The 43297-nt window shown below is 62.3% G+C and carries 48 protein-coding genes and 1 other RNA gene (1 of these 49 running past the window's edge); 30 read left to right on the top strand and 19 right to left on the bottom strand.

Going from position 1 to position 43297, the window contains the following annotated elements; translation table 11 throughout:
- Nucleotides 1–18 precede the first annotated feature (18 nt).
- The 3 genes from R3C98_RS17405 to R3C98_RS17395 form a co-directional block, all read right to left on the bottom strand.
- Nucleotides 19–1521 carry a DnaA ATPase domain-containing protein gene (locus tag R3C98_RS17405; protein WP_371315345.1) on the bottom strand — a complete coding sequence of 501 codons (1503 nt, stop codon included), beginning with the start codon at nt 1519–1521 and terminating at the stop codon, nt 19–21.
- A 622-nt stretch (nt 1522–2143) separates the two neighbouring features.
- On the bottom strand, nt 2144–2407 hold the full coding sequence (gene rpsT / locus R3C98_RS17400; protein ID WP_371315344.1) for a 30S ribosomal protein S20: 264 nt from the start codon (nt 2405–2407) through the stop codon (nt 2144–2146).
- Between the two features lie 125 nt (nt 2408–2532).
- Nucleotides 2533–3315, bottom strand: coding sequence for an enoyl-CoA hydratase (locus tag R3C98_RS17395; protein ID WP_371315343.1), 783 nt, complete (start codon nt 3313–3315; stop codon nt 2533–2535).
- Between the two features lie 286 nt (nt 3316–3601).
- On the opposite strand from R3C98_RS17395, the gene R3C98_RS17390 reads away from it, so the two are divergent.
- Nucleotides 3602–4978, top strand: a complete 1377-nt coding sequence (locus R3C98_RS17390) for an ABC1 kinase family protein (protein ID WP_371315342.1) — start codon at nt 3602–3604, stop codon at nt 4976–4978.
- An 18-nt stretch (nt 4979–4996) separates the two neighbouring features.
- On the opposite strand, the gene R3C98_RS17385 is transcribed toward R3C98_RS17390, so the two are convergent.
- Nucleotides 4997–6271 carry a cytochrome P450 gene (locus tag R3C98_RS17385; RefSeq protein ID WP_371315341.1) on the bottom strand — a complete coding sequence of 425 codons (1275 nt, stop codon included), beginning with the start codon at nt 6269–6271 and terminating at the stop codon, nt 4997–4999.
- A 96-nt stretch (nt 6272–6367) separates the two neighbouring features.
- Between R3C98_RS17385 and R3C98_RS17380 the strand changes: the two genes are divergently transcribed.
- The 7 genes from R3C98_RS17380 to hisG all read left to right on the top strand — a co-directional run bounded on the left by R3C98_RS17380 (nt 6368) and on the right by hisG (nt 12055).
- Nucleotides 6368–7021 (top strand): TetR/AcrR family transcriptional regulator, encoded by a 654-nt coding sequence (locus R3C98_RS17380; RefSeq protein WP_371315340.1) that lies wholly within the window; start codon nt 6368–6370, stop codon nt 7019–7021.
- Between the two features lie 14 nt (nt 7022–7035).
- A complete protein-coding gene (locus R3C98_RS17375) occupies nt 7036–7215 on the top strand; it encodes a rubredoxin (RefSeq protein WP_034761866.1) in 180 nt (59 codons plus the stop codon).
- 39 nt (nt 7216–7254) lie between these two features.
- The gene (locus tag R3C98_RS17370; protein WP_371315339.1) at nt 7255–7905 is read left to right on the top strand and encodes a CPBP family intramembrane glutamic endopeptidase; all 651 of its coding nucleotides are present in this window, start codon (nt 7255–7257) and stop codon (nt 7903–7905) included.
- A gap of 71 nt (nt 7906–7976) precedes the next feature.
- Nucleotides 7977–8450, top strand: a complete 474-nt coding sequence (locus R3C98_RS17365) for a PaaI family thioesterase (protein WP_371315338.1) — start codon at nt 7977–7979, stop codon at nt 8448–8450.
- Between the two features lie 256 nt (nt 8451–8706).
- Entirely contained in the window at nt 8707–10191 is a 1485-nt protein-coding gene (hisS, locus tag R3C98_RS17360; protein WP_371315337.1) for a histidine--tRNA ligase, read from the top strand.
- The gene (locus tag R3C98_RS17355) at nt 10188–11318 is read left to right on the top strand and encodes an ATP phosphoribosyltransferase regulatory subunit (RefSeq protein ID WP_371315336.1); all 1131 of its coding nucleotides are present in this window, start codon (nt 10188–10190) and stop codon (nt 11316–11318) included. Before hisS ends, R3C98_RS17355 begins: the two co-directional genes overlap by 4 nt.
- Complete coding sequence (hisG, locus tag R3C98_RS17350) at nt 11315–12055, top strand: ATP phosphoribosyltransferase (RefSeq protein WP_371315335.1); 741 nt, start codon at nt 11315–11317, stop codon at nt 12053–12055. Before R3C98_RS17355 ends, hisG begins: the two co-directional genes overlap by 4 nt.
- Before the next feature lie 248 nt (nt 12056–12303).
- On the opposite strand, the gene R3C98_RS17345 is transcribed toward hisG, so the two are convergent.
- A complete protein-coding gene (locus R3C98_RS17345; protein ID WP_371315334.1) occupies nt 12304–12717 on the bottom strand; it encodes a hypothetical protein in 414 nt (137 codons plus the stop codon).
- Between the two features lie 149 nt (nt 12718–12866).
- On the opposite strand from R3C98_RS17345, the gene R3C98_RS17340 reads away from it, so the two are divergent.
- The 3 genes from R3C98_RS17340 to R3C98_RS17330 all read left to right on the top strand — a co-directional run bounded on the left by R3C98_RS17340 (nt 12867) and on the right by R3C98_RS17330 (nt 15412).
- Entirely contained in the window at nt 12867–14057 is a 1191-nt protein-coding gene (locus tag R3C98_RS17340; RefSeq protein ID WP_371315333.1) for an aspartate aminotransferase family protein, read from the top strand.
- An 18-nt stretch (nt 14058–14075) separates the two neighbouring features.
- On the top strand, nt 14076–14489 hold the full coding sequence (locus R3C98_RS17335) for a GFA family protein (RefSeq protein WP_371315332.1): 414 nt from the start codon (nt 14076–14078) through the stop codon (nt 14487–14489).
- A gap of 86 nt (nt 14490–14575) precedes the next feature.
- Nucleotides 14576–15412 (top strand): thioesterase family protein, encoded by an 837-nt coding sequence (locus R3C98_RS17330; protein ID WP_371315331.1) that lies wholly within the window; start codon nt 14576–14578, stop codon nt 15410–15412.
- 3 nt (nt 15413–15415) lie between these two features.
- On the opposite strand, the gene R3C98_RS17325 is transcribed toward R3C98_RS17330, so the two are convergent.
- Nucleotides 15416–16042, bottom strand: coding sequence for a cytochrome b/b6 domain-containing protein (locus R3C98_RS17325; protein WP_371315330.1), 627 nt, complete (start codon nt 16040–16042; stop codon nt 15416–15418).
- Nucleotides 16043–16155: 113 nt separating this feature from the next.
- Here R3C98_RS17325 and R3C98_RS17320 point away from each other — a divergent pair, with 113 nt between their 5' ends.
- Entirely contained in the window at nt 16156–16662 is a 507-nt protein-coding gene (locus R3C98_RS17320) for a helix-turn-helix transcriptional regulator (RefSeq protein ID WP_371315329.1), read from the top strand.
- 44 nt (nt 16663–16706) lie between these two features.
- On the top strand, nt 16707–17543 hold the full coding sequence (locus tag R3C98_RS17315) for a carbon-nitrogen hydrolase family protein (RefSeq protein WP_371315328.1): 837 nt from the start codon (nt 16707–16709) through the stop codon (nt 17541–17543).
- A gap of 159 nt (nt 17544–17702) precedes the next feature.
- On the opposite strand, the gene nspC is transcribed toward R3C98_RS17315, so the two are convergent.
- Complete coding sequence (gene nspC, locus R3C98_RS17310; protein ID WP_371315327.1) at nt 17703–18845, bottom strand: carboxynorspermidine decarboxylase; 1143 nt, start codon at nt 18843–18845, stop codon at nt 17703–17705.
- A 48-nt stretch (nt 18846–18893) separates the two neighbouring features.
- Between nspC and R3C98_RS17305 the strand changes: the two genes are divergently transcribed.
- Nucleotides 18894–19571, top strand: coding sequence for a hypothetical protein (locus tag R3C98_RS17305; protein WP_371315326.1), 678 nt, complete (start codon nt 18894–18896; stop codon nt 19569–19571).
- A 58-nt stretch (nt 19572–19629) separates the two neighbouring features.
- On the opposite strand, the gene R3C98_RS17300 is transcribed toward R3C98_RS17305, so the two are convergent.
- The gene (locus R3C98_RS17300; RefSeq protein WP_371315325.1) at nt 19630–20289 is read right to left on the bottom strand and encodes a thioredoxin family protein; all 660 of its coding nucleotides are present in this window, start codon (nt 20287–20289) and stop codon (nt 19630–19632) included.
- Between the two features lie 4 nt (nt 20290–20293).
- Nucleotides 20294–21508 carry a saccharopine dehydrogenase family protein gene (locus R3C98_RS17295; RefSeq protein ID WP_371315324.1) on the bottom strand — a complete coding sequence of 405 codons (1215 nt, stop codon included), beginning with the start codon at nt 21506–21508 and terminating at the stop codon, nt 20294–20296.
- Between the two features lie 163 nt (nt 21509–21671).
- On the opposite strand from R3C98_RS17295, the gene argF reads away from it, so the two are divergent.
- Entirely contained in the window at nt 21672–22598 is a 927-nt protein-coding gene (gene argF, locus R3C98_RS17290) for an ornithine carbamoyltransferase (RefSeq protein ID WP_371315323.1), read from the top strand.
- A 3-nt stretch (nt 22599–22601) separates the two neighbouring features.
- On the opposite strand, the gene R3C98_RS17285 is transcribed toward argF, so the two are convergent.
- Nucleotides 22602–23951 carry an MFS transporter gene (locus R3C98_RS17285; protein ID WP_371315322.1) on the bottom strand — a complete coding sequence of 450 codons (1350 nt, stop codon included), beginning with the start codon at nt 23949–23951 and terminating at the stop codon, nt 22602–22604.
- 127 nt (nt 23952–24078) lie between these two features.
- Between R3C98_RS17285 and R3C98_RS17280 the strand changes: the two genes are divergently transcribed.
- From R3C98_RS17280 to R3C98_RS17260, 5 genes are all read left to right on the top strand, one after another.
- Nucleotides 24079–24729 (top strand): TerB family tellurite resistance protein, encoded by a 651-nt coding sequence (locus tag R3C98_RS17280; protein WP_371315321.1) that lies wholly within the window; start codon nt 24079–24081, stop codon nt 24727–24729.
- An 83-nt stretch (nt 24730–24812) separates the two neighbouring features.
- Nucleotides 24813–25763: a radical SAM protein gene (locus R3C98_RS17275; protein WP_371315320.1), complete on the top strand. Its 951-nt coding sequence runs from the start codon at nt 24813–24815 to the stop codon at nt 25761–25763.
- Between the two features lie 86 nt (nt 25764–25849).
- Nucleotides 25850–26773, top strand: coding sequence for an Hsp33 family molecular chaperone HslO (locus R3C98_RS17270; RefSeq protein WP_371315319.1), 924 nt, complete (start codon nt 25850–25852; stop codon nt 26771–26773).
- A 30-nt stretch (nt 26774–26803) separates the two neighbouring features.
- On the top strand, nt 26804–27538 hold the full coding sequence (locus tag R3C98_RS17265; protein WP_371315318.1) for a CDP-alcohol phosphatidyltransferase family protein: 735 nt from the start codon (nt 26804–26806) through the stop codon (nt 27536–27538).
- 257 nt (nt 27539–27795) lie between these two features.
- Complete coding sequence (locus tag R3C98_RS17260) at nt 27796–28557, top strand: 2-dehydro-3-deoxyphosphooctonate aldolase (protein ID WP_371315317.1); 762 nt, start codon at nt 27796–27798, stop codon at nt 28555–28557.
- A 12-nt stretch (nt 28558–28569) separates the two neighbouring features.
- Here the strand turns inward: R3C98_RS17260 and R3C98_RS17255 are convergent, their stop codons facing one another.
- Nucleotides 28570–29040, bottom strand: coding sequence for an NUDIX domain-containing protein (locus R3C98_RS17255; RefSeq protein WP_371315316.1), 471 nt, complete (start codon nt 29038–29040; stop codon nt 28570–28572).
- Nucleotides 29041–29333: 293 nt separating this feature from the next.
- On the opposite strand from R3C98_RS17255, the gene R3C98_RS17250 reads away from it, so the two are divergent.
- Genes R3C98_RS17250 through R3C98_RS17240 form a run of 3 tightly spaced genes read left to right on the top strand, consistent with a single transcriptional unit; the run spans nt 29334 to nt 32097 of the window.
- On the top strand, nt 29334–30329 hold the full coding sequence (locus tag R3C98_RS17250) for a calcium/sodium antiporter (RefSeq protein ID WP_371315315.1): 996 nt from the start codon (nt 29334–29336) through the stop codon (nt 30327–30329).
- The gene (locus tag R3C98_RS17245) at nt 30326–31078 is read left to right on the top strand and encodes an SDR family oxidoreductase (RefSeq protein WP_371315314.1); all 753 of its coding nucleotides are present in this window, start codon (nt 30326–30328) and stop codon (nt 31076–31078) included. The genes R3C98_RS17250 and R3C98_RS17245 overlap by 4 nt, the downstream gene beginning before the upstream one ends.
- Nucleotides 31075–32097 (top strand): low specificity L-threonine aldolase, encoded by a 1023-nt coding sequence (locus R3C98_RS17240; protein WP_371315313.1) that lies wholly within the window; start codon nt 31075–31077, stop codon nt 32095–32097. Before R3C98_RS17245 ends, R3C98_RS17240 begins: the two co-directional genes overlap by 4 nt.
- Here the strand turns inward: R3C98_RS17240 and R3C98_RS17235 are convergent.
- From R3C98_RS17235 to R3C98_RS17225, 3 genes are all read right to left on the bottom strand, one after another.
- Nucleotides 32094–32717, bottom strand: coding sequence for a TetR/AcrR family transcriptional regulator (locus R3C98_RS17235; protein ID WP_371315312.1), 624 nt, complete (start codon nt 32715–32717; stop codon nt 32094–32096). The two genes, R3C98_RS17240 and R3C98_RS17235, sit on opposite strands and share 4 nt — an antisense overlap.
- 422 nt (nt 32718–33139) lie before the next feature.
- Nucleotides 33140–33853 (bottom strand): SGNH/GDSL hydrolase family protein, encoded by a 714-nt coding sequence (locus R3C98_RS17230; protein ID WP_371315311.1) that lies wholly within the window; start codon nt 33851–33853, stop codon nt 33140–33142.
- Nucleotides 33854–34014: 161 nt separating this feature from the next.
- A complete protein-coding gene (locus tag R3C98_RS17225) occupies nt 34015–34560 on the bottom strand; it encodes an AAA family ATPase (protein ID WP_371315310.1) in 546 nt (181 codons plus the stop codon).
- A gap of 73 nt (nt 34561–34633) precedes the next feature.
- Here R3C98_RS17225 and R3C98_RS17220 point away from each other — a divergent pair, with 73 nt between their 5' ends.
- Both R3C98_RS17220 and R3C98_RS17215 read left to right on the top strand, forming a co-directional pair.
- Complete coding sequence (locus R3C98_RS17220; RefSeq protein ID WP_371315309.1) at nt 34634–35800, top strand: hypothetical protein; 1167 nt, start codon at nt 34634–34636, stop codon at nt 35798–35800.
- Between the two features lie 2 nt (nt 35801–35802).
- Nucleotides 35803–36150 carry a DUF1428 domain-containing protein gene (locus R3C98_RS17215; RefSeq protein WP_371315308.1) on the top strand — a complete coding sequence of 116 codons (348 nt, stop codon included), beginning with the start codon at nt 35803–35805 and terminating at the stop codon, nt 36148–36150.
- A 92-nt stretch (nt 36151–36242) separates the two neighbouring features.
- Here the strand turns inward: R3C98_RS17215 and rnpB are convergent.
- The 3 genes from rnpB to R3C98_RS17200 all read right to left on the bottom strand — a co-directional run bounded on the left by rnpB (nt 36243) and on the right by R3C98_RS17200 (nt 38187).
- Nucleotides 36243–36613: RNase P RNA component class A (gene rnpB / locus R3C98_RS17210), an RNA gene on the bottom strand.
- A gap of 46 nt (nt 36614–36659) precedes the next feature.
- Nucleotides 36660–37196 (bottom strand): low molecular weight protein tyrosine phosphatase family protein, encoded by a 537-nt coding sequence (locus tag R3C98_RS17205; protein WP_371315307.1) that lies wholly within the window; start codon nt 37194–37196, stop codon nt 36660–36662.
- An 88-nt stretch (nt 37197–37284) separates the two neighbouring features.
- Complete coding sequence (locus R3C98_RS17200; RefSeq protein ID WP_371315306.1) at nt 37285–38187, bottom strand: CHAD domain-containing protein; 903 nt, start codon at nt 38185–38187, stop codon at nt 37285–37287.
- Nucleotides 38188–38492: 305 nt separating this feature from the next.
- On the opposite strand from R3C98_RS17200, the gene R3C98_RS17195 reads away from it, so the two are divergent.
- Nucleotides 38493–39083 (top strand): hypothetical protein, encoded by a 591-nt coding sequence (locus tag R3C98_RS17195; RefSeq protein WP_371315305.1) that lies wholly within the window; start codon nt 38493–38495, stop codon nt 39081–39083.
- 134 nt (nt 39084–39217) lie between these two features.
- On the top strand, nt 39218–40150 hold the full coding sequence (locus R3C98_RS17190) for a YihY/virulence factor BrkB family protein (protein ID WP_371315304.1): 933 nt from the start codon (nt 39218–39220) through the stop codon (nt 40148–40150).
- Here the strand turns inward: R3C98_RS17190 and R3C98_RS17185 are convergent.
- Both R3C98_RS17185 and R3C98_RS17180 read right to left on the bottom strand, forming a co-directional pair.
- The gene (locus R3C98_RS17185) at nt 40147–40902 is read right to left on the bottom strand and encodes an N-acetylmuramoyl-L-alanine amidase (protein ID WP_371315303.1); all 756 of its coding nucleotides are present in this window, start codon (nt 40900–40902) and stop codon (nt 40147–40149) included. The genes R3C98_RS17190 and R3C98_RS17185 overlap by 4 nt on opposite strands.
- Nucleotides 40902–41804: a DMT family transporter gene (locus tag R3C98_RS17180; RefSeq protein ID WP_371315302.1), complete on the bottom strand. Its 903-nt coding sequence runs from the start codon at nt 41802–41804 to the stop codon at nt 40902–40904. Before R3C98_RS17180 ends, R3C98_RS17185 begins: the two co-directional genes overlap by 1 nt.
- A gap of 203 nt (nt 41805–42007) precedes the next feature.
- Between R3C98_RS17180 and R3C98_RS17175 the strand changes: the two genes are divergently transcribed.
- The 3 genes from R3C98_RS17175 to R3C98_RS17165 form a co-directional block, all read left to right on the top strand.
- Complete coding sequence (locus R3C98_RS17175) at nt 42008–42403, top strand: energy transducer TonB (protein WP_371315301.1); 396 nt, start codon at nt 42008–42010, stop codon at nt 42401–42403.
- Between the two features lie 141 nt (nt 42404–42544).
- On the top strand, nt 42545–43252 hold the full coding sequence (locus R3C98_RS17170; protein WP_371315300.1) for a hypothetical protein: 708 nt from the start codon (nt 42545–42547) through the stop codon (nt 43250–43252).
- Nucleotides 43249–43297, top strand: the beginning of a protein-coding gene (locus R3C98_RS17165) for a class I SAM-dependent methyltransferase (RefSeq protein ID WP_371315299.1). 578 nt of this gene lie beyond the right edge of the window; the window shows 49 of its 627 coding nt (coding positions 1–49); the start codon lies at nt 43249–43251; the stop codon falls past the right edge of the window. The genes R3C98_RS17170 and R3C98_RS17165 overlap by 4 nt, the downstream gene beginning before the upstream one ends.

Genomic DNA, 43297 nt, shown 5'->3' with positions numbered 1-43297 from the left:
ACTGGCCTATTCAGTTCGTTAATGGCCGCCGGAAGCCTGCAGTTCGAGGATCGCAGCGGCCACACGGGCGATATCCGCGGACAGTTCCGGGTCGTTCGGCAGGTCCCGCGTCAGCTTCCGGTGAGCGTAGAGAACGGTTGTGTGGTCTCTCCGCCCGAAGGCGCGTCCGATCTGCGGGAAGGACTTATGGGTCTGCTCCCGGCACAGGTACATGGCGATCTGGCGTGGATAGACAACGGAGCGGGCCTTGGAGGGGCTTTCGAGGTCGGCCTTCGACACGTTGAAGACCTTCATCGCCGCCTTTTTCACCAGTTCAATTGTCGGCGCCCGCACTTCGCCTTCCATGCGGCGGATGACCCGTTCCAGCATGTCGGAGGTCGGTGTCATCGTGCCGAAGCCTGCTTCAGTGAACAGGTTCCAGACCGCGCCGGTCAGTTCCCGGCCGGGGCCGCGAATGCCGGTATGGATCCGCTCGATCAGGGCTTCGTCGAGGACGAATTCCGGATGCGCGATCTCGATGTGACGGGCCAGGCGGCGGATGATATCGCGCCGCATGTCTTCGTCCGGCAGCTCCACCTCGACAACAGTGGCACCTTTCAGCTCGCTCATCATCCGCGGCGAGAAGCCAGCCAGCTCGCCCGGCGTCTTGTCGCCTGCGAGGACGACATTGCCGCCCTGGCCGGTGACTTCACGGATGTTCTGGAACAGCTCGGTCTCGGTGCCGGGCTTGCCCGAAATGCGGTGCAGGTCGTCGATCAGCAGGATGGACGCGGACCGCAGACGCTTTTTCAGGGCGCTGGTGTCCTTCGCTTTCACGCCGTCCGTATAGGCCGACAGGAATTCCTCCGCCGTCAGGTACACGACGGTTGCGTCAGCATTGGTTTCCAGGGCGCGGCTGCGCAGTGCCAGCAGCGTGTGCGTCTTGCCCGTGCCCTGTGGGCCGGAGATCAGGTGAACCTGTGTCCCGACCGGCTGACCATCGGCCACCCGCTTGGCCAGTTCCACGGAAATCGCATTGGATTTGCCGGTCACCAGCGTGGCGAACGTCAATTCCGGTGCGCCGGAAGATGCGCGTGGGCCTTGTGCCGCGTCGCCGTCATTGCCGCCCGCTCCATTGCCAGACCCATTGCCGGCGCCGCCCGCAGCCGCTTCCGGCTCAGCTTCGGTCCAGGGATCCTCGACGATGGCACGCAGGCTGCTGCCTGCTTCCTTCCAGCAGACGAGCCGGATGTCGCGCCGGGCATCGTCATGCTCCTTCCAGATACGCTGGAGGATGTGGCGGTGATCTGCCGACACACGGTCATAGGAGAGACGATCACGCGCGGCGATGACGATCTTGCCGTCAACTTCCGCGATCAGTTTCAGATCACCGATCCACCGCTGAAAATCTGCGGTGGAGAGGACCTCCTTCAGGTGTTCCCGGACGGCCTGCCAGATTGCCTGGCCGGGAAGACTGGAGATCTTCTTGTTGGTTTTGGAATCTACGCTGGCTGGAGTGTCAAAGAGTCTGTTTCGGTCCATGCCGAGCCCCATTTTTTTGTTATCTGTTACAGCCACCAAACCGGCACGCAACACCCCTGTCCAGTCACCCGAAACTGGCCCCGAAAATACTCCGTACAGGGATGTTTATCGTTGGTGAGCTCAAGGTACCGACGGGTGGTTTCAAAGACAAGTGTATCTTTTTTTCGACAACCGTGATTGGCGTGTTGACTCTTTCCACAGCACCCTTGTGAGGCGAAAAAAACCTATATGGCTCAACGGTTTTTTCCGTTCAAACCTGCCTGCATTTTTTTTCCAGTGAGCCCTCGCGCACAAAAGTTCACTTTTGTTCTGTCAACCTGGCTTCATCAATATTGGCTGTGAAATTCGTGCCAATTACTGGAAATATTTTGTAACAGTTTTGATCGTCCCTTTCGATTGCGCATTCACGCAGGCCGAACACGTTGAGTTCTGCAATTTCGCATTTCTGTAGGTTATTCCGACAAACGTGTGACACACTTTCGAGCAGAGCCTGACCGCGAATTGGGCGAAGCGCAAGGTAATTCGGAATGCGGATTTTTTACCGGATTTCGGGTGCAAAAAACCCGCCGGGCGAGGCGCCGGGCGGGCTTGTTTCTTGCCGGTGGTCCGGAAGGATTTGGCCTCAGGCCATTGCCTTCACGCGGGCAGCCAGACGCGAGACTTTACGCGCAGAAGTGTTTTTGTGCATGACGCCTTTGGTGACGGCACGCATCAGCTCCGGCTGGGCAGCCTTGAGCGCATCTGCGGCAGCGGTCTTGTCGCCCGAAGCAATGGCTTCTTCGACCTGACGGACGAATGTACGCACGCGCGAGCGACGGGCCTTGTTGACCTCGGTTCGGCGCTCAATCTTGCGGACCATCTTCTTGGCGGAACGGGTATTAGCCATATCAAACTCCTGTTGCCCGAGAGGCGACCCTCAGGCTGAAGGCGCGGAGATACATAAAGGCCGGTTTGGCGTCAACCGGAGAGTCCCGTCCAATACGGGAAAAATGCACCTGCCGGCTCTTGTCGTTACTTGTCGCGGAAATGGGCCGAGCGCTTTTCGACATAAGCGGCCATGCCCTCTTTCTGGTCCGAGGTCGAGAAGAGGGACTGGAACAGGCGCCGTTCGAACTGGATGCCCTGCGAAAGCGGGGTCTCGTAGGCATAGTTCACGGCTTCCTTGGTCATCATGGCGCCGGCCATGGGCATGGAGGCAATTGTGCGGGCAAGGCTGCGGGCTTCGTCCATGAGGTCTTCTGCCTTCACCACCCGGCTGACCAGTCCGAATCGCTCGGCCTCGCCGGCATCCATCAGGCGGCCTGTCAGGCAGAGTTCCATCGTTTTCGACTTGCCGATTGCCCGCGTCAGGCGCTGGGTGCCACCTGCGCCGGGCATGACGCCGAGGCGGACTTCCGGCTGGCCGAACTTGGCATTGTCGGCCGCCAGGATGATGTCGCACATCAGGGCGAGCTCGCAGCCGCCACCCACTGCATAGCCCGAAACAGCGGCGATAATCGGCTTGCGCAGGCGGGCCGTCCGCTCCCAGTTCCGGGAAATGAAGTCCTCATAATAGGACTCCGGGAAGGTCTTGTCCTTGATTTCCTTGATGTCGGCGCCGCCGGAGAAGGCTTTTTTGGAGCCGGTCAGGATGACACAGCCGACCTTGTCTTCCTGGTCGCAGCGGTCGAGCGCGCTGGTCAGGTCGTTCATCATGGCTTCGGACAGGGCATTCAGTGCGTCCGGACGGTTCATCTGGATCACGGCGACGCCGGTATCCTCGTCAAACTCGGTAAGAAGCGTATCGTAGGGCATGGAAAGGGTATCCTTTCGGTGGCCGCGAACTGTCCTCGGGACAGCACAAGGGCCCAGTATGGGGATGTCTTGGTTAAGAAGGGATTGGCATGGCCGGACGCGCCGGCGGGTACCTCTTGTGGTTAACCTGGCATTACAGGCCGGTCATGAATTCGAGGCGCGCGCTATAACGCCGCCTGATCGGCTTGTCACCCGGTGGAGTCAGATAGCTGTAAAAGGCCTGCATATTGGCCTGCGGCGCCGCAAACCCTGTGCCAGTTTCGCGCGTACACTCTATATGAGTAACATGAGCGATACATCCGGCCCTGCTGGCGGCCCGCCCTCCGATCCCGAACGCAACCGCTTCACCGGGCGCCTGACCCGCACCGCAAAGGTGGGGGCTAACCTGTCCGGGGCAGGGCTGACCTTTGCGGCGCAGAGCCTGTTCGGCGGAGACCAGGGTGATGAGAAGATCGCAAAGGCGCTGGCCGCCGCGCTCGGCAAGTCAAAAGGCCCGCTGATGAAAGTGGCGCAGCTGCTGTCCACCGTGCCCGATCTCTTGCCTGAAAAATACGCTGCAGAGTTTGCACAGCTGCAGGCAGAGGCCCCGGCCATGGGCTGGCCGTTCGTGCGCCGGCGCATGCGGGCGGAACTCGGCGGGGACTGGCAGGGCAGGTTCGCGGACTTCGGCCACGAGGCCTCCCACGCCGCCTCGCTGGGGCAGGTGCATGCCGCAACGCTTCACGATGGCCGCAAGGTCGCCTGCAAGCTGCAGTATCCGGACATGGCGAGCGCCGTGGAGAGTGATGTCGGCCAGCTGAAGACCGTGCTCGGCCTCTTCAGGCGCATGGACGGCTCCATCGACCCGACTGCCATGGTGGAGGAGATCACCGACCGCCTACGCGAGGAACTCGACTATGCCCGCGAGGCGAAGCACATGGAGCTCTACGCCCTGATGCTGGCGGAGAAGGACTTCGTACAGGTGCCGGAACCGGTGGAGGAGCTCTCTACCGACCGCCTCCTCACCATGACATGGCTGACCGGCGAGCGCCTCACCGCCTTCGAGGACGCCTCGCAGGAGACCCGCAACCATATCGCCGAAATGCTGTTCTGGACCTGGTGGGGGCCGTTCAACTCCCACGCCGTGATCCATGGCGACCCGCATCTCGGCAACTATCAGGTGACCGGAGAGGGGACGGGCCTGAACCTGCTCGACTTCGGCTGTATCCGCATTTTCCCGCCCACCTTTGTGGAAGGCGTGGTCGATCTCTATCGCGCCCTCCAGAAAGACGATTTCGACGCGGCCTATGCCGCCTATGAAAAATGGGGGTTCGTGGGCCTCTCGAAGGACCTGGTCGAAGTGCTGAACATCTGGGCGCGCTTTATCTATGGACCGCTGCTGGACGACCGGGTGCGCAGCGTGGCCGATGGTGTGACTGCGGGCGAGTATGGCCGCAAGGAAGCCTTCACGGTCCGCAAGCTTCTGAAGGAGAAAGGCCCGGTGAAGATCCCGCGCGAGTTCGTCTTCATGGACCGCGCCGCCATTGGCCTCGGCGCGGCTTACCTGCGGCTCGGTGCGGAGCTGAACTATTGCCGCCTGTTTCAGGAAAGCCTTGAAGGCTTCTCGGTGGAGGCCGTCACAAAAAGACAAGCCGACGCGCTGGCAGCGGTCGGCCTGAATTAAAGCGTATGGGCGAAGGCCCTAGTTCATCTTGAACTTGATCGGGATCGATTTCGGCCCGGAGACGAAATTCGCCTGAACCCGTGTCGGCGTGCCGGCGAGTTCAAGGGACTGGAGGCGCGGCATCAGCTCTTCCCACAGGATGCGCATTTCCATCCGGCCGAGATGCTGGCCGAGGCAGACGTGCGCACCATAGCCGAACGCAACGTGCTTGTTCGGCGTACGGTCGATCTTGAAGGAATAGGGATCGTCAAACACGTCCTCATCGCGGTTGCCCGACGGATAGGACAGGAACAGCCAGTCATTCTTCTTGATCTGCCTGCCGGCGACTTCCGTGTCAGCGGTCGCGGTGCGCATGAAATGCTTCACCGGCGTTTCCCAGCGGATGGACTCTTCTACCATGGACGGGATCAGCGAGAGGTCGTCCTTCAGCTTGCGGAACTGGTCCTGGTTCTCGGCGAGGGCCCAGAGGGCGCCGCCAGTCGTGTTGGACGTGGTGTCATGCCCGGCCGTGGCGGCGATGATGTAGTATGACATCGCTTCGAGGTGGCCGAGCGGCTTACCGTAGACTTCCCCATTGGCAATAACGCTGGCGAGGTCTTCGCGCGGGCTCTTGCGGCGGTCTTCCGTGACAGCGGCGAAGTAGGCGAAGAAGTCGGCCACCGTTTCCTGGATACTGGCGATGCCCATTTCCGTGTCGGCAATCGACTGGCCTGAACGGTTCTGTTCGGGGTCCTGCGCGCCAAAGATTTCCTGCGTCAGCTTCAGCATGCGGGGTTCGTCCTCTTCCGGCACCCCGATCACATCCATGATGACATGAAGCGGATAGAGGAAGGCGACATCCTTGGCGAAGTCGCACTCGCCGCCCTTGTCGGCCATCTTGTCGATAAAGCCACGCGCGATGCCACGAATCCGGTCCTCCAGCTTGCGGAGGTTCTGCGGCATGAACCAGCCCTGTGTCAGACGGCGGTACTGCATGTGATCCGGATTATCCATCTGCACCAGCGAGCGCAGCAGGTTGGGCGAGCCGCCCATCATGGCGCGCACTTTTTGGTCCGCTTCGATCGTGGTCAGCGTGGCGGAGCGGTCTTCGTTATGGAACAGGTCGTTCTGACGCTCGATGTTTTGGATATCGGCATGCTTGCTGACCACCCAAAACGGATCGAAGCCTTCGACCTCGGCAACATCCAGCGGTGCGTTCTTGCGCAGCCAGGCAAAGGCCTCGTGCGATCGATCCCAGTCGGCATAGGCCTTCGGATCAACAACGGCTTCGGCGATATGGGCGGGTATGGTCATGCTTTCCTCCGGTGGTGGGAGCAACTTCCGGCTCCCGGTCGGAACAGCATCTAACATATACTTGCTATACAGCCAACAAATATGTTAGGCGGATTCATGCCTCACGCGTCCACAGCCTCACCGACCGATCATCCCACCGCTCAAGGCGGGCGGCTGACACAGGCCGAACGGCGTGAGCGGTCCGAACAGGAATTGCTGGAAGCGGCCATGCGGGTCGTGTCCGCCAGCGGCGTCGCCGCAGCCACTTTCGACGCCATCGGCAAGGAGGCGGGCTATTCCCGCGGCCTCGTCACGCAGCGTTTCGGGTCGAAGGACGGCCTGATCCGCAGTCTTATCACCGCCTTGCATAGCTGGCAGCGCGAAGCGCTGGAGGCCGCTGATGTGGAACGCATGGACGGCCTCTCCGCACTTTGCGCCTTCGTTGAGCTGCATTGCCGGTCGCTGGACGGACAGGAACAAGACAAGGCCTATTACATGCTGCTGGCAGCGGCGGTTGCCGACCGGCTTGAGACCCGTGAGGCTTTCGCCGAGTCGCACGAAGTCGAGCGCGTTCTGATCCGCAGCCTCATTGAGCGGGGGCAGGCCGAGGGCAGCATCCGGAAAGACGCCGACGCGGACGCCACCGCCCTGATGGCGGGTTGCGCGCTGATCGGTATACGCATGCAGAACATGATCGACCCGGGCACGGACATCGCACCCATCAAGGATATGTTGATCCAATCGCTGCGCGCACGCCTGGCGCCGGTCTGAGGAGGAGGGAAGGAATGAGCGAAGCACCTTACAAGGTCTGGCAGTGCCGCACCTGCGGTTACATCTATGAAGAAGAACATGGCGACCCGACAGAAGGGCTTGCGCCTGGCACCCGTTGGGCCGACATTCCGGAGGATTGGGTCTGCCCGCTCTGCGGCACGCCGAAATCTGACTTTGACATGATCGAGCTCTAAGGCCTGGGGCCCGACGGGCCACAGGGACGCACGACTCAATTGACCCGCCTTCGCTCGATGGTCTGGACGGCAGTCATTGTCGCCGTCGCCTACCAGTTTCTGGTCATACTGCCAGCGATCGTTGTCCATCGATTGATGCCGGGCATGTCGGTTGTCACGCTGTCCGGCATTGCCAATGTGCTGACCGTGATGGCGATCTATGGCTATCTCAAGGTTCAGGGTGTGGCCGATGAGGTGGCCGATCCCGGCGACATGAACCTGATCATTGTGCTGGGCGCCTTCGTGGTGGCCGTGGTCGCCGTTGCCCTCGCCACTTTCATGGCAGGCCTGCTGGCGATCATGTTCGGACCGCAGGGCCTCAGTGTCAGTGACAGTTTCACGCACCAGCTGCAGGCCGGCAGGCGGGCGGAAATCCTGTTCGCTGTCGTGCTGGTGGCCCCCTTTGCGGAAGAATTCATCTATCGTGGTCTGGTCATGGGCGTCCTGCTTGCCCGCGGCTGGTCGCCGTTTTCGGCGGCAGGCCTTTCGGCCGTGATCTTTGCCATCCAGCACATCCAGTATGGCTGGATCGGCATCCTGGTGGTGATGATGTACGGCATGGTGCTGGGTCTGCTGCGCGTGGCGAGCGGAGGCCTGTTCCTGCCGATCATGGCGCATTTGTTCATCAATCTCATCTCGTTGACGATGTGACGCGCCCTGCGCTGCGCCCGTTCGCTGGGGGAGGGCTGGCAAATCCCGGCAGACGGCGCTAAGCGGACGCCATGACTGACGATCTTTCACGCAACCAGACATTCGACCTGCCGGAAGGCTACCAGATGCTGCCCTGGCACCGGGGCTTCGGCCGCCAGGTGGGCCCGCTGTTCGAGAAGCGGGACGAGACGGGGCTGACCCGCGCCTTCCGTGTCGAGGAGCATCACACCAATGGCATGATGAACGCCCATGGCGGCATGCTCATGACCTTCGCCGACATGGCCTGGGGCGCAGCGGTGGAGAAGGATGACGACACCTGGTGGGTGACCGTCCGCCTGATGTGCGACTTCCTCTCCGGCGCCAAGCAGGGCAGCTTCGTCGAGGGCAAGGGGCATGTGATCGGCCGGCAGGACGATGTCTTCACCGTCGAGGGCAAGATCTGGGCAGACGACAAGCTGCTGATGCGCGGCACGGGCATCTTCAAGGTGATCGAGCGCCGGGACGGGCAGGAGAAGCCGTTCACCCGCCAGACCGAGGGCGCCTGAGCTTTCGGTTGACTTTGCCGGGCCGCCCCCGTATCGGCCATGCGTAATGAACACTGCACTGCACCACCATCACCATCATTCGTGACGCGCCGACGAGGCGCGAACCGGTCCGGCTGCGCCTCTGCTAAAGTGTTCCCCAAAGAACCAGATCAGACGAGGCAGGCCACAACCGGGGCGTGCCTGATGTTGACGTGTCGCCTTCCAATCCGGACCAGCACCGACTATGCGGTGCGCAAACAGGACTAAGAGCGACCTCATGAGCGACAAAGACAGCAAGCCCCTCTCCGGCAAGCAGCTTGCCCGCAAGCCGCGTGGCTTTCCCGACAAGCGTGAGGGTCTCCTGCATGCACAGGCAAGGCTCGTGGAAACCATTACCGGCGTCTATCGCCAGTGGGGCTTTGAGCACCTCGAAACCGGCGCTTTCGAGTATGTCGACGCGCTTGGCAAATTCCTGCCAGATACCGACCGTCCGAATGAGGGCGTGTTCGCCCTGCAGGATGATGACGAGCAGTGGATCGCCCTGCGCTACGATCTGACGGCGCCGCTCGCCCGCTTTGTCGCTGAAGCCGGCCAGGACCTTGGCCGCCCGTTCCGGCGCTATGCGGCCGGGCCCGTCTGGCGCAACGAGAAACCGGGCCCCGGCCGCTTCCGCGAGTTCTGGCAGTGCGATGCCGACACGGTGGGGGCGCCGGGCTTCCATGCAGATGCCGAGATGATCGCCATGGGCGCCGAAGCGCTCCGCGCCGTCGGCATGCATTCGGGAGAGTTTGCGATCCGGGTCAACACCCGCCGTTTGCTGAATGGTGTGCTGGACGCCGTCGGAGCTGAAAGCCAGGAGACGCGCCTCGCGATCCTGCGCGCGCTCGACAAGCTCGACCGGCTCGGTGCAGGCGGCGTGGCTGACCTGCTCGGGGAAGGACGCCTTGATGAGAGCGGCGACTATACAAAAGGCGCAGGGCTCGGGCCTGAAGAGGTCAAGCGCGTCCTCGCCTTTGCTGAGGCCGGCGCACCGACGCGCGAATCCACGCTCGCCAATCTCGCCAAAGCCGCAGGAGACAGCGAGCAGGGCAAGGCTGGGCTCGCCGAACTCGAAGCCATTGCCAGCGCCCTCGAAGGACTTGGTGCGCCGGAAAGCGATGTGCTGATCGACCCGTCGGTCGTGCGCGGGCTCGAATACTATACCGGTCCGGTCTATGAGGCAGAACTGCTGCGCGAAGTGACCGGCGAAGACGGCAAGACCTACCGCATCGGTTCCATCGGCGGCGGCGGGCGTTATGACGACCTTGTCGCGCGCTTCACCGGGCAAAGCGTTCCGGCCACGGGCTTTTCCATCGGTATTTCACGCCTTGCTGCCGCGATGCAGATCATGGGTGAAACGGCAAAGCTCGATGGCCCGGTCGTCGTGCTCAATCTCGACCGGGACAATCCTGCCATCGCGCTCTCCATTGCCGCCGAGTTGCGCAAAGCAGGGCTGCGCGCCGAAGCCTATATGGGCGGGGCCAACAATATGGGTAAGCAGATGAAATATGCCGACCGGCGCAATTCCCCGGTTGCTGTCATGGTGGGTGAGGATGAACTCGCCAAGGGCACGGTCACCATCAAGGATCTTGAAATGGGCGCGCTGAAAGCGCAGGCCATCAAGTCCAACGAGGAATATCGCGAAGCCCGCCCCGGCCAGATGGAGGTGCCGCGCGCCGAAATGGTGGAAGCCGTCCGCCGCATCGTCGAGGCCCAGGCATGACTTACGCAGCCATCGTGAAAGCGGCCCGGTCCCGGTTCGAGGCCTCCGGCGCCGAGCCGGTCAATCCGGCCTATATCTTGCCGTCCGACATTCCGCTGGAATTGTCGGGCGAAGCTGTGCGTGCGCGCCTTTGCGTGTTCACGGACCATCGCGGCAACGAGATGGTCATGCGGCCGGACCTGACCCTGCCGGTGGCAGGGCTGGAAGCCGAACGGCTCGCCAGCGGTACCAATGGCCCGAAAGCCTATTGCTATGCCGCCGAGGCGTTCCGCCTGCCGGCGGCATCCGGCGACCCGATGGAATTCACGCAGGTCGGCTTCGAACGTTTCGGTCGGGACTCTGACCCGGTCGAGGATGCCGAGGCCTTTGCGCTGGTGCATGAGGCCGTCCGCGATTGCGATGTCCTGCCGGAAGCGATTGCCACGGGTGACCTCGCCATCTTCCCGGCCTTCATCGATGCACTGGGCCTGCCGCGTGTGACGGCAGACCTCTTGAAGCGGGCTTTCCGTCAGGAGGGCGGCGTGCGCGCATTGGTCGAGGCATCGCCTGCACCGATAGAGGCAGACCTCGTGCCGACGCTGGAAGCTGCGACGCCCGAAGAAGCCGAGACGGCCTTCCGGGCGGCACTGGCCGAACGAGGCATTCCCTTGATCGGAACACGGAGCGTTCCGGAGATCATTTCAGGCCTGCGCGCCCGGGCTGCGGCGCTGGCCGCCGGCGGCGTGCCAGAGAAGGTGCGCGAAGTCATCGGGGCGCTCGCTGCGGTGAACTGCGAAGCTGCCGAAGCGGCCGACCAGCTCGACGCGATTGCTGTGAAGTACAGCCTGCCACGCACCTCTGACGCTATCGAACGCGTCGCCCGGCGGATGGAACTGATCCGCGAATTGCTGCCGGAGGTGAAGGCGATCTGCCGGTTCCGGTCGGGCTTCGGACGTCGGTTCACCTATTATGACGGCTTCCTGTTCGAGACGCTGGGCCCGAACCTGAGCGAGCGCCAGCCTATTGCATCCGGCGGGCGTTATGACGGCCTCGTCTCCGGCCTCTCGAATGGCGAGGCCAATGCGACGGCCATTGGCGGCATGGTGCGGCCCGACCGCGTGCTGCGTGCGAAAGGGAGGGGCGCATGACCCGTCTGTCACTGGCGATCCCGTCCAAGGGGCGGCTGAAGGAAAAATCCGAGGCATGGCTGGCCTCTGCCGGTTTCCCGGTCACCCAAATCGGCGGCGAGCGCGGTTACCAGGCCGAGATCGAAGGTCTCGGCGATGTCGAGATGCGGCTTCTTTCTGCGCGGGAGATCGCCCAGGGCCTGGTCGACGGGAGCCTGCATGCCGGCGTGACCGGCGAAGACCTGCTGCATGACCTCGCCCCGACCGGGGAGAGCGATTTCGACGTCGTGAAGCGACTGGGCTTTGGCGGGGCCGACGTGATCGTCGCCGTGCCTCAGGCCTGGGTCGATGTCGATACGATGTCAGACCTTGAAGCTGCGGGGGCTGCCTTCCGAAAAGCGCATCACCGCCGCCTGCGGGTCGCGACCAAATACATGCGCCTGACCCGGCGCTTCTTCGCAGCCCGTTCGGTCGGGGAATACCGCCTTGTCGAGAGCGCGGGAGCCACCGAAGCTGCCCCAACGACAGGCTCTGCCGATGTGATCGTCGATATCACGTCGACCGGCGCGACCCTGAAGGCCAACGGACTGAAGATCCTGTCGGACGGGCTGATCCTGAAAAGCGAGGCGGTCTTTGCGGTGTCACCGGCTGCCGTATGGTCACCTGAGGCGAAGGCCAGCCTGGAGGTCTTGTTCGCAGGTGCAGCAATTAAAGGTAAGGAATTACTAGAAAAAATCGAAGACACATTCTTGACATAACTCGAAATGCGCGGCCTTATGTCCCAGCAAGTTTCTGGGAGGAAACGCTGCAAACGGTGGGAGGCGCGGACCAAGGGTCCGCGCCTCTTTCGTTTGGAGGTATAATCAGGGGCAGTGAGAACCGGGCAGACCGGAGCAACGGCTCAGGTGAGGTAGGGGGCGTTTGGACATCACGTCCGTTCCGCCCGGCTTCACGATTAACAATAAGCACTTATCGTTTATCGTCAAGTTCTATTATCGTTTTTCGATTAATCTTTTGTAATAGTGATCAGCCAGCTCGGGCTTCCGTCTTCCGGAACCACCCTCAGAATGCGTGTGCCGCCATCGGGGGTGAGCGTTTCGCTGATCTCCGCGCCTGAGACTTCGATCTTGAGGGAATCGGGCGCATCAGCTTGCTGATCAAGCTCGACATTGAACTCGCTGGCCCGTTCGCGGGAGATGAAAAGCTCCGCAGACTCGGCCGGGGTCAGGAAACGGACCGTTCCATCCTCTTCGATCACCATGGATTGACGCTGGGTCAGTTCTGTCCTGTCGGAGCCGCCCGATACGGAGGGTGCCTGCACAACATTGAGGGGAGGCGCCAGGCGTCCACCAATAGGCTGGGCCGCTGCCGGCAGCATAAGCAGGCTGAGCCCTGCGCCCAGGCTGGCAAGCCTCTTCATCCTCTGACTCCCAATCACTTTTGCGGCTACATAAGCGCGAATCGAGACGGCTGTCACATGCGGGGGTGCGCTGTGTGTTGACTTCCGGTCAGCCCCCCGTCATGCGTGGCGCCCTGAGAATAATCCTCGCGACATCGGAAGGGTAACAGATGAGCGATCCACGCCAGCATATCATGCCGGTCTACCGGCCGCCGGAAGAAATCTTCGAGAAGGGAGAGGGCGTCTACCTCTTCACCGAAGACGGGACGCGATATCTGGACTTCATCGCCGGCATCGCGGTCAACGCGCTCGGCCATTCGCACCCGGCCATGGTGGACGCCCTGCGCGAGCAGGCAGGCAAGCTGTGGCACACGTCGAACATGTTCCGTGTGCGCGGCGCTGAAGAGCTGGCTGACAAGATCTGCCGCGATACGTTCGCCGACCGTGTTTTCTTCACGAACTCCGGCACCGAGGCGATCGAGTGCGCGATCAAGTCCGCGCGCAAGTATCAATGGGCCAATGGCCACGAAGACCGCGTCGACATCATCACCTTCACCGGCGCCTTCCATGGCCGCTCGCTCGGCGCGATCAATGCCGGCGGCAATCCGAAATACCTCGAAGGCTTCGGCCCGGCGTTGCCCGGCTTCGTCCATCTCGAATGGGGCGACCACGAAGCCCTGAAGGAAGCCGTCTCCCGGCCGACCGCTGCGGCAGTCCTCGTCGAGCCGGTGCAAGGTGAAGGCGGCGTGCGCGCAATGCCGGAACAATGCCTGAAAGGCCTGCGGGACCTTTGCGACCAATACGGCGTTCTGGTGATCTATGACGAGGTCCAGTGCGGCATGGGCCGGACCGGCAAGCTGTTCGCCCACGAATGGGCCGAAGGCGCGACGCCGGACATCCTCTGCTCGGCCAAAGGTATCGGCGGCGGCTTCCCGTTCGGCGCCTGCCTGACGACCGAAGCCTGCGGCGAGCACATGCAGCCGGGCAGCCACGGTTCGACTTATGGCGGCAACCCGCTGGCCATGGCCGTCGGCAATGTCGTCTGGGACATCATTTCAGATGAGGCCTTCCTGGCAGAAGTGCGCCGTGTCTCCGGCACGATGGCCCAGAGCCTGAAGAGCATTGCCGACAGCCATCCGGACAAGGTGGAAGGCGTAACGGGCAAGGGTCTTCTGACCGGCCTCAAGATGAAGGCTGACCCGAAAGGCCTGCAGGGCGTCTGCCGTGACAAGAACCTGCTGGTCGGCGTGGCTGGTGCGAACGTGCTGCGCCTCGCGCCGCCGCTGGTGATCACGGATGAAAACGTCCGCGAAGCGACCCGCATCATGGACGAGGCCATCGGCGACTGGGAACCGGCCTGAGGACATGAAGCACTGGCCATGACGCACTGGGAAGGGGCTTGTCATTGCGGGGCCGTGCAGTTCCGCTTCGAGGCTGACATCACGGATGTCTACCAGTGCGACTGTTCCCTCTGCGCCATGAAGGGCGCGACGATGACCAGTGTCCGGAAGGACCGGTTCACGCTGGTTTCGGGCGAGGAGTCGCTCAGCGAATACCGATGGAACACGGGCGTTGCCCGCCACTATTTCTGCTCGGTCTGCGGTATCTATCCGTTTCACAGCAAGCGCTCGATGCCGGACCATTACGGCGTCAACGTCAACTGCCTGAAGGGCTTTGACCTGAGCGCCATCAGGATCCGCCAGACCGAAGGCGTGGGCATGACAGTCAATCCCGAAGGGGCCCGTGATGTCTGGCCCGGGCCGCGACAGGACGCGCCTGCCCGCAAAGATTGATGGGGAATTCCCCTTCCGGGGGTTCTGTCTTGGCGCGGCGCAGCTAAGCTGGCGGCAAGAAGACAGAACGTCCGGGAGGAAATTTCATGCAGGCCTCAGATGATTTCGAACAGGCAACGCGGCCTCAGCCGCTGGGAGAGGGGCGCTGGTCTGTCGACCTTCCGGAATGCTGGGGCCTGTGGAGTCCGGCAGGCGGTTTCATTACGGCGCTCGCGCTGAGGGCTGCCGGGGAGGCGAGCAGCCTGCCACGTCCGGCCAGCATGACCTGTCATTTCCTCCGCATGGGCAAATATGCCCCGGCAGAAATCCGCGTCGAGTCCGTGAAGGCGGGCAAGCGCAGCGAGCTGCTGAGGGCCGAACTGATTCAGGAGGGCAAATCCCTTCTGCTGTGTCATGTGTGGACCGTGTCCGACACGCTGCCCGGTCTGGTACATGACGATACGCAGGAAGCGCTGCCGGACCCGGCGAGTGTCCCCACTTTTGAAGAACAATATCCCGACGAGCCTTCGCATCCATTCTTCAGCCATTTCGAACAGCGCCCAATCCGCGGGACGCCGCACAAGGGTGAAGCGGCCCGCGATCCGGAACTGACGGGCTTCTACCGCTTCACGCCGCGCGCCATGGCGGAGGATGCCTTCGCCGATGCCGGGCGTGCGATCATCCTGATGGATACGTTCGGCTGGCTGGCCCAGTATCCGGCGCATCCGATCGACGGTCCGTCGCCCTGGATCGCGCCCAATATCGACTATCATTACCGCTTTCACCGCCCGACCGGTCATGCCGACTGGCTGCATATGCGGGTGCGCGCGCCAGTTGCGGAAAACGGGCTGATGGCGACAGACGGGGAAATCCGGGATGCGGCGGGCAGGCTGCTGGTGACCGGATCGTCCCAGCTGATGTGCCTGCCCCGTCCGGGGGCCTGAAAATCAGGCCTCCTCGTGCACCTGCTTGCGGCCGGTGACCATGGCGCGGGCGAGGTTTTCCTTGTGCGCAAGGCTTGAGGCGACAACGCCGGCAAGGTGCAGGCCGATCAGCGTGAGTGTGATGTAGACGAAGGCCTTGTGCACGCCTTCGAGCAGTTCTTCGGCTCCTTCATGTTCGCCTTCCTCTCCGAATGCGGAGGCGAGCGGCGCGAAGGTTTCTTCCGTCACGATCCCGGCAAGTGGCCCGGCATTGTCTTCCACGGCGTAGAGCGCCATGCCGGCCGATGTGGTGACCAGAAGGCTGAACAGCAGGGCAACGACCATGGCGCCGCCAGCGGGATTATGGCCGGCATAGTCCTTCACATTGCCCGAGAAGAGACCGCGCATGTATCCGATGACAGCGCCGGGCCCCCGCACGAAATCGGTGAACCGCGCATGCCGTGTGCCAATGACGCCCCAGACAATGCGCACCAGCACATAGCCCGCCACGACATAGCCCGCCCATTTGTGGATGCTGAACAGGTCGTCGCCAGACAGGTAGGCGGTGAAGAATGCAATCACGAGCGTCCAGTGCCCGATACGGATTAGGGGGTCCCATACCGGGCGGGTGGGGGATTTGGACTGGCTCATGCGAATGTCTCCGACGCTACCTGCTGGCTGTCGGAAACTGGCGCGGACTTGCCGGCGTAGCCATCCGTCACATGACGCATTCCCTTTACCTGCGGTTTGAGAGAGAAGGGCGTATGTCAGATGACGTATCCGGACGCAGAAGCCTTCTGGGCATTGCCGTGCTGTTTGGCGCGATCGCGCTATTCATCGGGGTAGACCTGATCACCGACAGTGGGGAAGGCGCTGGCGCGGGGCATCTTGCGGCTGAACTGGTCGTGCTGGTCGCCGCATCGTTCGGGCTGGGCGCCATGCTGTGGCGTCTCGGGCGCCTGCGCCGCGCGCTGGCCGATGCGCGGGAGGATGCCGGGCGCTGGCAGGCAGAGAACCGTGAACTGGTGCAAGGGCTCGGCGTTGCCATCGCACGCCAGTTCTCGGCCTGGGGCCTGACGGATGCCGAGTCCGATGTCGGCTTGCTGCTCTTGAAGGGGCTGTCCCTGCAGGAGATCGCCGACCTGCGCGAAACGAGCGAGCGCACCGTGCGCGAACAGGCGCGGGCTGTTTACCGAAAGAGCAGCCTGGCCGGGCGGAACGCCTTGTCTGCCTATTTTCTGGAAGACCTGCTTCCGGGAAGCGGCGGATAGATAAGTCCGCTGGCGCTCTTCGCGCGCGGCGCTAGGATCGCGGCATGACAAAGATCAAAGCTGCCTGTGTCCAGATGCGCTCCGGCGTGGAAGTCGCCCCGAATATCGCCGCGGCCTCGGCCCTCATCCGGGAGGCGGCGGGGCAGAGCGCGAAATTCATCGCGACGCCGGAGATGACGAACCTGCTCGACATCCGCCCCGGCATGGCGCGGCCGAAAATCGTGGAGCAGGACGATATCCCCCTGCATTCGTTCCAGGCGCTCGCGGCGGAACTCGGCGTGACCCTGCTTATCGGCTCGATTGCAGTGACGCTGCCGGACGATGAGCGCTTTGCGAACCGCTCATTCCTGATCGGGCCGGATGGTGGTGTGATTGCGCACTATGACAAGATCCACATGTTCGATGTCGAAGTGGGCGACGGTCAGAACTATCGCGAGAGCCGGGCTTACCGGCCCGGTGAGGCGGCGGTGCTGGCCAGGGCGCCCTTCGGCGAGATTGGCATGACGATCTGCTACGACCTGCGTTTCCCGCATCTCTACCGTCGCCTTGCGCAGGCGGGGGCAAGCATCCTGACCATCCCGGCGGCCTTTACCCGCGTAACGGGCGAGGCGCACTGGCATGTGCTGATCCGGGCGCGGGCGATCGAGACGGGCTGTTTCGTCATCGCCCCGGCGCAGGGCGGCAAGCATGAGGACGGGCGCGAAACCTTCGGCCACTCCCTGATCGTCTCCCCATGGGGTGAGGTGATCGCGGAAGCGGAAGACGCCGAGCCCGGCATCGTGCTGGCGGAGCTGGATCTCGATGAGGTGGCGAAGGCGCGCGGGCGCATTCCCTCGCTCGGGAATGACCGGGATATCGCTATTACAAGGCTGGGTGGCTAAACGTTCGCTGCGCCGGGGGCGAGCAGGCACACTGCCAGAAGGCAGACGACAAGACATCCAAGTGAGATACGCCCAGCCATGCGCAATCCTCCGAGGCCGTCAAACTGCCACGAAGAGGGGAACGCCCGGTGAAGGAATTCCGGAAAATTTGAAAGATTTCTACCTGCCGAGGCGGCGGCGGAATTCCTCATAACCGAATTGGGAAACCTGCTCCACGCGGCCGTCTTCCCAGCGGATGGCCAGGTTTGCCAGCGGCGTGCCGTTGAACGTGTTGGTCTTCACAAAGCTGTAGTGCATCTGGTCTGTGAAGACGAGCTGGTCGCCCGGCTGCAATGGTTTGTAGAAGGAGTAATCGCCGATCACGTCGCCCGTCATGCAGGTCTTCCCGCCGAGGCGGTAGGTGTTCGGCTTTTCTCCCGGTTTTCCGGCGCCGACAATATCCGGCCGGTAGGGGACTTCCAGCACGTCGGGCATGTGCGTGGAGGCGGAGGCGTCAAGGATGGCCAGATCCATCTCGTTCCAGTGCAGGGCAAGGACTGTGGCGTAAAGCTCGCCCGTGTTCACGACGAGGCCCGCGCCTGGCTCCAGGATGACGTCGACACCGAAGCGCGCCTTGAAGGCCTTGATCGCTTCGATCAGGACATCGACATCATAGCCCGGCTTGTTCAGGAAATGCCCGCCGCCGAAATTCACGGCGGAAACCTGTTCGATATACTGGCCGAAATTATCGGCGACGTGTTTGATCAGCCCGGCGGAGCCGTCTGCCAAGCTCTCGCACAGGGCGTGCACGTGGAAGATATCGACACCGGACCAGTCGACCTCGTCCAGCTTTGCGGGGACTTCGCCAAACCGGCTGCCCGGCGCGCAGGGGTCGTAAAGGTCACCGCCAAGGGTGGCGTTGGAATAGCCGGGATTCACGCGCAGGCCGACATGCGCACCGGCATCGCGGGCGATGTCGCCGAAGCGGGCGAGCTGTTCGGCGGAATTGAAATAGATGTGCCCGGCAGTCTTCGTCAGGCGGCGGACTTCATCCTCGGTATAGGCCGGGGAGTAGACATGCACTTCCTTGCCGAAGCTTTCATGTCCCATGATGGCTTCATGCTCGCCGCTGGCCGTGGTGCCATCGAGATAGTCGGTCATCACCGGGAAGGCCGCCGGCATGGCGAAGGCCTTGGTGGCCAGCAGAACCTTGCAGCCTGCCTCCTCCCGAACGCGTTTCGCCGTCTCCAGATTTTTCCGGAGGCGGGCGACGTCGAGGACGAAGCAGGGGGTTTTCAGGGGTTCAATCGGATTGGTTGCCATGGCACCATACACCTTAGATAGATATGTCCGGCTTTCGAAGGAGATGCCATGCCGATTTCGCCACGCCTCGCCGCACTGGTTTGCCTTGCATTATCCGTTTCTGTTCCTGCATCAAGTGCGGACCCGCAGGCTGAGGCACCCAGCCCGCCACCCTGCCGGATCAGCGGCAAGCTCGCCCCTGATATGTCCGCGCGTTATAATCTCGCCAAGGGCGGCTTTGCCTGGCTGGTTTTCGAGGCGCCGGTATCGGCCTTCAAGGTTGAGAACCTGACCCAGGCACCCGGGCTTGAACCTTTCTTCGAATTCCAGATCAAGCGACTTGCCGATGGCAGCTATGACGAGTTCTTCTCCTCGATGATCTATCTAGGGGAACTGACCTCGCCCAGCACCGGCCAGATCGTTGGAAACTGGAAGTCCTCGGTCACATTCGGCGAAGTGACCAAGACCGTGGACAATCTGAACATGCGCAGCTCCTTCCTGAACTATCCGGACTATCCGAGCCGGCTTGGAGGCGTTGGTGGGCGGACGACGACGCCAGCCGAATTCATCAGCGGACTGGAGGCGGGGGTGCCGTTGTCCTTCGATGCCCGCAATGAGAAGAATCCCGAGGAGCGGGTTACGGCCTCCATCGACATGACAAAGGCGGCCGAGTTTTTTGCACTGATGAAGCAGCAGGACGATATCGTCCGCAAGCAGGTCGCCGAAGGCGGCTGCGCCCCGACCTAGGTCTCCACTGCGAACAATTCGTCCTGATCGCCGGCTTCTAAGTCGCGGCTTGTCCCATTCAGCACTGTCTACGGTCACGTGAAGGGTCGTCCGGCAGGAAGCCGGCTTCGACGAGATCGAGAACGAATTCATCGCCGCGGGTACAGGGCCGGAAACCCTGGCCAAGTTCCGCTTGCGAAACCAGAACGCCAGTTTCCGCATTGGTGAGCGTGATGAAGGGGGTTCTCACGCGATCACGTCCACGTTCCTGTGCCATGCCGGTCACGCCGATCTCTTCGGCGAGGGCCGCGCCACTCGGACGGCGCACATCGATCTTGAGCGTCAGGATGCGGTACTCATCCTGGCTGGCCAGGGCGGCCTTGCGCTGGATGGGCGTTAGCGCTTCTTTCAGGAACCGGTCCACGGTCCAGGCGTTCCGGCCGGACAGTTCAGTCTTCTCCAGCTTCATGCAGGACGGGCACTCGTCAAAGCCCCAGACGATCATCAGGGGACGGCCTTCTTCCGCAGCCCGGCTGACGGCGGCATCATAGAGCTCCCGCGCATCGAGGCATTTGAAATAGACAGGCTTTGCCCGTTCGCCCTTGCAGCCTTCAATGGGCTGGAAGGCGGTGTAGTCGACACTCTTCTCGAAGACGAGCGGCCCTTGCAATGCGACTGATTCCTGGCCGCACGCGGCAAAAGCCAGAGCTGCGGAAAGCGCGATAAAAGCCCTGCGCATACCGTCAGGTTTCCACCGCGAAGAGTTCGTCCTGGTCGCCGGGGTTCACGTCAATGACATGCCAGGGCAGGCCGCGGGTGGCGACGTCTTCGAGGAAGGGCTTCGCCGGGAACTGTTCGACATTGAACACGCCCTTGCCGGCCCATTCTCCGCGGAAGAACATGGCCGCGCCGGAAACCGGCGGCACGCCCGTCGTGTAGGAGACGGCCTGCGCGGAGACTTCCTTGTTCGTCTCGGCATGGTCGCAGACATTGTAGATCATCTTCGTCAGCGGCTTGCCATCCTTCTTGCCACGGAAGATCACGCCGATGCTGGTCTTGCCGGTATAGCCCTCGGCGAGCGAAGACGGCACCGGCAGCAGGTCCTTCAGGAACTCCATGGGCACGATGTCCATGCCCTTGTGCTTGATCGGTTCGAGGCCGATCAGGCCGATGGATTTGAACACCTGAAGGTGCTTGATGTATTCGGCGCCGAACGTCATCCAGAAGCGGATCTGCTTCAGACCCTTGATGTTCTTCACAAGGCTTTCCTCTTCCTCGTGATAGATGAGGTAGGAATCCTTCGGGCCGACTTCCGGATAGTCGATGTCGCAATTGATGGAGAGGGCGGGGATCTCGATCCATTCGCCATTCTTCCAGTATTTACCGTCCTGCGTGACTTCGCGCAGGTTGATTTCCGGATTGAAGTTCGTGGCGAAGGTCTTGCCGTGGTCGCCGGCATTGCAGTCGACGATGTCGATATATTCGATCTCGTCGAACAGGTGCTCCTGCGCATAGGCGCAGTAGACGTTCGTCACGCCGGGGTCGAAGCCGCAGCCGAGAATGGCGGTGATGCCCTTCTCCTTGAAGCGGTCGTGATAGGCCCACTGCCAGGAATATTCGAACTTCGCGACTTCGCGCGGCTCATAGTTCGCCGTGTCCATATAGTTGCAGCCCGTTTCGAGGCAGGCATCCATGATCGGCAGGTCCTGATAGGGCAAGGCCATGTTGATCAGCAGGTCCGGCTTCACCTTTTCGATGAGGGCGACGACTTCAGCGACATTGTCGGCATCCACCTGGGCGATCTCGATCGGCGTCGTGCAGAGCTTCGCCACTTTTTCGCAACTTTCGAGGCGGCGAGAGGCGAGCGTGATGTGCTTGAACGTGTCGCGGTCCATCGCGCATTTCTGGGCGACGACCGAACCGGCAGCGCCGGCACCGATGATGAGAACGCGGTCCATGTCTGTGATAGTCTCCAGGCAGGGGTGGAAAGGTTCTCGCGCATGTAGGACATATTGGTCCCCCGCGCCAGATGCTGCCTGCGGGCTGGGCACTGGCCCCGCGGCCCATTTTGCGCTATGGCCCGCGCTTCCTTTTTCAGACCCTCAAAAGGGGAGGCTCTCCATGGCAGGCCGTCACTTCATCGATCTCTGGCATCTCGACCATGTCGAACTGCGCGAAATTCTCGACATGGCCCATGCCATGAAGAAAGCCCGCGCCGGCTGGCCGAAGGGCCGTGTCGATGACGGCGCTCCGCTGGAGGGCCATACGCTGGCGATGATTTTCGAGAAATCGTCGACCCGGACGCGTTTCTCCTTCGACATGGCGATGCGCCAGCTGGGCGGGACGTCGATCACGGCGACGGCCAGCGACATGCAGCTCGGCCGGGGCGAGACCATCGAGGACACGGCCCGGGTGATCTCCCGCTATGTGGATGCGGTGATGATCCGCGCCAACGACCATTCCGATGTCGAGGCGTTTGCGGAGTTTTCCTCCGTTCCCGTCATCAACGGCCTGACCGACCGCTCGCACCCCTGCCAGATCATGGCGGATTTGCAGACGCTGGAAGAGAAGGGCCTCGACCTGCGCGGGGCTCGCATCGCCTGGGTCGGCGATGGCAACAATGTCTGTGCCAGCTTCATCCATGCGGCGGCGAAGTTCGGCTTCTCGCTGGCTGTCGGCACGCCGGCCCGCTTTGCGCCGGACGATGAGGATCTCGACATCGCCCGCGAGCTGCAGGGCAAGATCGATCTCTTTGAGACGGCGGAAGAGGCCGTCGCAGGCGCCGACGTCGTCATCGCCGATACGTTCGTTTCCATGGGCGACAAGGATGTCGAGCGCCGCCTCGAAATTCTGGAACCTTACGCCGTCACCGAAGACCTGATGGAAATGGCGAACAAGGGCGCATACTTCCTGCACTGCCTGCCGGCGCACCGGGGCGAGGAAGTGGATGCGGAAGTCATCGACGGCCCGCAAAGCCTGGTCTTCGACGAAGCCGAAAACCGCCTGCACGCCCAGAAGGCCGTGCTGCGCTGGTGCCTCGAGAAATAGGCCCTAGCCGGACTGGACCTCGTCCAGTCCCAGCGCAATCAAGGCCGCCAGTGCGCTCATGGCGCCGAGGATGGCGATCACGGTGGCCAGACCGGCAAAGCTCGCCACCAGGCTGAAGCCGCCGCCAAGGATCAGCACGGTGCCGATGATTGTGTTGGATAGCGCGGTATAAGCGGCGCGCGTCTCTGCCGTCGCCATGTCCACCAGATGGGTCGACCGGCCAAGGCGGACACCCTGATAGGCTATCATCAGAATAAAGATCATCGCCGGCAGGCCCGCATTTGCGACCAGCAGGCCGGCAGTGTTGAGGCCCAGCGTACCGAACAGGGCAAGCGCCCCGGCAAGGCCCGTCAGGATCAGCACTTTCCGGCTCGACCGGTCGGCGAGGCGCCCCCAGACATAGGAACTGAGCAGGCCCGCGCTGGCTGAGGCGACCACCAGCAAGCCTAACCCGCCGAACATGTTGCGCGCGGCTTCGCCTTGCGTGCCGAGTGCCACCATGAAGGGCGGGGCGAGGGCGGTGGAGGTGAGCAGGGCCCGGACGAGGATGAACCGGCGCAGCTGGGCGTCGCGTGCGAGCAGGCCGAAATCGTCCGCCAGCCTGCGGACGGGGCTGGAACTCGTTTCCGGCTCGCTCGCTTCCTCGAACAGGCTGGCGAACACTGCGCCCGCCGCGACCCACAATCCGCCTGCCAGCACCAGTCCGCCGGTGACCAGCGCCAACCGGTTTTCCCCCGCAAACGCCAGCAGCACGCCATAGGCCAGTACGGCGCCCGCACCGATCGTGCCAGCCGTTCCGGTCGCCGTGCCGCGCCGGGATCTGGCGATCGTCTTTCCGAGTACGTCCTTGTAAGTGACCGAACAGACGGACCGGGCGAGCGCCAACGCGGCCAGCGCCCCGAGGATTACCCAGCCTGCAACCGCGCCGGTCAGCATCAGCGCCGCTAGTCCCATCGCGATTGCGGCGATGCCTTCCACAAGGGCGCCGCCTGCCCACGCCCATTTCCGATGCTTCAGTTTGCGGAGCGCCCCGGCGGTGAACATCTGTGGGAACAGGGCGCCAGCTTCGCGGATCGGCACGAGCAGGCCGAGCAGGCCGGCCGGGGCACCCAGCGTGGTGAGCAGCCAGCTCAGAACGAGTTTCGGATCGATCAATCCGTCGGCAATCTTGCTGGCCGAGAGGCTCGTTACATGCCGGAAGAAATTGTCGGGCTCATGCGCGCGGGCAGTCTCCGTAATATCCAGATTGCCCGGTGTTTCGCTGGTTGAGGTCAGCAAGCGGAAGACCGCCCTCTTCTTGTCCTGCGCCATTGCCCGGATTGCCCTCAGCCGTTCGGATCGTGAAAGGATCACGTTTCGCGCACAAAAGACAATTGCGAAGGCGCAGTGGCGATCCGTTCCGGTTCGGACGTATCCGGGGTTGCAAGCCAGCCTCGGCGCTGCAAGGCTGTTTCCGTAAATGCTGGAAGAGGGGACGAGCATGATCATTTTTGGTACCAAGGCCACGCGCAAGCTGCTGGATCAGGGCTCCTTCGACTGCCCGCAATGCCAGCAGACCAGCAATTTTGAAAAACGCCGTGCCCGCAGCTGGTTTCATCTCTATTTCATTCCGATCATCCCGCTGAAAACCTATCCGCCCTATGTTGAGTGCAAGTCGTGCAAAGGCACTTTCGTGGAAGGCGTTCTGAACGCTGCCACAGGCGCGACATCCGATCAGATCCGCGCCGAATTCGAGACTGCTGCGCTGGCCATCCTTGTGCGCATGGCCTGGGCCGACGGCAAGATCGAGCCGGAGGAAGTGGATGCCATCGAGCATGTGGTGAACCGCATGTGCGCACGCGATTTCACCCGGGCCGAGATCGAGGCCGAAATCGTCGCGGCGAAGGAGTCGCTCGATGATGCGCTCTCTGTCGCCACCCGCGTCGGCAACATGCTGAATGATGAAGGCAAGGAAATGATCGTGAATGCGGTTTTCCACATCGCTGCCGCAGATGGTGAATTTGCCCGCGAAGAAGAGGACACGATCCTTGAAATCGGTGCGGGTCTTGGCTTGCGCCCGGCCCATGTGAGGGGCCTGGTGCGGGACCTGATCGAGCAGGCGCAGAAATCGAGCGACCAGCCGACCCACTGACCAATCCACACGCAGCGATCAAACCTTTGTCAGATCGGCATTTTCCAGCTGGAACGCGCCGGGCACACCGCTAGGGTGGGGACATGCCAGACACACAGTACTCCAACCAGAAATTCTCTCATCCGGACATCACGGCGAAGGGCGAAACCCGCGCCAGTGTCGCCTGGAAGGGATTGAAAACGCTCTGGTTCAACACCGGCACGCTCTGCAATATCGAGTGCCGGAACTGCTACATCCTCTCCTCGCCGACCAATGACCGGCTGGTCTACCTGACCCTCGCCGACGTCATGCCCTACCTGAACGAGATCGACCGGATGAAGGCCGGCGAAGTGGAGATCGGCATCACGGGCGGCGAGCCGTTCATGTGTCCGGACATTCTGCCGATCATGGAGGCGATCCTGTTCCGCGGGCACAGCCTGCTGTTCCTGACCAATGCCATGCGGCCGATGATGCGGCCGCGGCTTCAGGAAGGCCTCCAGCGCCTGCGCCGGAACGGCCTGACGGAACAGCTCACGCTCCGCGTCTCCCTCGACAGCCATGATCCGGCCGTGCACGACGCGGAACGGGGGGAGGGCGCTTTTGAGGAGGCCTGCAATGGCCTGCGCTGGCTGGCGGAAGAGGGCTTCACCGTGGCGATTGCCGGGCGCCAATCCCTTCACGAGGACGAGGCCGCCGCCCGCGCGGCCTATGGTGCTCTGGCCAGCTCGCTTGGCCTGATGCTGAACCCGGCAGATCCAAAACAGCTGGTCCTGTTCCCGGAGATGATCGCGCAGGATGACCCGCCTGAGATCACCACAGAATGCTGGGGCATCCTCAACAAGTCGCCTGACAGCATCATGTGCTCAGACCAGCGCATGGTCATCCGCCGCAAGGGTGCCGCTCGGGCCAGCGTGACGGCCTGTACGCTGCTGGTCGACGATCCGGCCTTCGAATTGGGTCACACGCTGAAGCAGGCGACCGCGGAGCCGGTGAAACTCAACCATCCCTGGTGCGCCAGTTTCTGCGTTCTCGGCGGCGGCAGCTGCTCGGCCTGATTTGCCTGTCAGGACGCGATCACAGAGCCCACTCTTGATGCGAAGGGGGTGGACTGCCACATGGGGGCGCTACAAGGACTCCCGCCATGGCTATGACCTCCAGCGATTTTGTCGCGAATTTCCAGATTGAAAACCGGCCCGTGCGCGGCCGGGCTGTCCGCATGGGCCCGGCGAGCATTTCGCCGATCCTCCACCGGCATGAATACCCGGACAATCTCGCCCGAATCCTGGGCGAGGCGGTCACGCTGGCTGCGCTAGTCGGTTCCTCGCTGAAGTTCGAGGGGCGCCTCCTGGTGCAGGCCGAAGGCGATGGCCCGGTAAAGATGCTGGTTGGCGAGTACCGCTCCGATGGCGGTATCCGCGGCTATGCCCGTTACGACGAGGAAGCCTGGGAAAAGCTGGACCGCCTCAACAAGGGCGCAGCCCCGCACATGCCCCAGCTGTTTGGCGCGGCCGGACGGCTTGGCCTGATCATCATTCAGGACAATCCGGCGATCCAGCCCTACCAGGGCATCGTCCCGCTCGTGAAAGGCACGCTAGCGGAATGCGCGGAGGATTACTTCGCCCAGTCCGAACAGGTGCCGACCCGCATCCGCCTGTCGCTGGCCGAATTCGAGCGGCCGGGTGACCCGGTGCTCTGGGTGTCCGGCGGCATGATGATCCAGCGGGTCGCGGCAGATGAAGCCCGCGGCGACACGGAAGAGGCGTGGGACGAGGCGCAGGCCCTGTTCGCCACGATCACCGATGGCGAACTCGCCGATCCGGACCTGCCGATGGAGCAGCTGCTCTACCGCCTGTTCCATGAACAGGGCGTGCGGATGGAGCCGCCGCAGGTTCTGGACGACCGTTGCACCTGCAATGAGGAACGCCTTGTTGCGACGCTGCAGGCCATGTCGGACGAGGCGCTTCACGACCTGGTCGAGGAGGATGGCACCTTGTCCATCGATTGCCAGTTCTGCGGCCGCCACTACACCGTGCCGATCGAAGACGTGACCGGCGCGTCGAACTGAGCAGCCTTTCCTTCTCCCATTGCCGTGGTGATGGGAGAAGGCGCCATCGGCACATTCCGCATTGCCTCGGCGCCCGCCCGCTGGCACACCCCGCGCATGAACTTCAAATGGCTTCCCAATGCGCTGACCATTGCGCGCTGCGTGTTTGCGCTGCTCTGCCTTGGCGGCATTGTCCAGGCCCTGCGCGTGCAGGACCTGATCGACCTCGGCATGAGCCAGGACGTTTCATCGGCGGAGCAGGAAACCCGCATCGCGGTGCAGCAGCTCTGGTACCAGTTCGCCTTGCTGGCGTTCCTGTCCGGGGCGCTGACGGACTTTCTCGACGGCTGGCTGGCACGAAAGCTTGAAGCTCAATCCCGTTTTGGCGTGTGGCTCGATCCGATTGCGGACAAACTGCTCGTTGGCTTTGCCCTGTTGGGGCTCGCGCTGATCTTTCATACCTGGCTGATCTATATTCCGGCAGCCGCGATCATTGCGCGCGATGCCTTCATGACCTGGCTGCGCACGACGCCCGCCGGAAAGGCCGTGGTGGATCCGTCGAACCTCGCCAAATGGAAAACCGCTTTCGAGATGGCGGCCATCATCGGCCTCATGTTACCGCTGGCGACCATCCCGCAGGATGCCGTTTCGCAAGGCGCCGCGACGGGTGGTCTGGCGGAGCTTGCCGCCGTTGGCCTGGTTGCCTTGTTATGGATTGCTGCGGCGCTCTCGCTTCTGACCGGTTGGCGCTACATGGTGGCGGCGGTCCGGAGCCGGAAAGGCTGAACGCAAGAACGCCGGCCCAAGGGGAAACAGAGCCGGCGTTCCGATTGCATCACCGGCGCGCAGGGCAAAGGGAAACCCGCGGAGCGCCAGTTGTCTTTTGATGACGAGAACTGGTTCACTCCCCCGTCACGCGGAAAGCGTCTCACCGGGATCTTAAAGGCAACTTAATCTGCAGAGCGGGTTTGGGGTGCCATTTCCACGAAACCGCCACGGGTCTGGCCCCTGTGCTGCCTCATTCTGGGCAGACCACTGGGTTTATGAGACGTAAACGCCCTATCGATGCCTGGAAGATCGTCGCCGTGTTCAGTGCAGCAATGGCGTTCCTCTGCCTGCCCGCCGTTCTGGCAGCTGCCGGGGTGGACGATGTACGGGAAACCCCGCGCTCCCGCGCTGTTGTCGCGTCGCACACGGCGGAACTGAGTGAAGCGCTGGCAGAGCAGGGGACCCATCTTGGTGCGCCCGTTTACCTCCGGCTTACCAAGGAACCTGCAATTCTGACGGCCTATGTGGCCGGTGAGGATGGGGTGTACGAACCGTTCCGGTCGTGGCCGGTGTGCGCTTATTCCGGAAAGCTGGGACCCAAACTGGCCGAAGGGGACATGCAGGCGCCGGAAGGGTTCTATTCGGTTGCGCCCGGCCAGATGAATGCCGGGTCGAACTACCATCTCGCCTTCAATCTCGGCTATCCGAACGCCTTTGACCGGGCCCATGACCGCACAGGCTCATACCTGATGGTGCATGGCGACTGCGTGTCGATCGGCTGCTACGCCATGACCGATGAAGCGATCGAGGAAATCTGGACCCTGATGCAGGCCGCCATGGGTGAAGGCCAGAAGTCCGTGCCTGTGCATATCTATCCGTTCCCGATGACGGCAGCGAACCTGCAGCGCCATGCCGACGACCCGAATGCCGCCTTCTGGCGCTCGCTCGCCCCGGCCTGGGAAGACTTCGAAGAAACAGGCCACGTGCCGGAAGTGCGGGTATCGGGCGGGAAATACGAGATCGTCCCAGAGGCCTGACCCGTCGCGTTCTTAGCGTTCTGGTGCCCAATAGGGAGAGGGCGGGGCGCCCCCGAACATTTCCTGAAGCTTGCTGTGCGTTCCGGGCGTTGTCCCCTGAGGTGGGGAGAGCGGATCGGCCCAGATGGCTTCTGCGATTTCTCCGCGTGAGGTCGCTTCACCTTGCGTCCATGATCCTGGCCGGACGCGGTAAAGCACGACATGATCATTCGGAAACACGAAATGGTTGGAATAGATGCCGACCAGGTCCGGCGAAGCGGACAGTGTGAAACCGCCTTCCTCCAGCAGTTCCCGTTTCAGCGAATCAACGATGGGTTCAGCTTTCTCGACCCCTCCGCCCGGCAGGTACCATCCGGGCGTGTAGGTGTGGCGGATCATGAAGACTTTTCCGGCCTCGTTTTCCACGACCGCGCGCACGCCCAGCGTCATCGGCCGGGACAGACGGAACCAGGACTGGAAGATGCGGGTGCGGATGCGGGCCATGGCGGTATCTTGTCAGAGTCGTCTCAAGATAGAGTGAAGGCAAAATTTTTCCCGCATCCGGCTCAATAATAAGGGATTCCGGTGAAAAATCGGGTGAAAACCCTGTCGAATTGGGCTCGCCATGCGCGGCGCACCGCGCTATGCACACGCCAACAAACACAATCACGTGACAAAGATCTCACAAGCGAGAATGCGACATGATCCATCCTTCCCTGCTTGCCATTGCTGCTATCGTCGTCGTTTTCGGCGTTCTGAACCTGATTGAATTCAAGCGGCTGGACTAAACGCTGGGTTTGCCAATCCCGGAGCTCTCTCTGATCGCTGCCCTCGTCGGGGGCCTCGTGATCATGGCACTGGCGGGAAATGCGCTCGTCAGTGGAGCTGTATCGCTTGCTGCCCGCATGGGGGTTTCGCCCCTCGTCGCGGGTATTTTCATTGTCGGTTTCGGCACCTCTGCGCCTGAAATGATCGTGTCGTTCGACGCGGCCCTATCGGGCCGTTCGGGCCTCGCTCTCGGCAATATTGTCGGGTCCAACATTGCCAATGTTTTCCTCGTGCTCGGCCTGCCGGCGCTGATCGCGCCCATTGCTGCGGGCGGCGTGGGGGAGAAGCGCGGCCTCATCGCAGTCATCGTCGCGGCCGTCGCATGGATCGGCATCACAGCTGTCATGCCGCTGACGCCCATGGTGGGCATCTGTTTCATTTCGTTGCTCGTCGCCTATTCGGGCCTGACCTTCATTTCAGCGCGCCGGGCGGTTGCTGCAGGGAAGGACCCGGGCGTCACGGAAGAGGAAGATCCGCACCTGCCGCTCTGGCTGGCGCTGGTCTATGTGCCGCTCGGCATTCTTGGCCTGGTCCTCGGGGCAGACCTGGTGATCGAAGGCGGCGTAGGCATTGCGACCTTCCTGAACGTGCCGGAGGAGTATATCGGCCTGACCATGCTGGCGATTGGCACCTCATTGCCGGAGATCGGTGCAGGGCTCGTCGCGGTCGCAAAGAAGCAGGGCGAAGTGCTGATCGGCAACGTGCTCGGCTCGAATGTGTTCAACATCCTCGGCGCGGGCGGAATCATCTCCCTGTTCGGCCCGATCCGCATGGCGCCGACCTTTCAGCAATATGATCACTGGGCGCTGGCGCTGGCGACGCTCATCATCGGCTTCGTCATCGTCACGAAAGCCCGCATCGGCCGCCTGACGGCATTGCTGCTGCTGCTGATCTATGCCGCTTACATCTATGGCCTGATCACGGGTCTCAACATTACCGGCTTGTTTCAGCCGGCAGGATCATGACGCCCGGTATCGCGCTCGTCACCGGCGCCGGGGCCCGCCTCGGCCGGGCCATGGCTTTGGCGCTGGGCGAAGATGGCTGGAAGGTCGCCGTTCATTATCACAGCTCTTCCGAGGGGGCCGATGAAACATGCGCGCTGATCCGGAAGGCGGGTGGCACGGCTGAGGCGGTGCAGGCCGACCTTGCCGATGAAGACGCGCGGAGTGACCTCATCCCCCGCACGGCGGAGCTTCTGGGCGGTCCGGTCAGCCTGCTGATAAACTCTGCTTCCACTTTCCACGACGATACGGCGCTGACCCATTCGCGTGAGGACTGGGACGCCCATATGGAACCCAATCTGCGCGCGCCGATCCACCTGGCGCAGCAGATGGCGTCGGACCTGCCGGACGGCGAAAAGGGACTGGTGATCAACATGATCGACCAGCGTGTCTGGAAGCTGAACCCGGTCTTCTTCACCTACACGCTGTCAAAGGCTGCGCTGTGGCAGGCGACGCAGACACTGGCGCAGGCACTTGCCCCCAATATCCGCGTCAACGGTATCGGCCCGGGGCCGACGCTCGCCAGTGTTCATCAGACGCCGGAAGAGTTTGCTGCCGAGAAGGCCGCCACGCTGACCGGGGAGGGCTCTTCCCCGGACGAGATCGTGCGCGCCATGCGCTATCTCATCGGAGCCACCAGCGTGACAGGGCAGATGATCGCCAGCGATGGCGGCCAGCACCTTATGTGGCAGACCCCGGACATGCAGGCATGAATTTCTCCTCCGACACGTCGGCGCCCGCGCATCCGAACGTGATCGAGGCGCTGGCCTCCGTGAACAGTGGCATGCAGGCGAGCTATGGCGGCGACACCGTCACGGCGGCATTGCGCGAAAAGCTGGCTGCCATCTTCGAAACGGAAGATTTCGATTTCTGGCTCACCGCGTCGGGCACGGCGTCCAATGCGCTGGCGCTTTCCTGCTTCTGCTCGTCGATCGGTGCCGTGTTGTGTCACGAGGAAGCGCACCTCGCGCTGGATGAGCGTGGCGCGCCGGAATTCTTCTCCGGTGGTGGAAAGCTGCAGCTGCTGACCGGCTTCGGGGCCCGGATCGACCGGGATGCGCTGGAGGCTGCGCTCGGCCAGATCAATCCGTCCATTGTCCACGCGACGCCGGCGCAGGCGCTGTCGCTGACCAATCTCACCGAATGCGGCACGGCCTACCGGGCCGCGGAAGTTGCGCTTTATGCGGGTCTTGCCCACCAGAAAGGCCTCGCGGTGCACCTCGACGGCGCCCGGCTTGGCAATGCGCTGGCGGGTGGCAAGGCGACAGCGGCCGAGATGACATGGCAGGCAGGGGTCGATGTGCTGACTTTCGGCCTGACCAAGACAGGTGCCATCGGGTGCGAGATCATTGTTCTGTTCGGAGGCGCCCGGCAGAAGTTCGGTGAGCTGAAGGCGCGCGCGAAACGCTCCGGCCACATGCCGCCCAAGATGCGGTTCCAGGCGGCGCAGGCCCATGCCATGCTGGAAGGGGATCTGTGGCTGCAGCTCGCCGGGCAGGCAAACGCACGCGCGCAGGCATTGGCGGATGTGTTCCAGCAGGCCGGGTTCGATCTTGCCTATCCGGTCGATGGCAATGAGGTCTTCCCAAGGCTGACCGATGAGGCCGCCCGCCGCCTGCAAGCCGCCGGCGGCGTGTTCTATCCCTGGCCCGGCGGGGCTAACCGGTTCGTCTGTTCCTGGAGCACGGCGGAGGCGGAGATTGCCGCCGTGGCAGAGGCGCTGAAAGCCTAGGCCGTCTCGGCGATGGCGCCGCCCAGCCAGTTGCTGAGCTGTTCCACGGCCGACTGATTGTCCAGCGGCGCAACCGCGCGGCCGCCCAGCAAGTGCTGGTGCAGACTAATCATGATGACTGGCGAGAACATGGCGATGGCGGCGGTGCGGATTTCATTCCCGTCGGTTGGAGAACCGGGTGTTCCAGCGAGCTTGCGGCACACGCAATCCATCGATGGTTCCAGAATGTGTTCCAGATAGGCTTGTCCGACATCCGGCTCTGCCATGCCTTCCACCATGCCGAAGGCGTGCATCCTGACGAAAATGTCGTCGTCCATCCGCGCCACGGCGTGCCGGAAACAGGCGGCGACGGCCTCTTCCACGCTCGGAGCCGGCTCTTCCAGCTGCCGCCAGATTGGCTGGGCGCGTTCACCCAATTCGACCATCATGGCGATCACCAGGCCTTTGCGGTCGGTAAAATAATGCCGCAGGGTCGGCTCGGACGTCTCTGCCGCCATTGCAAGCTGTCGCAGGGATGGGCGCCGGATTTCTCCGGACAGGGAGAAGGTGATGACGCTGTCGAGCAAAGCCGATCTCTTCGCGTCAAAGTTGTAGTTCCGAGCGCCTGGTGTTCGGGCCATGGATGGACCTGCCTCTCTTAGCGATACGGACGAGGAACTTCAGGTCGAATTCCTCATTCAATAGTTGCGACTAGTGTACTGCGCTGATCGGTGTCAACGTTTCATGGTCAGTCTTTCGCCGGAAACCGGCAGGGGAAATGACAATTTGGGCGATACTGCTTCAGTTTGCACCGTTGGTGTTTCTGGGTCTGCTCCTGCGATTTGCCATCTTTGCGTGTATTTCTGCCGCCTCCTGTCCGGTGCGTCTCGGCAAAACGACGGGTGCCAAATTTTGGCGCTTTTTTGAAAGAGTAGCATATTTGCGCAAGCAGGGGCACTCCGCCTGAAAGCTGTGGACCGCGTGTACGGTATGTAAATGGCGTGTGACAGAAAAAGCCCGGCTGAACGAGGTTCAGCCGGGCGATTTTTAACGAGCAGGTGCCTTACTGGTTGTGGGCGCGCAGATCGTCGAGGATCATTTCTGCCATATGCTCATGTGCCGGCACGGAGGGATGCCACCCGCACCCCAGCGCGATGGATCGGTCGCCGCCATTCAGGGCAAGATAGCGAATGGCTGTGCCTTTCTCCGCATTGACTGCATCGACAGCGGTTTCCACGGCATGCGCGTGGAAAATCCGGTCGTTTCCGCCCAGCATCGGGCCGGTCAGGGCATAGATCGTTGCGTCGGGATAAAGTGTGCTCATCTGGGACAGCAGGTTTTCCATCGCTGGAATGAACTGGTCGGATGGATCGTTCTTGTAGAAGTCATGGGTGCCCAGATTGATCAGGACGAGCTGAACCGGACCGGTGGAATCAAGACGTTCGATCTGGTCGCGGCGTTTCATGCGCATCGACATGGTGTTGGTCTGGTCATCGCCGTAATTGCGCACCAGGCCAATGCCCGGTGAGGCGAACATGACATAGTCCGCGCCCAATGCCTCGGCGATCTGGACGCCATAGGAGTGGCTGATCGAGTTGAATTCCGGGGTGAGCGGGCAATCGGTATTGGCCCCCATGGCGCCGTAACCCAGGGAAATTGAATCCCCGATGATGACGACTTTGCCCGGGAGGTCTGGCGGCGTGCCGATCTGTGCGTCCTGAGTGGCGCAGGCAGGCACAGCCAACAGCAGTGCGCTTAGCAAAATACCTTTCAGCATGATGGATTCCGTCTCCTTCGGCCGGGTCCAGTGCAGGGTTCGCGTGATATTGTGCATAGGGCGTGCCAGAGGACTGCAAACGCTGCTCTCGGTGAGAGCTGGATATGCAAATTCTGGGTCCAGAAAATGTATTTTGGACCCAGAAATTTTCCTGCGACGGGTCAGGTGCGTCCCGGCAAGTCTGGCACCGCAGACAGGATGCAGGCCATCCGGGCTTCGATGGAGACTTTCGGCAGGATGCGCGTGTCATAGCCGAACGCCGGAAATGCGGTTTCCAGCCTCGTATATTCGGCCACGGCCTCATCGATTCCGTGGCGGCGTGCGGCGTCGGCTGTGAAGATTTCCGGCCAGGGCGGGGCCAGGAAGACGGTCCGGCCGTAGCGATAGGTCTCCGCCAGTGCTCCGGCTGCAGGATCGCCCGTTACATGCGTGAGCGCTGCAACGGCGTCCACGACGCCCCGGTCGAAGAAAACGGGACCGGTCAGCTCGCGCGCCGCCATATGGTCGGCGATGGCGAGGTCCAGCGTGCGATGCAGGAATGCCTCGATATCCGTCCACGGCAGGGCATTTCCGCCGGTTGCCTGTTCGGCCTCCACCACGCGCCGGCCCGGCTCTTCCACCACATGGTGCCCGCGGGCCTTCAGCGCATCCAGCAGCGTCGACTTGCCCCCGCCCGAGCAGCCCGAAATCAGAATGAAGTGGTCCATGCATCCAATCTCTGGTTAAGTGTGAGGCGACGGTTTGGGCCGGGGGGGCAGGCCGCATCGCAATGGGGGATTTATGCACATCAGATTGTTCATTATCGTTTGTCTGACAGCTTTGCTGGTCCGGGCCTTCCCGGCGAACGCCGAAGGCGAAACGGCCGATCCCGATCCGTACGCCCCCCTTGATTCCTGGATGCGTGCAGAAGCGCTGAATGAGCGTTGCAACATACTCAACTATTTCGAAGTCCGGACCATCGACAAGTCGATCAATGAAACCGGGCAGGACACGCCGGAAGGGAAGGCCAGTCTCTACGCTGTCGGTCAGCCGGGGTTTGAGGACAAACTGGCAGAGTACAAAACGATGCTAAGCGCGCACCGCAAGCAAGCTCAGGCAGATGTGACCGACCGGCCGTGCACCCCTGCCGACGCCGATATAATGGCGGCGCGCTCTGCCTATGTTCCCTTTTACCTGAGGGCGATGCTGGCCGCTCAGACTGCGCCCGAACTGAATTCAGGCCGCGCCGGGCAGAAGACTGCAGCCATGCAGCTTGGCCAGTTTGCGGGGAGTATGTTCGGCGACAATTATCAGTCGGTCGCCAGCCAGATGATTGCGCAGAATACGAGTGAAGGCGTGACGCCATCCGGTGCCTGGAAGAGTATCCGGACCAGCGTTTTTGATACCTTGTGGCAAATACGGCTGGACGAGAAGAAGTACGCGTACCAGCCCATTCCGGGTGAGCCGGGATATTATAGGGCCAAACTTGCAAATGTTGACGGCGCCTTTTTCCCTGCCCGCCTTGGTCACCGGTTTCACCCGGATATCCGCGACGCGTCCGGCGCAAAGATCCGGATCAATCAGGCCGAGGGTGTGATGAACAGTGGACGGATTGTCATCCTGGTCAGCAAGGACGCCGCCAATTGGGGACCGAATACGCTGGAGGCGGAACTCCTCGTCCAGGACGCGCCAGACTCGATGGCGTGGAACAAGAATGACTGGCGGGCCGGCACAATCCGGTTCCGGGCTGAAAAACTGGACGACCCGTCCTGTCCGGCAGATTTCTGCTTTGTCTTCCCGGCGGAGGCTTCAGATGCCATTCGCGTCCGCCGTGCGGACAAGGGCGCGAGCTACAGCTATGAATTGTTCATCGGCCCGCCAAACCTGTTTCCTCTGAAGGATGAGGAAAGCACCTATCAGCGCGACAGGTATTACCCGCCAACTTTGCCAGAAAGCCAAGGAGAGTGAGCATGAGCTATGTCGATGGTGTGGTGGCCGCCGTGCCGGAAGCTAACAAGGAAGCCTATATCGAACATGCCCGCCAAGCGGCTACGATCTTCAAGGAGTTCGGCGCCACGGAGGTTGTGGAATGCTGGGGCGACGATGTGCCCGAAGGCAAGATCAACTCCATGCACACGGCCGTTCAGCGCAAGGAAGGTGAAGCCATCATCTTCTCGTGGATCATCTGGCCGTCCAAGGAAATCCGCGATGCCGGGTGGGGCAGGATGATGGAAGACAGCCGGATGGCAAATCAGGAAATGCCATTCGATGGGTCACGGATGATCTTTGGCGGCTTCGACATGGTGCTCGAAGCCTAGGATTGCTGATGAAGCCCTGGCTTTCGCTGCGGGCCTTTTCTTCCTTCATTCGAACCTCGATCGAATGATGACGCGCAGCGTCACCGGAAGAAAAGACCAGACGGCCTGTAAGCCGGGTTCTGTTCGCCTGATTGCTCAGGTCTGGCAGCCATTCCTCTGGGATGCCTGTTGCCAGGCACCTCACGCGACACACCCGGGGCGCAGGCGGGATACAGCCCATGCGCGCCCCCTATTCGGTCTTGCTCCGGGCGGGGTTTACCGTGCCGGTCCTGTCGCCAGGCCCGCGGTGAGCTCTTACCTCACCCTTTCACCCTTACCTCCCCGAAGGGAGGCGGTTTGCTTTCTGTGGCACTTTCCCTCGGCTTGCGCCGGGCGGCCGTTAGCCGTCGCCCTGTATCCCTGGAGCCCGGACTTTCCTCCAGCATGCCGTTACCAGCATACCAGCGGCTGCCCGGCCGTCTGGTCTGGCGGGTATATAGGGCCAAGGGCCGCTGAAGGCCAGCCCGCGTTTATTCCGCCCCGAAGATCAGCGGTTCGCAGCGTTCGCGCAGCAGGTCGATCAGTTCGTCTTCCATGAACTGGTAGTCGTCCGGGATATCCAGCACGTGCAGCGCCTTGTAGGCGACTTCCTGGCGGAAATCGGCGCGCAGGCGCTGTTCGTGCTTGTCCTCCATGACGAGGATCATGTCGGCCCAGCGGATGTCCGCCACGGTGATCTTGTGCCGGGCATTGTGCGCGGTGCCGGCCGAGCGGGTGGCGACCCCCTCGATGCGGGAGAACATGGCTTCGCCGGTCGGGCTGCGCCATTTGTTGTGGCTGCAGACGAACAGGACTTTCAGGGGCATGGCGTCCGCCATAAGGGTCTCCCATTCCCGGTGCGGCCATATCTTGCCGATCTGGCGCGCGCGGCCAAGCTTGTTCGCCCGCCGGTAGATCAGTTTCCAGCTTTTTTGTTCAAAGCCACGATAGGTGGGGGCAGCCTTGCGGTCGCCGTCATGCTTGCGGGCTTCCACGCGGCGCGCGGCCCGGCTTGCGGGGTGTGACATCGTCTTTTCCTCATGTTGTCGGGTCAGCAGCCGCGGCAACACGAGAGAAGGGGGAGATAGGGCGGGGCGGACCCGCGCGCAAGGAAAATCAGGTGCGCGCCGTGTCCTGCCAGGTCGTCCAGTACACCCCGATGCTTTCGCCGAAGGGGCGGGGCTTTTCGGCGAACAGGCGATGGCCATGGTGCAGGCAGTCCGGCGCCAGGCGCTGCTCTTCCGCCTCGATCAGGCCGCCCAGCACTTCGCCCACTTTGGGATCGGCGCGCTCGATCAGCGGCAAGACTGTCAGGCGGAAAACCGCAAAATCATGCAGGTCGCCCAGCGACGTGGCGAGGTGGCGCGCCTCGACGATCCGTGCATGGATCATTTTCGGCCAGACATGTTTCATGAGGCGCATGTGATACCAATGGTACTTCACCCGCTTGCGGAACTCGTGGAACTCCACCGGCGTGCCGTCCGCTTCCGCCGCATCCAGCGTCTTCACGGCGCGCTTGTAGGTCTCGGCCACGCCGCGGCCCAGGATGTCCGCCGCCTTGCCTTTGACCTTCCAGTCGTCGGTGCGGGCGAGGGCGGCGACGAACGCCTCCCGCGCCCCGGCAAGGCGTTCGGCGACGTGGGCATCGTCCGCCGGCAGGCTGGCGGCGGCGAGCGTCTCGCGCACATCGGCGAAGAATGTCCCACCGATCACCTCGCCGAAACGCGCCTCCAGCGCGGTGACGGTTTCCAGCAGGGCGCCCGCATCGCGCAGATCTGCCAGGCTGCGCGACAGGTCCCGGAAGGCGGCATTCTCGTCGCCATACGCCTTGAAGCCCGGCCGCACGAGCCGGACAAGGCCGCGCACCTTCTTGCAGCGCTTGCGCAGCTGGTGAACGGTGGTCACCGGGCCAAGCGTCTGGTCGTCGATCTCGGCAATCGCCGTCTCGATCTGGCTGCGCGCAATGCGGCGCACCCCATGGGTCAGGGAATGATCGGACAGGCGAAAGGAATAGGACAAGGCGGCGTCTCGTTACGGCGAAAGCGTTTTGTATCCCAACCGGGCGGCGCGGCCAAAGCGATACGCGTGACAGTGGAATCAGGGTGGGGGCTTCTGCCTTGGTCCGGTATGATCATGGCAAGTCATGCATGATCATGACGAAGTCAGATTTCGTGCGCTGCAGGTCATGACGGAGACGCGGCGAGGGACAGGTTCCTTTGTCTCCCACACCCAGCCCGCCGCAGACCCCTGCGAAGGCAGGCATCTTCGGGCGATTGATAGGGCACTTATCCACCCCATAAACCCTTCATGGCACGTTCCCCGCCATGACAGACCGCACCGCTTTCCTCTCCCAAGCCTTCAACACACTCGCCCGCGCAATCGCCGAGACAGGTGTGAATGCCGACCTCTACAAGACGCCTGAAACAATCTCGAAATCGGTGAACCGGCGCGTGCGGGCTGAGCTGAAGCGGCTGGCCGTGCTACTCCGCCGTCTGATCTTCCTGCTGGCGCTGCAGATGGAGCTGGCGCCTCTCAAACCGCGCATCGGAAGCAATTATTACGAACCGAAACAGGAAGACGCTGAATACCGCTACATCTTCACCCTGGTGCCCGCGTCATCGCGGCCTTGCCCGCAATTCCTGAAGGGTCCGGTGACGCTGCCCGTGCCCGGACCCGTTCCCGCCGCACCGCTGATCGCGCGGTGGCAGGCCATGCTGGACACAATGAAGCATCACAAACGACGCGCCCGCTGTCTCGCCCGCACGATCCAGCGCTGGCAGGCGGCTGGCGAAGCCCGTCCGCATGTGCCGCCGATCCCGAACGCGCACCGCATGCCGGCGGCCGTGGCCCTCGTCTCCGGTGGGCTGACCGTGCAGCTGCTCGACGCGCTGAAGACCTGGCCGGATTCAAGCTGACCTCAAGCACAATCAGGCCTACTTGCCGGAACGCGCCCCGCGTTTCCGGGCGGAGGTGCTGGCGGAAACCGAAGGATATTGGCCAACAGGCGCGAACCGGCTTAAACAGAAGCCAACCTCCCGGAAGGATGCGCATGCGGCCATGGATTGAGAAACTGCCCCTGCCGGACCCGGTGAAGGTCTGGGCTGTTGAGCCGGTCTGGGGCGCAATGATGCGTCTGTCGAAGCCGGAAGTCCGCATCGTGACCGGCGGCATCAGCTTCTATGCGCTGTTCTCGATTTTTCCGATCATCTATCTGACGCTGAGCCTGTTGTTCGCGCTCCTGCCGCTGGACCTGTCACAGCGTCTGGCCGGAACGGTGGACGAGGTGCTCGTCTCGGCGGTCGCGCCCTTGTCGCGAACGGATCTTGAAACCATCCGGCAGGTGACACCGCAGGGTATTACCCTTCGGGCCTTGCTGGCGGTGATCATCGTTCTGTACACGGCAAGTTCCGGCGCCAAGGCGGCCATCACCGGCATCCGCATGGTGACCGGATCTGAGCGGCGCACCCGCATCATCCGCTTCCAGGGCGTGTCGATCCTGATGACGGCGCTCCTGATTCTTACCGTCTGGCTGCTCGGCGCAATGCAGCTGATCCTGTCCTTCATCACCGAGAAGCAGGGCTTCATCGCCTATGATGTCGCGCTGCAGGTCAGCCACCTTGCCTCGCAGCTCTGGCTCGGCAAATGGCTCGCCTGTTTCGTGATCTTCTACATGATCCTTGCGGTCGCCCTGCACGGCCGGCTGAAGGGAAGCCGGGCGAAAGTGGCGGGTGCCGCGGCGGGGGCGCTCACCTGGGTGATCGCGACCTGGGGCTTTCACCTCTATCTGAAGTTCACCGCGCTCGACAATTTTTACGGCGCGCTGGCCTCCGTGATCCTCGGTTTCATCTGGCTGGCGACCTCCGTATCGGCACTTCTCTTCGGCGCAGCCTTGACCGCCGAGTGGGCCTCCCAGCCGGGGGAGGCGGAACTCATCGCCGAGGAAGACGAAGAGGACGATATCGTGATCGGCGGCGAAGCCTAGCCGGCTGAATAGAGCGCGTGGATCACGCTGATCTGGCGCAGGGTCTGGAGATCTGCCGTGCCGGTGACACGGTCCGGCAGCCAGCGGCGCTGGAAAGCGCGGACGACCGCTTCGGTGAGGTCGTCATAAGTGCCGCTGGGAGGCAGGCCATAGCCGATGCGCTGCAGGTGGTCCTGCATCCGGCGGACACTGGCGCTTTCATCCCCGGGGGAAAGGCCTTCGGCTCGTGCCGTTGGAGCCTCCAGGTCTTCGATGTCCGCCCAGATGCCGATTCCGGCGCGGGCAAGCTGCTCCCACGGGAAGTGCTCGCCCGGGTCCTGCTTGCGTGAAGGGGCAATATCGGAATGGCCGACAATCCGCGTCTGCGGAATGTCATGGCCGGCCAGGATCCGGTGGCAGAGTTCGATCAGCGCATCGATCTGGGCCGTGGGGTAAGGCGGCAGGCCGCCACCGGGTTGCGGGAAGTCGTGCCCGCCATTGACGATCTCGATGCCGATGGAGCGGGAGTTCAGGTCTTCGTCGCCCTGCCAGCTGGAGACCCCGGCATGCCAGGCGCGGCGGTCTTCGGGGACCATCTGGTCCACCCGGCCATCCTCCCAGAGGAGGTAGTGGGAAGAGACCTTGGCCTCCGGGTTGCGGAGCTGGTCGAAGGCGGCCTGGCCGGTCACCATGCCGGTATAGTGCAGCACCAGCATGTCGACGGCATGCTTGCGCTCATCGAAGTTCGGGCTGGGCGAGAGGGTGATCTCCATCAGCTGTCTCCGGCCCCCGCTTTGCGCCCGAGGGCCGCCTCGGGCAGGCGGGTGTTCTGGCGTACCGCGATCATGAACACACCGGCCAGCGCAATGACCGCGCCAAGCAGCAAGCGCGGCGAAACCGGCTCGTTCAGCAGCGCGACACCGAACACCACACCCCAGATCGGCGTCATCAGGGTGAGGGGCGAGAGCATGGAGACATCATACTTCTTGATCAGCGTGTAGAAAGCGCCATGCCCGAAGATGGAGACACCTGCGATGGCGAACAGGCTGGCCAGCCAGACCGGCCAGCCGCCATGGATATAGGCGTCCACCTGCCCGCGCTCCCAAAGGAAGGAGACGGCAAACAGCGGCGCAAAGCTGAACAGGCCGACCCAGGCCTGGACCTGCAGCCCGGTCAGCGGCGGCATCTTCTTCATCAGGATGCCGCCGAAGGAGCCGATAAAGGCGGAGCCGACAACGAACATCAGCCCGACAGAAATCTGGAAGCTCGAGGGGTCGAACGCAATCAGCACAACGCCTGCAAAGGACAGCATGATGCCCAGCCCCCGGCGCCAACCGATCGTTTCACCAAGGAACGCCATGCTCATCAGGGTGGAGATTGGCACGCCGAGCTGTCCGGTCACGGCAACGGCGGAGGCTTCCGCTGACGTCAGCCCGAGGAAGAGCAGGGCGAAATTCAGCGACCCGATCATGATGGAGATCAGGAGCAGCGTGAACAGCTTCTCCGGCACCGGCCGCAGGAAAGGGATCAGGAACAGGGCCACGCCCGCAAACCGGACCGCAGCGAAGAACAAGGGCGGAATGTGCATGTCCGCGACCACCCAGCGGGTCAGCACGATATTGAGGCCCCATACGAGGCAGACACCGAACAGGAGCAGAAAGTCACGGAAATTCATAGTTGCCCCGTATCAGGCTTTTCCCGGTTTGGGCAGCCACGACGGAAAGTGAGGGTGTGAACTTTTTGGTGTGGTGGTTGCAATCTTTGGAGGGTTCTGGCTTCCACCATAGAGGGGAACCCGATAGGAACCTTGTCTCGCAGATTTTAGTTGGCACTGTGAAGAGCGCAGACGGGGGTACAGCTTTGCTGAAGTATTTGGCGATGACACTGATCGCGTCTGCCATGCTCGTCGATTCGGGTTTGGCTCAGACACCGCAAGACGATGTGTCCAACGATGTCGAAATCATCGAGCCGCCGCGGCCTTTGTACCCTTTTCTTGCAGAGGTTCTGGGCATTGAAGGGATGTGCGAGGTTCGGTTCAATCTGCTTGCAGGCGGTGTGCTCGTCGAAATCGAAGAAATCGCCTGCACCCATCCCGTATTCTGTTCTGCCGCCCGTGACAGCGTCAGGCAGGCGAAGTTTCGGGTCATTGACCTGCCGGGTTCAAAACATCCCGGACAGCGCAACAACTTAGTGTATCCGATGGAATTCAAGTTTGATGACAGCGAGCGTACCTGGTCTGGTGGCGCACCCTGCACGTCTGATCTCGTTTCCTGATCCAGTCCAGCGGAACAAAGGGCGCCTTCGCCTGTTTAGCTGTCTTCCTATTGAAGCCGCATTCAGGCTGGGTTTAAGTTAAACTGTATAAGGGTGTGTGGTTGAGCTGCCGGCGTGCGGCGGCCATACGGGAGTAGGTGGATGTCTCTGATCTGGTGGATTCTGCCAGCAATTTCAGGTGTGATCGGGCTGATGTTGCTGTTTGCCGGCTTCGGTAAACTGGCCAGCCTAAAGCCGGTGAGCGGTGGTGGCCGGCTGATTTTCGGCGTCGGATTCCTGGGGCTTGCCGGGATTGTGGCGCTGTCTGGCCTCAACCTGCAGACCTATAAACGCCTGACGCTGGAACGCGATGCGGCGCATATCCGCTTCGACGCGGTCGTCGACCAGCCGAACACCTACCAGGCCACGCTGACTGTGCCGCAGGAAGTGGAGCCGCGTGTCTACACACTGACGGGCGACGAATTCTCGATGGGCGCGCAGGTAATCAAGTTCAAACCGCTTGCCAACATGTTGGGCTATGACTCCGTCTACCGGCTGGAATACCTCGAAGGCCGCAATTCGAACCGCTACTCTGTCGAGGGTGTGACGAAGGCAGAATCCAACGGGATCCGTCTCTATGCCAATCCGGGGCTGGATGTCCGCAAGTTTGCGGCAGAGCAAGGCGCGCGCTTCGGTCTGGAAGACGCGCAGTATGGGTCGGCGACCTATATGCCGATGGGCGACGGCTACGAATTCGATGTGAACATCACGCAGGATGCGCTGGTGGCCCGGCCAACCGAGCCGACGCGCCTGCTGATGCAACGGGCGGTCTATCCCGGCTTCCAGCCCGGCGTGGAGACGAAGCCATGAATCCCTGGGAAAAATACGTCGTTCCGAACCTGATTTCATGCGCCT

Origin of the sequence: Hyphomonas sp., from assembly GCF_041398465.1 — a bacterium.
Lineage (GTDB): Bacteria > Pseudomonadota > Alphaproteobacteria > Caulobacterales > Hyphomonadaceae > Hyphomonas.
This window is presented reverse-complemented; position numbering and strand designations above follow the sequence as displayed.

What these genes read in the sequence shown, in the direction of transcription:
- R3C98_RS17385 (WP_371315341.1), bottom strand. Translation starts at nt 6,271, where the DNA reads ATGACCATACCCGCCCATATCGCCGAAGCCGTTGTTGATCCGAAGGCC.
- R3C98_RS17170 (WP_371315300.1), top strand. Translation starts at nt 42,545, where the DNA reads ATGTCTCTGATCTGGTGGATTCTGCCAGCAATTTCAGGTGTGATCGGG.
- R3C98_RS17275 (WP_371315320.1), top strand. Translation starts at nt 24,813, where the DNA reads ATGCCAGACACACAGTACTCCAACCAGAAATTCTCTCATCCGGACATC.
- R3C98_RS17300 (WP_371315325.1), bottom strand. Translation starts at nt 20,289, where the DNA reads ATGCGCAGGGCTTTTATCGCGCTTTCCGCAGCTCTGGCTTTTGCCGCG.
- R3C98_RS17215 (WP_371315308.1), top strand. Translation starts at nt 35,803, where the DNA reads ATGAGCTATGTCGATGGTGTGGTGGCCGCCGTGCCGGAAGCTAACAAG.
- R3C98_RS17225 (WP_371315310.1), bottom strand. Translation starts at nt 34,560, where the DNA reads ATGGACCACTTCATTCTGATTTCGGGCTGCTCGGGCGGGGGCAAGTCG.
- R3C98_RS17195 (WP_371315305.1), top strand. Translation starts at nt 38,493, where the DNA reads ATGACAGACCGCACCGCTTTCCTCTCCCAAGCCTTCAACACACTCGCC.
- R3C98_RS17185 (WP_371315303.1), bottom strand. Translation starts at nt 40,902, where the DNA reads ATGGAGATCACCCTCTCGCCCAGCCCGAACTTCGATGAGCGCAAGCAT.
- R3C98_RS17240 (WP_371315313.1), top strand. Translation starts at nt 31,075, where the DNA reads ATGAATTTCTCCTCCGACACGTCGGCGCCCGCGCATCCGAACGTGATC.
- argF (WP_371315323.1), top strand. Translation starts at nt 21,672, where the DNA reads ATGGCAGGCCGTCACTTCATCGATCTCTGGCATCTCGACCATGTCGAA.
- R3C98_RS17190 (WP_371315304.1), top strand. Translation starts at nt 39,218, where the DNA reads ATGCGGCCATGGATTGAGAAACTGCCCCTGCCGGACCCGGTGAAGGTC.
- R3C98_RS17340 (WP_371315333.1), top strand. Translation starts at nt 12,867, where the DNA reads ATGAGCGATCCACGCCAGCATATCATGCCGGTCTACCGGCCGCCGGAA.
- R3C98_RS17395 (WP_371315343.1), bottom strand. Translation starts at nt 3,315, where the DNA reads ATGCCCTACGATACGCTTCTTACCGAGTTTGACGAGGATACCGGCGTC.
- R3C98_RS17405 (WP_371315345.1), bottom strand. Translation starts at nt 1,521, where the DNA reads ATGGACCGAAACAGACTCTTTGACACTCCAGCCAGCGTAGATTCCAAA.
- R3C98_RS17325 (WP_371315330.1), bottom strand. Translation starts at nt 16,042, where the DNA reads ATGAGCCAGTCCAAATCCCCCACCCGCCCGGTATGGGACCCCCTAATC.
- R3C98_RS17320 (WP_371315329.1), top strand. Translation starts at nt 16,156, where the DNA reads ATGTCAGATGACGTATCCGGACGCAGAAGCCTTCTGGGCATTGCCGTG.
- R3C98_RS17235 (WP_371315312.1), bottom strand. Translation starts at nt 32,717, where the DNA reads ATGGCCCGAACACCAGGCGCTCGGAACTACAACTTTGACGCGAAGAGA.
- R3C98_RS17390 (WP_371315342.1), top strand. Translation starts at nt 3,602, where the DNA reads ATGAGCGATACATCCGGCCCTGCTGGCGGCCCGCCCTCCGATCCCGAA.
- rpsT (WP_371315344.1), bottom strand. Translation starts at nt 2,407, where the DNA reads ATGGCTAATACCCGTTCCGCCAAGAAGATGGTCCGCAAGATTGAGCGC.
- R3C98_RS17380 (WP_371315340.1), top strand. Translation starts at nt 6,368, where the DNA reads ATGCCTCACGCGTCCACAGCCTCACCGACCGATCATCCCACCGCTCAA.
- R3C98_RS17205 (WP_371315307.1), bottom strand. Translation starts at nt 37,196, where the DNA reads ATGTCACACCCCGCAAGCCGGGCCGCGCGCCGCGTGGAAGCCCGCAAG.
- R3C98_RS17220 (WP_371315309.1), top strand. Translation starts at nt 34,634, where the DNA reads ATGCACATCAGATTGTTCATTATCGTTTGTCTGACAGCTTTGCTGGTC.
- R3C98_RS17365 (WP_371315338.1), top strand. Translation starts at nt 7,977, where the DNA reads ATGACTGACGATCTTTCACGCAACCAGACATTCGACCTGCCGGAAGGC.
- R3C98_RS17270 (WP_371315319.1), top strand. Translation starts at nt 25,850, where the DNA reads ATGGCTATGACCTCCAGCGATTTTGTCGCGAATTTCCAGATTGAAAAC.
- R3C98_RS17180 (WP_371315302.1), bottom strand. Translation starts at nt 41,804, where the DNA reads ATGAATTTCCGTGACTTTCTGCTCCTGTTCGGTGTCTGCCTCGTATGG.
- R3C98_RS17295 (WP_371315324.1), bottom strand. Translation starts at nt 21,508, where the DNA reads ATGGACCGCGTTCTCATCATCGGTGCCGGCGCTGCCGGTTCGGTCGTC.
- R3C98_RS17260 (WP_371315317.1), top strand. Translation starts at nt 27,796, where the DNA reads ATGAGACGTAAACGCCCTATCGATGCCTGGAAGATCGTCGCCGTGTTC.
- R3C98_RS17255 (WP_371315316.1), bottom strand. Translation starts at nt 29,040, where the DNA reads ATGGCCCGCATCCGCACCCGCATCTTCCAGTCCTGGTTCCGTCTGTCC.
- R3C98_RS17175 (WP_371315301.1), top strand. Translation starts at nt 42,008, where the DNA reads ATGACACTGATCGCGTCTGCCATGCTCGTCGATTCGGGTTTGGCTCAG.
- R3C98_RS17330 (WP_371315331.1), top strand. Translation starts at nt 14,576, where the DNA reads ATGCAGGCCTCAGATGATTTCGAACAGGCAACGCGGCCTCAGCCGCTG.
- R3C98_RS17280 (WP_371315321.1), top strand. Translation starts at nt 24,079, where the DNA reads ATGATCATTTTTGGTACCAAGGCCACGCGCAAGCTGCTGGATCAGGGC.
- hisG (WP_371315335.1), top strand. Translation starts at nt 11,315, where the DNA reads ATGACCCGTCTGTCACTGGCGATCCCGTCCAAGGGGCGGCTGAAGGAA.
- R3C98_RS17305 (WP_371315326.1), top strand. Translation starts at nt 18,894, where the DNA reads ATGCCGATTTCGCCACGCCTCGCCGCACTGGTTTGCCTTGCATTATCC.
- R3C98_RS17230 (WP_371315311.1), bottom strand. Translation starts at nt 33,853, where the DNA reads ATGCTGAAAGGTATTTTGCTAAGCGCACTGCTGTTGGCTGTGCCTGCC.
- R3C98_RS17345 (WP_371315334.1), bottom strand. Translation starts at nt 12,717, where the DNA reads ATGAAGAGGCTTGCCAGCCTGGGCGCAGGGCTCAGCCTGCTTATGCTG.
- R3C98_RS17335 (WP_371315332.1), top strand. Translation starts at nt 14,076, where the DNA reads ATGACGCACTGGGAAGGGGCTTGTCATTGCGGGGCCGTGCAGTTCCGC.
- R3C98_RS17265 (WP_371315318.1), top strand. Translation starts at nt 26,804, where the DNA reads ATGGGAGAAGGCGCCATCGGCACATTCCGCATTGCCTCGGCGCCCGCC.
- R3C98_RS17245 (WP_371315314.1), top strand. Translation starts at nt 30,326, where the DNA reads ATGACGCCCGGTATCGCGCTCGTCACCGGCGCCGGGGCCCGCCTCGGC.
- R3C98_RS17315 (WP_371315328.1), top strand. Translation starts at nt 16,707, where the DNA reads ATGACAAAGATCAAAGCTGCCTGTGTCCAGATGCGCTCCGGCGTGGAA.
- R3C98_RS17355 (WP_371315336.1), top strand. Translation starts at nt 10,188, where the DNA reads ATGACTTACGCAGCCATCGTGAAAGCGGCCCGGTCCCGGTTCGAGGCC.
- R3C98_RS17375 (WP_034761866.1), top strand. Translation starts at nt 7,036, where the DNA reads ATGAGCGAAGCACCTTACAAGGTCTGGCAGTGCCGCACCTGCGGTTAC.
- hisS (WP_371315337.1), top strand. Translation starts at nt 8,707, where the DNA reads ATGAGCGACAAAGACAGCAAGCCCCTCTCCGGCAAGCAGCTTGCCCGC.
- nspC (WP_371315327.1), bottom strand. Translation starts at nt 18,845, where the DNA reads ATGGCAACCAATCCGATTGAACCCCTGAAAACCCCCTGCTTCGTCCTC.